Here is a 47,904-nt window from a genome sequence, read left to right on the forward strand (position 1 = left end):
GAAGTGCACCCGTACGTGGTAAGGCCCGGCCGTACGGATCGATCGCACGACCGGGGGCCGCCGAAGCCGCCGCCTCAGGGACCGGGCCGCCGGAGCCGCCGTCTCAGGGGCGGGCCGCCGAAACCGCCGGGGGGCCGGGGCACCGGAACCGCTGTCTCAGGGGCCGGGCCGCCGGACCGCCGGAGGGCCGGGGCGCCGCTGCCGCCGGGGGGCCGGGGCGCCGAAGCCGCCGTCTCAAGGGCCGGGGCGCCGGAGCCGCCCCCGGCCGCGTCGGGGCCGCCGCGGCCTCCCCGGCCCAGGCCCCGGCGCGCATCCCCGGCCCCGGCGGCTCATGCCTCCCGCTTCTCCCGCACCCGCAGCGCGCGCCGCAGGTCGTCGATCTGGTCGGCGAGCCGGCGGCGCAGGGCGGGGAGGGCGTCGGGGTCCGCGAGGCACTCCTCGCCCAGCCGCAGCGTTTCGGCGTCCACGGTGCTCGGGAAGCCGAAGCGGGCGACGGTGTCGGCGATGGCCGGGCCACGGCGGGCGCCCAGCGCGGTGGCGGCCGGGAAGTAGCGCGGCACGTAGTCGGCGAGGACGTCGTGGTGTTCGGGCTGCCAGAAGCCGGTGACGGTGGCGGTGACCAGGTAGTTGGACAGCTCTCCCGGCTCGGTGCCCGCGCCCCGGCCGTCCTCGGCGGCGCCGAAGAGGGCCTGCCAGGCGGCCTCCTTGGCGGCGGCGTCGGGCAGGGCCGCCCGGCAGCGCGCGGCGCCCTCCTGGCCGGTGGCGCTGGAGTCGCGGGCGAGTTCGGCGTCGATGTCGGCGGGGCCGACGGCGCCGAGGACGGCGAGCCGGCCGAGGATCTGCCAGCGCAGCTCGGGGTCGAGGACGGGGCCGCCGGGGACGGTGTCGCCGTCGAGCCAGTCGCTGAGCTCGGCGGGGGCGGTGGCGCTGCCGATGAACGTGCGCACGGCGGCGAGCCGCAGTCCGGGCCCGGAGCCGTCCTCGGTGCGGCGCAGCAGATCGCGGCAGGTGGCGCTGATGGTGGCCAGGGCGGCGGGGCGCTGGTCCGCGGGGAGGTAGCGGTCGGCGATCTGGGTGCGGGCGAAGGCGAGGACGCCCTGGACGATCGCTATGTCGGTCTCGTGCGGCAGATGGGCGCGGGCCGCCTCGAGGTAGTCGGCGGGCGGGAGGTCGCCGTCGCGCACCATGTCGCGGGCGGTGTTCCAGACCACGGCGCGGCTGACGGCGTCGGGGAGGCCGGACAGGGCGCGGACGACGGCCTTCCAGGAGCCGGGGTCGAGCCGGATCTTGGCGTAGGTGAAGTCGCCGTCGTTGAGGAGCAGCAGATCGGGCCGGGGCCCGGTGAAGGAGAGGGTGAGGCCGGGCTCGACGCCGTCGAGTTCGGCCTCCACGCGCCGGCGCAGCACCAGCTGGTGCGGGGCGGCGGGGGCGTGGTCGTACAGGCCGATGGCGATGCGGTGCGGACGGCTGGTGGGCCCCCCATCGGAACCGGCCCCGTCCTGGCCGGCCCCGTCCGTGCCGCCGCCCTGGTGGCGGATCTCGACGCTCCACCGGTCGCCGTTGGCGGTGATGGCGGGGGTGAGGGTGTCGACGCCGGTGGTGCGCAGCCAGCGGTCGGCCCAGGCGTGGACGTCGCGGCCGGAGGAGCGGGCGAGGGAGTCGATGAAGTCGGCGAGGGTGGCGTTGCCGAACCGGTGCCGGGCGAAGTGGTCGTTGATGCCGTCGAGGAAGGTCTTCTCGCCGAGCCAGGTGACGAGCTGGCGCAGCGCGGAGGCGCCCTTGGCGTAGGAGATGCCGTCGAAGTTGAGGCGGGCGGCGGCGGTGTCGGGGACCAGCTCGGGGGCGGGGGCGACCGGGTGGGTGGAGGGGCGCTGGTCGGCGTCGTAGCCCCAGTTCTTGCGGCGGACGCCGAAGTCGGCCCAGGTGTCGGTGTAGCGGGTGGTCTCGGTGAGGATCTGGTAGCCCATGTACTCGGCGAAGGACTCGTTCAGCCAGATGTCGTCCCACCACTTCATGGTGACGAGGTCGCCGAACCACATATGGGCCATCTCATGGGCGATGACCATGGCGCGGGTCTGGCGCTCGGCGTCGGTGACGGCGGAGCGGAAGACGAATTCGTCGCGGAAGGTGACCAGGCCCGGGTTCTCCATCGCGCCGGAGTTGAATTCGGGGACGAACGCCTGGTCGTAGGAGTCGAAGGGGTAGGGCTCCTGGAAGATCTCGTGGTAGCGGTCGAAGCAGCGCCGGGTGATGTCGAAGAGCTCTTCGGCGTCGGCTTCCAGGTAGGGGGCGAGGGAGCGGCGGACGTGCAGCCCGAAGGGCAGTCCGGCGTGCTCGGTGCGCACCGAGTGGTACGGGCCGGCGGCCAGCGCCATCAGATAGGTGCTGATGGGCGGGGTGGGCGCGAGCTGCCAGCGGCCCTCCTCCGGGGCGCCGACGCGGGTGGCGATGCCGTTGCCGAGGACGGTCCACTGGGGCGGGGCGGTGACGCGGACGTCGAAGACGGCCTTGAGGTCGGGCTGGTCGAACGCGGCGAAGACGTCGTTCGCGTCGGACATGCAGCACATGGTGTAGAGGTAGGTCTCGCCGTCGGCGGGGTCGGTGAAGCGGTGCATGCCCTCACCGGTGTGGGAGTAGCGCATGTCCGCCTCGACCCGCAGCTCGTGCTCGCCCTCGGTGAGGGCGGTGAGCGGAAGCCGTCCGTCGGCGAGCGCCCCGGCGGCGCCGGTGAGGTCCAGCTCGCGGCCGTCGAGCACGGCGCGGTGGAGGGCGGCCGGCTGTAGCTCGACGAAGGTGTCCGCGCCCGCCTCGCGCGCCCTGAAGCGAATGGTCGTGGTGGAGCCGAAGAGCTCCTCCCCGCGGGTGAGGTCGAGGTCGATGGTGTAGCGGTGGACCTCGATGAGGCGGGCTCGGATCTGCGCTTCCTCGCGCGTCAGTACGGACATGGAGACATGCTGCCCTACGTGCGGCGGGCCGCACACGGGTGGGAAGTGGTTGCCCGGCGCGGACAACCGTTCGGACGCACTACCGGAGTGCGCCCTGGGAGCCGGTGTCGGAGCGGGCGATGGTCTCGTGGTGCCGGATGACCTCGGCGATGATGAAGTTGAGCAGCTTCTCGGCGAAGCCGGGGTCCAGCTTGGCGCTCTCGGCGAGCTGGCGCAGCCGGGTGATCTGCCGCGCCTCACGGGCCGGGTCGGCCGGGGGGAGCCGGTGGGCGGCCTTGAGGTGGCCGACCTGCTGGGTGCATTTGAAGCGCTCGGCGAGCATGTGGACCACGGCCGCGTCGATGTTGTCGATGCTGTCGCGCAACCGGGTCAGCTCGTCGAGCACGGTGGGGTCGATTCCCTCGGACTCCCCCGGCGTCACCGGCTGATCGGCGGTGCGGTCGCTCGTGCTGTGCGTCATGTCTCCCGAGCCTACTTTTCCGTGGGCCGGGTCGGTCCCGGGCTCCAGGATGCGGACCGCCCCGACCCCTGTGGGGGGTTCGGAACCGGCTTCGGGGAGCCGGACGGGGGCGGGGCGGTCTGTGCGGAGGGCCGCTCGCGGTGCGGCGCCTTCACTGTGAAGGAGCGGTTCGGGCGGGAGGAGGTTCCACTCCCGGCCGGCTTTCCCACGGCCGGTCCGCCTTGGGGGCCGCGATGGCTTTGCGTGGGGCGGCGCGATGGCTTTGCGTGGGGCGGCGCGATGGCTTTGCGTGGGCTCCGCGATGGCTCCGCGGCCAGCCTCGCACGGGCCCGCGTGGGGCGCAGCGGCCGGGCCCGCGAGGGGCCCGCCGCAAATCGGGGACGCCACGGACCGGGGACGCCACCGACGGATCCCCGACACAACCCGGGGACCCCACGGACCGCGAACCCCACGGACCGGACCCGCCACAGTCTGAGGTCGCCATAGCCCCGAAGCCACCGCAGACCAACGCCCGCCACAGCCCCGGAGCTACGCAGCCCGGAGCCCCGCAGCTCGGAGCCGCCGCGACCAGAGCCCACCGCAGACCGGAGCCCCCGGGGACGCCGCTAACCGGGACCCGACGCGGCCAGGGGGCGCCGTAGCCCCGAAGCCACCGCAGACCAGAGCCCGCCGCAGCCGCGGAGCTACGCAGGCCGGAGCCACCGCGACCAGAGCCCACCGCAGACCAGATCCCGCCACACACCAGAGCCGCGGCGGACCAGGGCCCGGCTGTCAGCGGGGGCCTATAAGGTCCCCGGCATGATCGCGACGCTTCAGTGCACTGTCATCGACTGTCCGGACCCCGCCGCGCTGGCCGCCTTCTACGGGCGGATTCTGGGCTGGCGGGTGGACGACGGGGATCCCAAGTGGGCGACGCTGACGGCCGAGGACGGCCGACAGCTGGCCTTCCAACTGGCGCCGGACCATCAGCCGCCGCGCTGGCCGGACCCGGCCCATCCGCAGCAGATCCATCTCGACTTCGACGTGGACACGCGTGCGGACGCGGAGCGGGCGCGGCAGGAACTGATCCGCTCCGGGGCGACGTTTCTGCACGACAGCGAGGGGGAGCGTTCGGGGTTCCTGGTCTTCGGCGATCCGGCCGGGCACCCGTTCTGCATCTGCTACGGGCAGAGCTGAGACGACGGGCGGAGCGGGCTGGAGCGAACGGACGGGAGCCGTCGGGGCCGGTCGGAGCCGAACGGGGCCGGACGGAGCCAGACGGAGCCGGGCGGGGCCGGACCGGGCGGGGCCAGTCACGGCCGGACGGGGCCCGTCGGGGCCGGACAGGGCCGGATCGGTCGGGGCCCGACGTACGACCGGGGCCGGACGGGGCCGGACGGGGCCGGACGGGGCCGGACGGGGCCGGACGGAGCCGGTCGGAGCCGGACGGACGACCGGAGCCGGTCGGAGCCGGACAGAGCCAGTCGGACGACCGGGCCCCGACCGGCTCCCGGCGGAGGCGGGGCTGTGCCGGGGTCAGCCGCCGAGCTGCGCCGCGCCCGCCTTGATGTCCTTGGCGAAGGTGCTCACCTCGGTGTAGACGCCGGGCTTGCCGGGCCGTGCGCAGCCATCGCCCCAGCTGACGATGCCGACCTGGATCCACTGGCCGCTGTCGTCCTTGCGGAACATCGGGCCACCGGAGTCGCCCTGGCAGGTGTCCACGCCGCCCTTTTCGACGTTCCCGGCGCAGATCTCCTCGCCGGTGACGAGTTCGCTGTACGCGGCCTTGCAGGTGGCGTCGTCGACGAACGGCACGGTGGCCTTGAGCAGATAGCGCTGCTGGCCGCCGCCCTCGACGGCGGCGCCCCAGCCGGCGACGGTGAAGTTGCCCTTGTTGTAGTTCGTGTTCTCGGCGATCTTCAGGGTGGGCTGGTTGATCGGCTTGGCGAGCTTGATGAGCGCCCAGTCCTTGCCGGTGCCGTTGTAGCCGGGGGCCTGGAGGACCTCGGTGGACTTGACCTTGATGGCGCTCGAGCTCTGGAGGTCGACGACGCCCGCGGTGGCGGTGATGGAGTTGTCGCGGCCGCTGCCGTCCACGCAGTGGGCGGCGGTGAGCACGATGTCCTGCGTGTAGAGAGCGCCTCCACAGCCCATGGACAGCCGGACCATGAAGGGGAATTCGCCCTGGGCGGCGCGGGTGCCGCCGACGACCGAGGGGCTGGGCTCGGGACCGGTGGTGGCGGCGCTGGCGGTGCCGGGGGTGAGGCTGAAGGCGGCGAGGGCGACCGCGCCGAGGGCGGAGGCTCTCTTGAGGTGCTTCAGGGGGTTCCGCAACGGACTGTCCTTTCGTGGGGGGTTGGCGATGTCAGGCTCATGCCAACTCACACTCCGGAAATCTCTCCGGAATCCCGTGGATGAGCCGGTAAAACGCCCTGTGATTATGTGGAGCGGGAGATGGGGGTGACAAGGGTCGGTTTCCAGCCAGCGCGACCTGCCCAGCTACCGTTCCGCGCGCCCTCTCCAGCTGCCGTCCCGCGCGCCCTCACCACCACGTCCGGCCCGCGCGACCTGCCCACCGCCTCCGGCCCGCGCGACCTCCTACCGCCTCCGACCCGCCGCGCCCCCGCCCCACCACATCCGGTCCGCGCGGCCTCCCCACCGCCGCGGCGAACGACCGTAAGCTGGAAGCCGGACAGGGCGCGCGGCGGACGCGGTCAGGGCGCACGGCGGACGAACGGCGGACGACGGCACGGGGTGACGGCGTGGCGGCACCGGGCAGCGACATCGAGCACGGATATCCCCACCTGGACACCGTCCGGGCCGCGATCACCGCGCTGTACCGCCGGCTGTCCCGCGACACCGTGGACACCTTCGGGCTCAGCGTGCTCCCCGGCGATGTGGCCTTCTCCGATCAGGACGACCTCTATCTGGGCGTTCAGCGGGTCGCCCGGGTGATGGTGCAACATCTGCGGCTGCCCGACGCCCGGATGATCGTGAGCTTCCGGGAGATGCGGCACGCGGGGAACGTGGAGCTCGCGGCGGGCCCGGAGTACTTCATCGAGCTCAACTCCCGCTTCAAGACGCACCGCCGGGACATCGGCGCGGCCCTCGCCCACGAGGTCACGCACGTGTATCTGCACCGCCTCGGCCTGTCGTTCCCCGGCACCCGGGACAACGAGATCCTCACCGACACCACCGCCGCCTATCTCGGCACGGGCTGGCTGCTCCTCGACGCCTATCGTCAGGACTCGCTCACCAGCCAGAAACTGGGCTATCTGACACCGGAGGAGTTCGGCTACGTGCTGGCCAAGCGGGCGCTGCTGTTCGACGAGGACCCCTCCCCCTGGTTCACCTCGCCCCAGGCGTACGAGGCATACACCAGGGGGCTGGAGCTGGCCCGCCGCGACCAGAGCCATCCGCCGCTGGCCGCCGCCGGCTGGACCGGCCGCCGCCGCTACGCCAAGGATCGCCGGTCGGCCCGGTCCGACCACCCCTCCCCGGCCACCGGAGGTGACTACGCCTTCGACGACGGCCCTCCGCTGAGCGTCTCCTTCCCCTGCCCGACCTGCCGTCAGCGCATCCGGGTCCCGGTCCGCGGCCGGCTGCGGGCCCGCTGCGGACTGTGCCGTACGGTGCTGGAGTGCGACACCTGACGCGGGGCCGGATCGTCGTTCGTCGTACGGCCTTGGAGCGCGCTCGACGTCGTACGCTCACCTGCATGAGCCCTTCCATCGCCACCAACACCCGTGTCGGCCTCGATGAGCTGCTGGAGTTCGTACGTCCGCGCCACCGTGCGCTGCTGATCACCCGCCGGTCCGATGGTTCGCCCCAGGCGTCCCCGCTGACCTGCGGGGTCGACGACTCCGGCCGTATCGTCGTGTCCACCTACCCCGAGCGCGCCAAGGTGCGCAACGCCAAGCGCGACCCGGCCGTGAGCCTGGTCGTGCTATCCGACGAGTGGAACGGCCCCTGGGTGCAGATCGACGGCACCGCCGAGGTGATCGATCCCCCGGAGTCCGTGGAGCCGCTGGTCGAGTACTACCGCAACATCGCGGGCGAGCACCCCGACTGGGACGAGTACCGGGAGGCCATGCGCAAGCAGGGCAAGTCGCTGATCCGCGTCACCCCCGAGCGCTGGGGCCCGGTCGCCACCGGCGGTTTCCCGGCCCGGCTGGCGGAAAGCGGGTCCTGACCGCTACAGGTCCGACCGCTGCGGATCCTGAAGCGGCGCGTCCAGACCGCTACAGGTCCTGCCCGCTACGCGCCCTGACCACCTGACCGCTACAGGTCCGACCGCTCAGCACCGCCCCGCGCGCCCGTAGAGCACGATCCGCATCCCGGTGACGTCCCTGACGGCGCATCGGTGGAAGTACTCCGCGAGCATCTCCCGTTCATGCGCTCCCGCGGGGTGCCGTCCAGCGGCTGGCCGGGCAGGTCGTTCACCGTGACGATCCGCCCGGCCGTCGGCATGACGCGCGGACGCGGAAACGCCACGCGGCGCCCGCCCCCCGGTCGGGATGGGGGGAAGGCGCCGCGCGGCCGGTCCGTACGCCGTTGTACGGGCGGAAATCCGGGGATCCCGCGAATCCGGGGATCCCGCGAATCCCGGGAATCCGGGCCCCAGGGACCCCGGGAAATCCGGAGAACCCGGAGGATCGGGGAGCGTCAGACCGTCAGGGCCCGGTCGGTGGGGCGGATCGGGGCCGGCAGCTCGCTGGTCCCGGCCAGGTAGCGGTCCACCCCACGCGCCGCGGAGCGGCCCTCGGCGATGGCCCAGACGATCAGCGACTGGCCACGGCCCGCGTCACCGGCCACGAAGACACCCGGCACATTGGTGGCGAAGTCGGCGTCGCGGGCGATGTTGCCGCGCTCGTCCAGCTCCAGGCCGAACTGCTCGACCAGGCCGTTCTTCTGGTCGGTGCCGGTGAAGCCCATGGCCAGGGTGACCAGCTGGGCCGGGATCTTCCGCTCGGTGCCCGGCTTCTGCTCCAGCTTGCCGTCCTTGAACTCCACCTCGATCAGGTGCAGCCACTGGACGTTGCCGTCCTCGTCGCCCTCGAAGTGGGTGGTGGAGACGGAGTAGAGCCGCTCACCGCCCTCCTCGTGCGCCGAGGTGACCTTGTAGAGCATCGGGAAGGTCGGCCAGGGCTGGCCCGCGGTCCGCTCCTCGCCGGGCTTGGGCATGATCTCCAGCTGGGTGACGGAGGCGGCACCCTGCCGGTGGGCGGTGCCGACGCAGTCCGCGCCGGTGTCACCGCCGCCGATGACCACGACGTGCTTGCCCGCGGCGCTGATCGGGGACGTGGTGAGGTCGCCCTCCTGCACCTTGTTGGCGAGCGGCAGGTACTCCATCGCGAAGTGGATGCCGTTCAGCTCCCGGCCCGGGACCGGCAGGTCGCGCGAGGTGGTGGCACCGGCCGCGATGACCACGGCGTCGTACCGCTTGCGGAGCTTGGCCGCGTCGATGTCGCGGCCGATCTCCGTCTCGGTGCGGAACTTGGTGCCCTCCGCGCGCATCTGCTCGATGCGGCGGTTGATGTGCCGCTTCTCCATCTTGAACTCGGGGATGCCGTAGCGCAGCAGCCCGCCGATGCGGTCGGCGCGCTCGTAGACGGCGACCGTGTGGCCGGCGCGGGTGAGCTGCTGGGCGGCGGCCAGTCCGGCCGGTCCGGAGCCGATCACGGCGACGGTCTTGCCGCTGAGCCGCTCGGGCGGCTGCGGGGTGACGTCGCCCGCGTCCCACGCCTTGTCGATGATGGTGACCTCGACGTTCTTGATGGTCACCGGCGGCTGGTTGATGCCGAGCACGCAGGCCGACTCGCACGGGGCCGGGCACAGCCGCCCGGTGAACTCCGGGAAGTTGTTGGTGGCGTGCAGCCGCTCGCTGGCCTCGCGCCAGTCGCCCCGGTAGGCGTAGTCGTTCCACTCGGGGATCAGGTTCCCCAGCGGACAGCCGTTGTGACAGAACGGGATGCCGCAGTCCATGCACCGTCCGGCCTGCTTGCTGATGATCGGCAGCAGCGAACCGGGGACGTAGACCTCGTTCCAGTCCTTGACGCGCTCCGTGACGGGGCGGGTCTTGGCGACCTCGCGGTCAGTGGTCAGGAAGCCCTTGGGGTCAGCCATTGATCGCCGCCTCCATCATCTTCTCGTGGGTCTCGGACTCGGAGAGCCCGGCACGCTCGGCGGCGTCCTTGGCGGCGAGCACGGCCTGGTACGTAGCGGGGATGATCTTGCTGAAGCGGGCGACGGCGGTCTCCCAGTCGTCGAGCAGCGCACCCGCGACGGTGGAGCCGGTCTCCTCGTGGTGGCGGCGCACCGCGTCGTGCAGCCACCGCTGGTCGGTGTCGTCCAGCTCACCGACGGCGTCCCGGAGGTCGCCGTTGACGTTGTCCCGGTCGAGGTCGATCACGTACGCGATACCGCCGGACATGCCCGCCGCGAAGTTGCGGCCGGTGGGCCCGAGGACGACGGCGTGGCCGCCGGTCATGTACTCGCAGCCGTGGTCGCCCACGCCCTCGGAGACGACCGTGGCACCGGAGTTGCGCACGCAGAACCGCTCGCCGACCCGGCCGCGCAGGTACATCTCCCCGCTGGTCGCGCCGTACGCGAGGGTGTTGCCCGCGATGGTCGAGTACTCGGCGAGGTGGTCCGCGCCGCGGTCCGGGCGGACGACGATCCGGCCGCCGGAGAGGCCCTTGCCCACGTAGTCGTTGGCGTCGCCCTCGAGCCGCAGTGTGACACCGCGGGGCACGAAGGCGCCGAAGGACTGGCCGGCCGAGCCGGTGAAGGTGATGTCGATCGTGTCGTCGGGCAGGCCGGCGCCACCGAACTTCCGGGTCACCTCGTGGCCCAGCATGGTGCCGACGGTCCGGTTGATGTTCCGGATCGGCACCTGGGCGCGGACCGGCTGGGCGGCCTCGGCGCTGTCGGCGTTCAGCGCGTCGGCCGCCAGCTTGATCAGCTGGTTGTCGAGCGCCTTGGCCAGGCCGTGGTCCTGCTCGACCACCTGGTGGCGGACGGCGCCCTCGGGCAGCTCGGGCACGTACAGCAGCGGGGCGAGGTCCAGGCCGCGGGCCTTCCAGTGCTGAACGGCGCGGGTGGTGTCCAGCAGCTCGGCGTGGCCGATGGCCTCGTCCAGGGTGCGGAAGCCCAGCTCGGCGAGGAGCTCGCGGACCTCTTCGGCGATGAACTCGAAGAAGTTCACCACGAACTCGGCCTTGCCGCTGTAGCGCTCGCGCAGCACCGGGTTCTGGGTGGCGATGCCGACCGGGCAGGTGTCCAGGTGGCAGACGCGCATCATCACACAGCCGGAGACCACCAGCGGCGCGGTGGCGAAGCCGAACTCCTCGGCCCCGAGCAGCGCGGCGATCACCACGTCGCGGCCGGTCTTCAGCTGGCCGTCGGTCTGCACCACGATGCGGTCGCGCAACCCGTTGAGCAGCAGCGTCTGCTGGGTCTCGGCCAGGCCCAGCTCCCAGGGGCCGCCCGCGTGCTTGAGCGAGGTGAGCGGCGAGGCGCCGGTGCCGCCGTCGTGGCCGGAGATCAGCACCACGTCTGCGTGCGCCTTGGAGACGCCCGCGGCCACCGTGCCGACGCCGACCTCGGAGACCAGCTTGACGTGGATGCGCGCCTGCGGGTTGGCGTTCTTCAGGTCGTGGATCAGCTGGGCGAGATCCTCGATCGAGTAGATGTCATGGTGCGGCGGCGGGGAGATCAGGCCGACGCCCGGGGTGGAGTGCCGGGTCTTGGCGACCCACGGGTAGACCTTGTGGCCGGGCAGCTGACCGCCCTCGCCGGGCTTGGCGCCCTGGGCCATCTTGATCTGGATGTCGTCGGAGTTGACCAGGTACTCGCTGGTCACGCCGAAGCGGCCGGAGGCCACCTGCTTGATCGACGAGCGCCGGGCGGGGTCGTGCAGCCGCTCGGAGTCCTCGCCGCCCTCACCGGTGTTGGACTTGGCGCCCAGCCGGTTCATGGCGATGGCGAGGGTCTCGTGCGCCTCCTGGGAGATGGAGCCGTAGCTCATGGCGCCGGTGGAGAACCGCTTGACGATCTCGCTGACCGGCTCGACCTCGTCGATCGGGATCGAGGGGCGCTCGCCCTTGAAGGAGAACAGACCGCGCAGCGTCATCAGCCGCTCGGACTGCTCGTTCACCCGCTCGGTGTACTTCTTGAAGATGTCGTAGCGGCGCGACCGGGTGGAGTGCTGGAGCCGGAAGACCGTCTCGGGGTCGAAGAGGTGCGGCTCGCCCTCACGGCGCCACTGGTACTCGCCGCCGATCTCCAGCGCCCGGTGGGCGGAGGGGACGCCGGAGGCGGGGTACGCCTTGGCGTGGCGGGCGGCGACCTCCTTGGCGATGACGTCCAGGCCCGCACCGCCGATCTTGGTGGTGGTGCCGTGGAAGTAGGTGTCCACGAAGGACTGGTCCAGGCCGACGGCCTCGAAGACCTGCGCGCCCCGGTAGGAGGCCACGGTCGAGATGCCCATCTTGGACATGACCTTCAGGACGCCCTTGCCGAGCGCCTTGATGAGGTTCTTGATCGCGGTGTCGGCCTCCATGCCGGGGAGGAACGTGCCCGCCCGGACCAGGTCCTCGACCGACTCCATGGCCAGGTAGGGGTTGACGGCCGCGGCGCCGTAGCCGATCAGCAGCGCGACGTGGTGCACCTCGCGCACGTCGCCGGCCTCGACCAGCAGCCCCACCTGGGTGCGCTGCTTGGTGCGGATGAGGTGGTGGTGGACGGCGGAGGTGAGCAGCAGCGAGGGGATCGGGGCGTGCTCGGCGTCCGAGTGGCGGTCGGAGAGCACGATCAGCCGGGCGCCGTCCTCGATGGCGCGGTCGGCCTCGGCGCAGATCTCGTCCAGCCGGGCGGCGAGCGCCTGACCGCCGCCGCCGACCCGGTAGAGGCCCGAGAGGTTCGCCGCCTTCAGGCCGGACATGTCGCCGTCGGCGTTGATGTGGATGAGCTTGGCCAGCTCATCGTTGTCGATCACCGGGAAGGGCAGGGTCACGCTGCGGCAGGAGGCCGCGGTCGGCTCCAGCAGATTGCCCTGCGGGCCCAGCGAGGAGATCAGCGAGGTGACCAGCTCCTCGCGGATGGCGTCCAGCGGCGGGTTGGTGACCTGCGCGAACAGCTGGGTGAAGTAGTCGAACAGCAGCCGCGGCCGCTCGGAGAGGGCGGCGATCGGCGAGTCGGTGCCCATCGAGCCGATCGGCTCGGCGCCGGTCTTGGCCATCGGCGCGAGCAGGACCCGCAGCTCCTCCTCGGTGTAGCCGAAGGTCTGCTGACGGCGGGTGACCGAGGCGTGGGTGTGCACGATGTGCTCACGCTCGGGGAGGTCGGCCAGGCCGATGAGACCGGCCTCGAGCCACTCGCCGTACGGCTGCTCGGCGGCCAGCTGGGCCTTGATCTCGTCGTCCTCGATGATGCGGTGCTCGGCGGTGTCGACCAGGAACATCCGGCCCGGCTGCAGCCGGCCCTTGCGGACCACCTTGGACGGGTCGATGTCCAGGACGCCGACCTCGGAGGAGAGCACCACCAGACCGTCGTCGGTGACCCAGTACCGTCCCGGCCGCAGACCGTTGCGGTCCAGCACGGCGCCGACCTGGGTGCCGTCGGTGAAGGTGACGCAGGCCGGGCCGTCCCAGGGCTCCATCATCGTGGAGTGGTACTGGTAGAAGGCGCGCCGGGCCGGGTCCATGGTGGGGTGGTTCTCCCACGCCTCGGGGACCATCATCAGCACCGAGTGCGGCAGCGAGCGGCCACCGAGGTGGAGCAGCTCCAGGACCTCGTCGAAGGTCGCCGAGTCGGAGGCGTCCGGGGTGCAGATGGGGAAGACGCGCTCCAGCCCCTTGTCCCCGAACAGGTCGCTGACCAGCTGGGACTCCCGGGCGCGCATCCAGTTGCGGTTGCCCTGGACGGTGTTGATCTCACCGTTGTGGGCGACGAAGCGGTAAGGGTGGGCCAGCGGCCAGCTCGGGAAGGTGTTGGTGGAGAACCGGGAGTGGACCAGCGCGATGGCCGTGGCGAAGCGGCGGTCGGAGAGGTCCGGGAAGAACGGCTCCAGCTGCCCGGTGGTCAGCATGCCCTTGTAGACCAGGGTGCGGGAGGACAGCGAGGGGAAGTAGACCCCCGCCTCGCGCTCGGCGCGCTTGCGCAGCATGAACGCCTTGCGGTCCAGGGCCAGGCCGGTGCTGGTGCCGTCGGCGACGAAGAGCTGGCGGAAGACGGGCATGGTGGCGCGGGCGCCGTTGCCCAGCAGTTCGGGGGCGACGGGCACGTCGCGCCAGCCGAGGACGGTCAGCCCCTCCTCGGCGGCGAGCCGCTCGATGTGCTCCGCGCCGGCCGCGCCCTCGGCCTCCCCCTCGGGGAGGAACGCGATGCCCACGGCGTAGCCGCCGGCCTCGGGCAGTTCGAAGCCGGTGACGCCGGCCCGCAGGAAGGCGTCCGGAACCTGGACGAGGATGCCCGCGCCATCGCCGGAGTCGGGCTCCGAGCCGGTGGCGCCGCGGTGCTCGAGGTTCCTCAGCACGGTGAGAGCCTGCTCCACGAGCTCATGGCTGGCCTCACCGGTGAGGGTCGCCACGAAGCCGACGCCACAGGCGTCGTGCTCATTGCGTGGGTCGTACATCCCCTGGCGGGCGGGGTGGGATGCGGAACGCATCGGCTCTCCCGTCGTCGTCATGGCATTTGTGCGTGTGCCGAGGGACGACGTTGGCCCTCCGCGAGAATTTCGTGCAGGTTACATGATGGGCGGCTTCTCGGGAACCGGAAATTCCATTCCATCATGCGGACACCCCGGCGACAGGGTGACGTCAGGCGATACAGGCAATAAGGGGCTGAGCGACCGATGTCGCCACGGCGCGGATCGGGCGACACTGCCCAAGCGCTTCGGGCTTATGCCCACCGGTAAACGGATCGAAACCGTCAAGTAACGGCGTAATTATGCGGCTCGCCGTATGGTATGTCATCCTACGGCCGTTCCGAAGAGCGTGCCCAGGGCGTAGGTCACACCCGCCGCCGCACCGCCCAGCGCCAGCTGCCGCAGCCCGCTGTACCACCAGGAACGGGCCGTCACCCGCGCCACCACCGCACCGCATCCGAACAGCCCGATCAGCGCCAGCACCAGGGCCGGCCACAGCGCCGTGGCACCCAGCAGATACGGCAGCACCGGCAGCAGCGCCCCCAGCGCGAAGGAGCCGAACGAGGACACCGCCGCGACCCGCGGCGACGGAAGGTCGTCCGGGTCCACGCCCAGCTCCTCGCGGGCGTGTATCTCCAGCGCCTGCTCGGGGTCGCGGGACAGCTGCTCGGCCACCTGCCGGGCCAGCTCCGGCTCCACCCCGCGCGACTCGTAGAGCGCCGCCAGCTCCTCCAGCTCGTCGATGGGGTGCTTGCGCAGCTCGCTCCGCTCCACCTCCAGCTCGGCCTGGACCAGATCGCGCTGGGAGGCCACGGAGGTGTACTCACCGGCGGCCATCGAGAAGGCACCGGCCGCCAGACCCGCCAGACCGGTGATCACGATGGTGTGCCGGTCCACGGCACCACCGGCCACACCGGTGATCAGCGCGAGGTTGGAGACCAGGCCGTCCATGGCCCCGAAGACGGCCGGGCGCAGCCACCCGCCGTTCACGTCACGGTGGGTGTGGTTGTCGCGGTGGGCGATGTGCGGGGACTCGGCGCTGTCGATGACGGACATATGCAGATGTGCTCCCTTCGAGAAGGGTGTGGCGATGTGGCCCTCACCCCAACGGTTCGAAGGTACGCACGAATTCCCCTGCTCCGCCAGCAAGGAAGGCCGAACTTACCTCGCTGACCTGCGAAAACGTAAAGAGGCCGCCGAACCTGGAGGGGTTCGGCGGCCCGCTGGGCACACGCTGGTACGGATCAGGGTTTCTTGGAGGGCTCCGCCTCGGCGGCCACCGCACCGGCCTTCCCGGCACCGGTCTTGTCGGCACCGGTCTTGTCGGCACCGGCCTCGTCCGCGCCGGTCTCGTTGGCACCGCCCTTGTCCGCGCCGGTCGTGCCCGCGGCGTCGCTCTCGGCCGGGGCCTCGCCGCTCGCACCGGTGACCGGGGCCGGGCCGGCCGGGCCGTCCTCGGCCGCGGCGGGCTCCACGACCTCCTCCCGGCCGGGGACCTTCTTCGCGGAGATCACCAGATAGGCCACCGCGCCCAGGAAGACCACGATGGACGTCCAGTCGTTGAGCCGCAGCCCCAGTACGTGGTGGGCGTCGTCCACCCGGAGGTACTCGATCCAGAAACGCCCCACGGTGTACGCCGCGACATAGAGGGCGAACGCCCGGCCGTGCCCGAGCCTGAAGCGGCGGTCCGCCCAGATCACCAGCAGGGCCACGCCCACGCACCACAGCGACTCGTACAGGAAGGTCGGGTGGTACGTGCCGGCCACCCGGCCCGCGTCGGCGTCACCGTCGATCTTCAGCGCCCACGGCACCGTGGTCGCCTTGCCGTACAGCTCCTGGTTGAACCAGTTGCCCCAGCGCCCGATGGCCTGGGCGAAGGCGATCCCGGGTGCGATGGCGTCCGCGTACGCCGGGAGCGGGATCCCCCGGCGGCGGCAGCCGATCCAGGCGCCCAGCGCGCCCAGCGCCACGGCACCCCAGATCCCGAGGCCGCCCTGCCAGATCTTGAACGCGTCCACCCAGTCACGGCCGTCGGTGAAGTACAGCTCGTAATCGGTGATGACGTGGTAGAGGCGCCCTCCGACCAGGCCGAAGGGCACCGCCCAGACGGCGATGTCGGCGACGGTGCCGACCCGGCCGCCCCGGGCGACCCAGCGCCGCCCGCCGAGCCAGACCGCGACGAAGACGCCGATGATGATGCAGAACGCATAGCCGCGCAGCGGGACCGGACCGAGATAGATCACGCCGGACGACGGGCTGGGAATGTAAGCGAGGAGGTCCATGACAGGACCGACGCTACCGTGCCGGGCGGGAGATGCGGCACCCCACCCGGCAACGGCTGCGTAACGAGGATCAGTCGCGGGCCGCCGCGAGGACCATGCGCTTGAGCTTGTTGGGGCTCAGCGGCTTGTCGGGATCGCCGTACACCGATTTCCCGTCCAGCAGCACCGTCGGCGTGGCGGCGTAGCCGGAGTGGGCGAACACGTCGTTGGACTTGCGCACCCAGCCGTCGTGCCGGCCGTCCTCGACGCACTTCCGGAAGGCGGGGGTGACCAGCCCGGGGACCGTGTCCGCCAGCTTGATCAGCCGGTCGTTGTCGGCGTAGACGTCCCGCGTCTCCTCGGCCTGATGGCGGTAGAGCACGTCGTGGTACGCCCGGAACGCGCCGGCGCCCCGGTCCTGGGCGCAGGCCGCCGCGTTCGCCGCGCGGAGCGAACCGGTGCCGCCGAGGTTCCCGTCGATGATCGTCACCAGGTGGTACTCGACCCTCAGCCGGCCGTCGTCCTGCAGCTCGTGGACGGTTGCGCGGAAGACGTCCTCGAACTGCTTGCAGCCGGGACAGCGGAAGTCCTCGTACACCGTCAGGGTCGCCGGGGCGGCCTTCCCCGGTTTCTCCGGCTTCCCCGCCTTCCCCGAGGGGATCACCAGGCGTCCCTTGCCGACCGCTCCGCGCGGCGGCACCACCGAGCCGCCCGACTTGCCCGAGTCGTCAGCGGATGTGGACGCGTACATGCCCACCGCCCCGGCGGCGGCGAAGACGGCCACCACCGCCCCCAGGACGCCCAGCGTCCGCTTCCGCTTCGCCCGCGCCCGCTCCCGCTCACGCTGTTCCCGCAGGCGCTCACGGGCGCCGCGCTTTCCCTCACGGTTTCTCTGACTCACGCCCTCGCCTAACGAGGCGGAGGAGCGCCGCTGGGCTCCTCCGCCCCGTTATTCCCTCTAACGAGCGACGCGGACGCCCTCCGCCAGCTCACCCGCGAGCCGGCGCAGCGCGGCCAGACCGGCCTCGGGGTCGCCCTCGGTGTCCAGCAGCCGCTTGACGAAGGCCGAGCCCACGATGACCCCGTCGGCGAACGCCGCGACCTCCGCCGCCTGCGTGGCGTCCGAGACGCCGAGCCCCACGCACACCGGCAGCGAGGTGGTCGCACGGGTGCGCTCCACCAGCGCGCGGGCCTCCTGGCCCACCGATTCCCTCGTTCCGGTGACACCCATCAGGGACGCCGCGTAGACGAAACCGCTGCCCGCCGCGGTGATCTTCGCCAGCCGCTCGTCCCGGCTGCTGGGCGCGACCACGAACACGGTCGCCAGACCGTGCTGCTCGGCGGCCTTCCGCCAGATCTCCGACTCCTCGACCGGCAGATCGGGCAGGATGCAGCCCGCGCCGCCCGCCTCGGCGAGATCGGCGGCGAACCGCTCGACGCCGTACCGGTCCACGGGGTTCCAGTACGTCATGCACAGGATCGGCGCACCCGTCCGGGCGTGCACCTCCCCCACCGTGCGGATCACATCGCGGATCCTGACCCCGCCGCGCAGCGCGATGTCATCGGCGGTCTGGATCACCGGTCCGTCGAGCACCGGGTCGCTGTGCGGCAGCCCGACCTCGACGATGTCGCAGCCGCCCTCGATCATGGCGGTCATCGCGTCCACGGCGCCGTCGACGGTGGGGAAGCCGGCGGGCAGATAGCCGACGAGCGCGGCGCGCCCCTCGTCCTTGGCGTTCGCCAGCACCGATCCCAGCAGCTCCAGATTCCCGGCCATCACTTCGCCCCCTGGTCGTCGTGCCGGTCGGCCTGCTGGTCGTCCCGCTGGTCGTAGAGCCCGAAGTACCGGGCCGCGGTGTCCATGTCCTTGTCGCCGCGCCCGGAGAGGTTGACCAGCACCAGACCGTCGGTGCCCAGCTCACGGCCGAGGTCCAGGGCGCCCGCCAGCGCGTGGGCGCTCTCGATCGCCGGGATGATGCCCTCGGTCTGCGACAGCAGCCGCAGCGCCCGCATGGCCTCGTCATCGGTGACCGCCCGGTACTCGGCGCGGCCGGTGTCCTTCAGATACGCGTGCTCCGGCCCGACGCCGGGATAGTCCAGTCCGGCCGAGATCGAGTACGGCTCGGTGATCTGGCCGTCCTCGTCCTGGAGGACGTAGGACCGGGAGCCGTGCAGGATCCCGGGCTCGCCCTGGCTCAGCGTGGCCGCGTGCTCCCCGGTGGCCACACCGTGCCCGGCGGGCTCGAAGCCGACGATCCGCACGCTCTCGTCCGGCAGGAAGGCGTGGAACAGCCCGATCGCGTTGGAGCCGCCGCCCACACAGGCCGCGACCGCGTCCGGCAGCCGCCCGGTCCGCTCCAGGATCTGCCGCCGGGCCTCCACCCCGATCACCCGGTGGAAGTCGCGCACCAGCGCCGGGAAGGGGTGGGGCCCGGCCACGGTGCCGAAGAGGTAGTGGGTGCGGTCCACATTGGCGACCCAGTCCCGGAACGCCTCGTTGATGGCGTCCTTGAGGGTGCGGCTGCCGGACGTCACGGCGATGACCTCGGCGCCCAGCATCCGCATCCGCGCCACATTGAGCGCCTGCCGCTGGGTGTCCACCTCGCCCATGTAGATGGTGCACTCGAGCCCGAACAGCGCACACGCGGTGGCCGTGGCCACGCCGTGCTGTCCGGCGCCGGTCTCGGCGATGACGCGGGTCTTGCCCATGCGCTTGGTGAGCAGGGCCTGCCCCAGCACGTTGTTGATCTTGTGGGAGCCGGTGTGGTTGAGGTCCTCCCGCTTGAGGAAGACCCGGGCGCCGCCCGCGTGCTCGGCGAACCGCGGCACCTCGGTCAGCGCGCTGGGCCGACCGGTGTAGTTGACCAGCAGATCCTCGAGCTCGGCCGCGAAGGCGGGGTCCGCCTTGGCCTTCTCGTACTCGGCGGCCACCTCGTCGACCGCGGCGACGAGCGCCTCGGGGATGAACTTGCCGCCGAAGGCGCCGAAATACCCCTCGGCGCTGGGCACCTGACCCTCCGGGTCCGGGATGAAGAAATCAGAGGACATGCGATGTACTCCTCGGTCGGGGCATCGCCCCGCAACGGATGTGATGGGTGGGAAACCGCGTCCGCGCCGTGCCCCGCAGGGCACCCCCCAGCCGTGGCCGGGAGGAAACCGCGCCCCGGGAAAGGGGGAGGCTCAGCGCGCCGCCGTCCCGCGCCATCGACGCCCGTTGATCTGGCCCGGCTCACAGCCGATGTGGTAGCGCACGCGCCGCCCCCGCACCCGCCGCGCGGGCGCACGGCAGCCCCGGGGCCGGCAGCCCCTGGCCAAACGCGCGTACGTCTCCATGGTGCGCCGATCCCGCCTCGTCAGTCCCGGCCGTGGCGCAGCGCCGGATGGGCGCCCGCCGCCACCAGATCGGCCACCGCGGCCTTGGGGTCGCGCCCGGTCACCAGGGACTCGCCGACCAGCACCGCGTCCGCGCCGTCGTTCGCGTAGGCGATCAGGTCGTGCGGACCGCGCACCCCCGACTCGGCGATCTTGACGATGTGGTCCGGGATCTCCGGTGCGACCCGAGCGAAGTTCGACCGGTCCACCTGGAGGGTCTTGAGGTTGCGCGCGTTGACCCCGATCACCCGGGCTCCGGCGTCCACCGCTCGGGCGACCTCCTCCTCGTCGTGCACCTCGACCAGCGGGGTCAGCCCGATCGACTCGGCCCGCTCGATGAGCGAGACCAGCGCCTCCTGCTCCAGGGCGGCGACGATCAGCAGGATGACGTCGGCGCCGTGCGCCCGCGCCTCCCACAGCTGGTACGAGGTGACGATGAAGTCCTTACGGAGCACCGGGATGTCGACCTTGGCCCTTACGGCCTCCAGGTCGGCCAGCGATCCGCCGAAGCGCCGCTGCTCGGTCAGCACGCTGATGACGGCCGCGCCGCCCGCCTCGTAGTCGGCGGCGAGCCCGGCGGGGTCGGCGATCGCGGCGAGCGCGCCCTTGGACGGGCTGGACCGCTTGACCTCGCAGATCACCTTGACGTCGTCGCCCTTGAGCGCGGCGACACCGTCCTTCGCCGGCGCCGCCTTGGCCGCCCGCTGCTTGAGCTCGTCGAGGGTGACGCGCGCCTGCCGCTCCGCGAGGTCGGCACGGACTCCGTCGATGATCTCGTCGAGCACACTCACCGAGCGGCCCCCTTCCGGGACGGGGATGAAGATTCTGATCGGTTTCTGATCGGTGTCGGGCGGGTCGAGCGGGTCGGTCAACCGCGTCACCCGGCACTGCGATGGTAGCCGCCGGAGGGCCGAGGTCTCGCATCCGGTTGACGCGGAGACCCTCCACATGGGCACATGGACATCCACAACAGCGGTCACGGCGTCAGTAGTCCCTCGAACGGGAAATTCCGGACCACGGTGAAGACCAGGGCCACGCCGCCGAGCGCGCCCGCGTGCCAAAGCCGCGGCGCCGGGAAGCGACCGCGCACACACCACACCACCCAGCAGACGGCGAAGACCGCGTAGCAGCCGACGGCGAGGGCATTGTCGCGCAGGGCGGCCGGCAGATCGCCGTGCGCGAGGGCATGGGCACCGCGCAGCCCGCCGCAGCCGGGGCAGTACAGCCCGGTGAGCCGCAGCAGCGGGCAGCCGGGGTAGTGGCCCGGCTCCCGGGGGTCGACGGCGCCGACGTAGCCGAAGGCGGCGAGGACGCCCGCGAGCACGCCGAGCGGTGCGGCGAGACGCCGCACCAGGGGGACCGGGACGGTCGGCGGTGGTTCGCTCACACCGCCGAGTCTCCCCCCATATCCGCGAAGGCGCAGCTCAGGGCCGGTGTACCGACCTCCGTACGGCTCAGCGCGGAGCCCCGCGGAGACGGCCGGAGCCCCGGGCCGCGCCCCGGCTCACTGCTGGGTCTGCGCCTGCGGCTGGGCCTGCGCGGCGGTCTTCGGCTGCGGGGGCTGGGTCTTGGGCATGCCCAGACCGGCCGCGCGCATCGCCGCGCCGACGATGCCACCGAGGGCGATGACCGCGATGCCCGCGAAGAAGCCGACCGGCTTGGCCGCCACGGTGAACGCGCCGGCGACGCAGAAGCCGATGAAGGCGATGGTGACACCGGTCCAGGCGGCCGGGGTGTGTCCGTGGTTGTGACCCGCCATGAATACTCCTCGTAGCTGTACTGCGCCTGGTCCGGGCGCTCGGGGGCGAACGCTCCCACGCCATTGTCCCCGACGCGCGAAACGCCCATCAGCGGGGGTGGACATTGCGGCGGGAGGCGGGAAGGCGCCCCGGAGAGAGGGCAGGGCGGGCCCAGGTGAGACCGGAAAGCGACCCGGAGGAAAACGAAAACGGAAAGGCGGGCGCGCGGGAGACCGTGAGCCGAGCCGGAGGGAGGCAGGAGGGCGACCCGGCGGGAGACGGGGAGCCGGGCGGAGGGGGACGAGCAGCCGGGCAGCTGGGTGGCGGGAGACGAGCAGCCGGACGGAGGGGGACGAACAGCTGGGCGGAGGGGGACGGGCAGCTGGGACGGGCTGGAGGGGACGTGCTGGAGGGGACGGCCCGGCGAGGGGTCCTCAGGCGCCCCGCTCGGCCTCCTGCCGCGCCGGGGTCTGTGTCGGGTCCTCGCCCCGGTCCAGGGCCTTCCACAGCTCCTCGGGGCGGTCCGGGTCGGGGGCCGGGCCGCGGCGCCGGGCGCGGTCCCGGCCCGCGGTGCCCGCCGTGCCCGCCGTGCCCGCGCGCTCGTACCGCCCGGACATGGCGGGCCAGTGGCGTCCGTAGCCCAGCGCGAGCAGGCCCGCGAGCAGGAGCAGCACCCCGCCCGCCGCGGCGACCCACGGCCAGGGGGTGTAGGCCACGTCGTGGATGGGGCTGTGGGTCAGACCGCTCACCTTGGACGCCTTCTCCTCCAGCGCCGCCTTGTCGGACGCGCCGAGGACCGAGCCGATGACGATGCCCGCGCCGCTGAGGGCGAGCAGCGCCGAGACGACGACGCGGCCGAGGCGGCGGACGGCGAAGACCGCGACCAGCGCGGCGAGGCCGACGACCGCGAGCGCACCGGGCAGTCCGGTGATGTCGTCGCCCTTGGCGCTCTGCGGCAGGGAGCCCTGGGCGACGAAGGCGGTGCCCTCGGCCCACTTGCGGCTGGTGGCCAGCAGGACGAGGGCGGCCCCGAGGGCACCGGCGAGCAGGGCGATGGCGAGGCTGCTTCGGCGGCCGCGCACGGCGGAGGCGGCGGGCTCGTTCTCGGCCCTGGGCTGGGGTACGGCTGCTGCAGTCACGCCTACCACTATCCCCCACCCGGGTACGGGCCCCGTTCCCGGGGATACGGGACCGTACCCGGGGATATGGGAACTACCGCCCGAGCCGGTTCGCCGAGTGCACCGCCCGCAGCACCGCCGCCGCCTTGTTGCGGCACTCCGCGTCCTCGGCCGCCGGATCGGAGTCGGCGACGATCCCCGCGCCGGCCTGGACATATGCCGTGCCGTCGCGCAGCAGCGCGGTACGGATGGCGATTGCGGTGTCGGAGTCGCCGGCGAAGTCCAGGTAGCCGACACAGCCGCCGTACAGCCCGCGGCGGCTCGGCTCCAGCTCCTCGATGATCTGCAGCGCCCGTGGCTTGGGGGCGCCGGAGAGGGTGCCCGCGGGGAAGCAGGCGGTGAGCACATCGAAGGCCGTGCGGCCCTCGGCGAGGCTGCCGGTGACGGTCGAGACGATGTGCATGACATGGCTGTAGCGCTCGATCGACATGAAGTCGACGACCTCGACGCTGCCGGGCTCGCAGACCCGTCCGAGGTCATTGCGCCCCAGGTCGACGAGCATCAGGTGCTCGGCCCGCTCCTTGGGGTCGGCGAGCAGCTCCTCCGCGAGGGCGGCGTCCTCCTGCGGGGTGGCGCCCCGGTGCCGGGTGCCGGCGATGGGGTGCAGCATCGCCCGGCCGTCCTCGACCTTGACCAGCGCCTCCGGGCTGGAGCCCACCACATCGAAGCCCTCGAACCGGAAGAGGTACATATAGGGGCTCGGGTTGGTGGCGCGCAGCACCCGGTAGACGTCGAGGGCGCTCGCCGAGCACGGGGTCTCGAACCGCTGTGAGGGGACGACCTGGAACGCCTCGCCCGCGCGGATGCGCTCCTTGATGTCGTCCACGGCCGCCATGAAGTCCTCACCGCCCCACAGCGCGGTGTACTCGGGCAGTTCGGAGTCGGGCAGCGCGGCGGGGTCGGTGGGCACGGGGCGGACGAGGTCGGCGGCCATCGCGTCGAGCCGTGCCACGGCGTCGGCGTACGCCTCGTCGACGCCCGTTTCGAGGTCGTTGTGGTTGATCGCGTTGGCGATCAGCAGCACCGTGCCGTCCCAGTGGTCCAGCACCGCCAGGTCCGAGGTGAGCAGCATGGTCAGCTCGGGCAGGCGCAGATCGTCGCCCCCGTGCTCGCCGACCTTCTCCAGGCGGCGGACGATGTCGTAGCCGAGGTAGCCGACCATGCCGCCGGTGAAGGGCGGCAGCTGGACCAGACCCCCGAGGTCGCGGGGGGTGTGCAGGGCTTCGACGGTGGCGCGCAGCGCCTGGAGGGGGTCGCCTTCGGTGGGGACGCCGACGGGCGGGGTGCCCAGCCAGTGGGTGCGGCCGTCGCGTTCGGTGAGGGTGGCGGCGCTGCGGACGCCGATGAAGGAGTAGCGGGACCAGGAACGGCCGTTCTCGGCGGATTCGAGGAGGAAGGTGCCGGGGCGCTCGGCGGCCAGTTTGCGGTAGAGGCCCACGGGGGTGTCGCCGTCCGCGAGCAGTTTGCGGCTGACGGGGATGACGCGGCGGTCGGCCGCCAGCTTGCGGAAGGTCTCGAGATCCATCGTGACAGCGTCCTGGGTCAAGGGCCGGGGAGCCCGGCGGGGCACGGGGACTGGGTGGGGACGTGGGGGAGGCGGGGGACGTGGGGTTGTGGCCGGTCCGTAGGAACCGGTCCGTGCGGCCGGTCCATGTGACTGGTCCGTGTGACTGGTCCGTGCGGCCGGTCCGCGTGACCGGTCTACTGGCCGAGCGGGAGCACGTCGGCGTCGAAGCAGGTGCGGTCGCCGGTGTGACAGGCGGCGCCGACCTGGTCGACCTTGACGAGGATGGTGTCGGCGTCGCAGTCGAGGGCGACGGACTTGACCAGCTGGACATGGCCGGAGGTGTCGCCCTTGACCCAGTACTCCTGGCGGCTGCGGCTCCAGTAGGTGCAGCGGCCGGTGGTGAGGGTGCGGTGCAGCGCCTCGTCGTCCATCCAGCCGAGCATCAGCACCTCACCGGTGTCGTACTGCTGAGCGATGGCGGGCACCAGGCCGTCGGCGCCGCGCTTGAGGCGGGCGGCGAGGGCCGGGTCGAGGGCGGAGGGGCGGTCGGAGCCGGTCATGCGACCATTCTGCACGTCCCGAGGGGGGTGCCCGCGAACGATCTGCGCCTGACGGTCCGCCCGGCCTGGGGGCCGGGCTGCCTCCGGGCCCGATGGCCGGGTTCCCTCCGGGCCCGATGGCCGGTTGCCTCCCGGCCCGATGGCCGGGTTGTCGGTGGAATGGGGCATGCTTCGGACATGACGTTTCCGCCGCCGCCGAACGACCCCAACCGGCCGGGAAACGGCGGGGGGTTCGGTCCGCCGCCACAGCCGCAGCCGTCGCAGCAGGGCTTCGGGCCGCCGCCCGCGCCGGACCAGCCGGGGCAGCCGGGCCCGCCCGCCCAGCCAGGGCAAGCCGCCCAGCCGGGTCCGCCCGCCCAGCCGGGTCCGCCGGGTCCGCCCGTGCCGCCCGTGCCGCCGGGCGGCGGTTTCGGTCCGCCTCCCGCACCGGCGCTGCTGCCCGGCGGTCCGCCCCCGGGCGCGCTGCCGCCGGGGTCCATACCCCCGGGCGCGCTGCCGCCCCCTCCTCCACCGCCCGGCACCGGCCGTTCCAAGGTCACCGCGATCGTCATCGCGGCGGTGGTGGCCGTCGCGGTGGTCGTCGGCGTGATCGTCGTCGGGGCGAAGGACGACAGCGGGGGCAAGCAGACGTCGGCCGACGCCGGTCCGTCCGCCTCCGCCTCGGCCTCGGACAGTCCCCTTTCGTCCTCCTCGGACGCCGGACCGTCCGCCTCCGCCCACCCGTCGGGCTCCGAGGACCCCGGCCAGGGCGCGCCGCTGGGCGGTGGCGGCGACGCACCCGACGGGGACGCCTCGGAGTCGGCCGGTCCGGACGCGTCGGAGTCCGGCGCGCCCGGTGACAAGGTGCCGTACGTGGTGCTCGATCCGGGCCAGTGCTTCGACCATCCGGCGATGGACAGCAGCGTCACCAAGGTCGAGAAGCGGTCCTGCCACAGCCCGCACGACGGCGAGGTGATCACCAACGAGACGCTGAGCGGTGACTTCTCCTCCGAGGAGGCGATCCAGTCCAAGGCGCTCGCGCTGTGCGGGGCGGACGCGAAGAAGCGGTTGAAGACCATCCCCAACGACGGCCGGATGTACTACTACTACGCGCTCTACCCCGCGCTGGGCACCTACACGGTCCAGGGCGAGGACCAGGTCTCCTGCGCGCTCACGCTGAGCGCAGGCCGGGACGGCAAGAAACTGAGCGCGCCCCTGCCGGGCTGACTCCGGAGACGGCGGAGTCCGGCCGAGGCACCCCGGGGAGCGGCGGCCCCCGCCGGACCGAGCCACGCGGCGGCACCCGCCGAAACGAGCGCCGGGGCGGGACCCTACCGGGCCGAACCTCAAGGGGACCGCGGCGGCCCCTACCGGGCTGAACCCCAGGACCGCGGCAGCCCCCCGCCGAAGCCAGCCCGAGGCAGCGGCCCCCGGCCAAGGTGAGCCCAGAAACAACACCCCGCCGGACCAAGCCACGCGGCCCCCACCAAAGCGGGCACCGGGCAGCGCCCCTGCCGCGCTGAACCCCAGGACCGCGGCAGCCCCCCGCCGAAGCCAGCCCGAGGCAGCGGCCCCCGGCCAAGGTGAGCCCAGGGACAACACCCCGCCGGACCAACCCACGCGGCCCCCACCAAAGCGGGCACCGGGGCGGGGCCCCGACCGGGCTGAACCTCAAGGGGGACCGCGGCGGCCACTGCCGAAGCGAGCGCCGGGCAGCGCCCCTACCGGGCTGAACCCCAACACCACGGCGGCCCCCGCTGAGGCGATCCCCGAAGCAGCGGCCCCGCCGAGGCGGGCCCCGGGCCGACGGAGGTCCGGCGGTGCCGGTGCGGGCCCCGGGACGGCGGCGGGGCCCGGCGCTCGGCCGGACTGCCCCTCCCGGGCGGCGTACGGCCGGACTGCCCCTCCGGGGCGATGAGTGGCCCGGCGCGGCGGCGCTCCTCATGGCAGCGGGCGGGCCCCGGTCGTAGGGTGACCGTATGTCCACTCACGCGAAGCGCGAACGACTTCTCCTGGCCGACCTTTTGGAGAGCGCGGGCCCCGGGGCCCCGACGCTGTGCGAGGGCTGGACCACCCGGGACCTGGCGGCCCATCTGGTGGTCCGCGAGCGCCGCCCCGACGCGGCCGCCGGAGTGCTGGTCAAGCCACTGGCCGCGCGGCTGTCCCGGGTGCAGGAGGAGTTCGCGGCGAAGCCGTACGAGGAGTTGCTCCAGCTGTTCCGCACCGGCCCGCCGCGGATGTCGCCGTTCGCGCTGAAGCAGGTGGACGAGGCGGCCAACGCCTTCGAGTTCTACGTCCACGCCGAGGACGTGCGCCGCGCCCGCCCGGACTGGACGCCGCGCGAGCTGGACCCGGTCTTCGCCGACGCACTGTGGTCCCGTGTCGAGCGCGGCGCCCGGGTGTTCGGCCGCCGCTCCCCGGTCGGCCTGGTGCTCCGCCGTCCGGACGGCCGTACGGTGGTGTCCCACCGCGGCGTCCCCGTCGTCACGGTCACCGGCGAACCGGGTGAGCTGGCGCTTTTCCTCACCGGCCGTCAGGAGGCCGCCCGGGTCGAGCTGGAGGGCGACAAGGAGGCCGTGGCCGCGGCGCGCGAGGCCAAGCTGGGCATCTGAGCGCCTCGGTGGCGGCCGGGCTGCCGCCCTTCGCCTCCGGCCCGAACCCCGAGTGCCGCCGCCACCGCGGCGGAGTCGGCCGCCCCGCGCCACCACCGCCGCGCGGTCAGCCGCCCCGCGCCCGCCACCGCCGCGCCGTCAGCCACCCCGCGCCCGCCACCGCCGCGCGGTCAGCCGCCCTGCGCCGCCGCCCGGTTGACGGCCGCCCGGTTGACGGCCGCCAGTACGGCGTGCACGGATGCCGTCAGTACGGAGGTGTCCCGGCCGGCGCCCCAGAGGGTGACGGCGCCGACGCGGCATTCGGCGTAGGCCACCGCGGGGCTTCCGGGCCCGGCGGCGGTGGCGTGCTCGCTGTACTGGAGGATGTCCACGCCGGTTCCGGCAGCCGCCAGGGCGTCGGTGAAGGCGGCCAGCGGCCCGTTGCCCTTCCCCTCGTAGTGGCCCGCCCCCTCGTCCGTCCGCAGCTCGCAGCGGAACCGGTGCTCACCGGGCGCGACCTCCTCGGCGCTCCAGGAGGACAGCGTCACCGGCCCCTCCTGTGCAGGGGCGAGATAGGTGGTCCGGAACAGCTCCCACAGGTCCTCCGGGGTGGCCTCGCGGCCGCTGTCGTCCGTGGCGGTCTGGACGGTGCGGGAGAAGTCGGCGCGGAGCCGCCGCGGCAGGTCCAGTCCGTGGTGCGTGTGCAGGAGGTGGGCGATACCGCCCTTGCCCGACTGGCTGTTGACGCGGATGATCGCCTCGTACGTACGGCCCAGATCGGCCGGGTCGATGGGCAGGTACGGCACCGCCCACGGTGCGCGTTCCGCCGGTTCGCCCGACGCCTCGGCCTGCCGGGCATGGTGCGCCAGCCCCTTGCTGATGGCGTCCTGGTGGGTGCCGGAGAAGGCGGTGTGGACCAGCTCGCCGCCGTATGGGTGACGGGGGTGGACCGGCAGCCGGTTGCAGTGCTCCACGGTGTCGCGGATGACGTCGATGTCGGAGAAATCGACCATCGGATCCACGCCCTGGGCGTGGAGGTTGAGGGCGAGGGTGACCAGGTCGACGTTGCCGGTGCGCTCGCCGTTGCCGAACAGACAGCCCTCCACCCGCTGAGCCCCGGCCAGCACCGCGAGTTCCGCGCAGGCGACCCCGGTGCCGCGGTCGTTGTGCGGGTGGACGGAGAGGACGACGTCCTCACGCCGCTCCAGGTGGCGGTGCGCGTACTCGATCTGATCGGCGTAGACGTTGGGGGTGGCGACCTCCACGGTGGCCGGGAGGTTGTGCGTCACCGGGCGGTCGGGGCAGGCGTCCCACAGCGTGGTGAGGCCGTTGCAGACCTCCAGCACGAAATCGGGCTCGGTGAGGTTGAAGACCTCGGGGGAGAATCGAGGTGCAGGCCGCCCGGCTCGCGGCGCTGCGCCATACCGAGGCCGACCGCACCGCCCTGGACGCGGCGCTGGACGCGCGGCGCGCCGCCGCCGAAGGGGATGACGCGGCGTTCGTGGACGCGGACATCGCGCTGCACGCCGCGGTGGTCACCGCCGCCCACAACCCCGTGCTGACCGACCTGTTCGCCGAGTTCGTACCGGCGCTGCGGCAGGGGCTGATCGACCTCGTCGATCTCCTCGCCCTGCGCGCCCGGACACCGAATCACGGCGACGACTCCCACGCCGCCCTCGTCCGGGCCGTCAAGGAGGGCGACGCGGAGGCCGCCGGCCGCGTCCTCCAGGCCGAGCTGGAGCAGATACTGGCCTGGATCCGCGACCCCGGGGCGGCCCGCTGAGTCTCCGGTGACGGCGCCCCGGAGTCACGGGGGCCACGGCAGCCGACGGCAACTGGCGGCAACCGGCGGCGGCAACCGGCGGCGGCAACCGGCGGCCGGGACGTGACAAAGCCCCGCCCGCGGTGCGGACGGGGCTCGGAGACATTCCCCAGTAGGGGATTTCACCGCCCGGAGGAGGTCCCCCGGCCGGAGGGAATCCCGACCGGGGGATCTCCCCAGACCGGAGGGGCCCCGGTCGGAGGAGATCCCCCGGTCGCAGCGGATCCCCTAGCTAGCACGTCTCGCGGACGTAGTCCTCGCTGTCGTCGGTGGAGACGTCCCTGTCCCGCAGGACGACGCTGAGCCGGTCGCCCCAGCCGTCACATGCCTTGGCGAAGCCCTTCTCGCCGTACTCCACCGCCACGACGTGGTCGTCGTAAGCCTTGGCGAACTGCTCGCACTCGTCGTACTCGCCGCACTCCTCGACCACCGCGAAGTCCAGCCCGGCCGCCTTCCGGTCGGGGAGCAGCGCCGCGGTGTTCTTCTGCGCGATGGCCAGCCCCTGGGCGTGGGCGTGCTTCGACAGCAGGGCGATGAACTCCCTGGCGTGCGTGGTGGTCAGCAGCTTCTGGGAGCGTTCGTAGCTGTCGTAGTTGTCGGGCTCGACGGCGTCGAAGCCCTTGTCCGCGCAGCCGTCGATCCATCCGTTGACCTTGTCGGCCACCCGCTCGCGCTTCTTGGCGGTGCGGATGTCGAGCAGCGGTTCGTTCCAGTCCTCGTCGATGACCAGATCGCCGTTGGCGTCGCGCAGCAGCAGGTCGTCGGGCCACTGGTCGCGTTCGCCCGGCTGGACCTGGAAGGCGTTGACGTAACAGATGTTGTACAGCCCGTCCGCCGGTGAGTCCTTGCGGTCACGGCTGACGATGTCGACGCCCTTCGGCGGGGTGTACGCCCCGCCGATCTGGTAGTCGAAGCCACCGTGGACGGGCGGCAGCGCCACTTCGGACGCGCTGGCCCCGTTCGACACGGAGATGGCCACGACGGCGGCGACGGCAGCGGCGGCCGCCACCGACGCGGCGGCCCAGCGGCGACGAACAGCATGGTTGGCGGGCATGAAAAGCTCCAACATTCGCGGGCAACGACCCCGCCTCGGACGGCATCCGCCGTCCTGGCGACTGAGTCCGGGCTCGGGACCGTAACCGGGCCCCTACCGGCTGGGCGCACCTCTTGGGCGGCACCGGGTTGGACACCCGTGCGACAGCTGTGATCAAAGCGGGCCGGGGCAACGGCGTCAAGTCGGCAGGTCGCCGGGCCAGATCCGCTGGAACGGCCGGTATTCGATCACCACGATCCCCTCCTCCCGCAGCATGCACGGGCCGGAGCCGGCGGTGGCCCGTCACGGGACCGGCCGGCCCGTGACACGGCCACAGCCACCGTCCGCATGCGACCGCTGATGGCACCCCGCGGACCCGCCCCCGCGTATTACTGGGCGCTCGCGGCGGGGCGGACCACGATCTCGTTGACGTCGACCTCGGCGGGCTGACCGATGGCGTAGGCGATGGCGTCCGCGATCGCGGAGGCGGGGATGGCCACCGAGCGGTAGGTCTTCATCGCCTCACGGGCGCTCTCGTCGGAGATGGAGTCGGCGAGTTCGGACTCGGTCACACCGGGGGAGATCAGGCTGACCCGGATGTCACCGGCCGATTCCTGGCGCAGCCCCTCCGAAATGGCCCGGACGGCGAACTTGGTGGCGCAGTAGACCGCGGCGCTGTGCGACACCTCGTACGCGCCGACCGAGGCGGTGTTCACGATGTGCCCGCCGCCCTGCTCCGTCATCACCGGCAGGGCCGCCGCGATGCCGTACAGCACCCCGCGCACGTTCACATCGAGCATCCGGTCCCACTCGTCGACCTTCAGCGCCTCCAGCGGCGAGAGCGGCATCACCCCGGCGTTGTTGACCATCACGTCCACCCGCCCGAACCGCTCCCGGGCGGCGGCCACGAAGGCCCGCACGTCCTCGGCCGACGTGACATCGAGCCTCTGGTACGCGGCGGTGCCGCTCTCGGCGGTGATCTGCCCGGCCAGCTCCTCCAGCCGATCGGTCCGGCGCGCCCCCAGATAGACCCGGTGTCCGTCGGCGGCGAGCCGGCGCGCGGTCGCCTCCCCGATCCCACTGCTGGCTCCGGTGACGAGCACGACCTTGCCGGTCCCGGTCATGGCTGCCATGGCGGTCTTCCTTTCACTCCTGGTGCGCTGCTGTCCTGCCCCACCGAGTCTGGGCAGGTCAGCGGCCCCTTACCAGGACGCGCTTCTCCTGGGTGCGGGGCACCCGGTCAGCGTGCCGGTGCCGCTGAGGGCCCCTCTGCCGGATGCGGTCACACCACGATCGCGTCGGTGACCGAGTGCCATCGGCCCGGGGATCCGCTCGATCTCAGGCGAACATCTTGTGCATCAGGAAGGCGACGACGGTGCCGCCGTAGGGACTCGGCCCCGACCACCATTCATCGGCCAGCTCATTCACCATCAATAACCCCCGCCCGTGCGCTTCGCCCGCAGTGGGCCGACGAAGCCGCACCCGCGCCGGGAATCCGGGGTTGTGCACCTCGACGCGCAGCGCTGCGCCCGCCCGGTACCACTCGACACGGACCCTCCACAGCCCGTCAGCCTCTCCGTACACGATGGCGTTCGTAACCAGCTCGGACATCAGCAGCAGACAGTCGTCGATGGAACGTGCCAATTCATGTTGTGCGGTGAACGTACGAAACCACCGGCGGGCCCGCGGCACCGACTCGTGGACCGGGCACAGGACCAGCCTGCCGAGTGGCTCCCGCTCTGCCTCGTCATCCGGAAGATCCGTCATGTGCGCCATGCACCCCTCCCCACGGAAACATCTCTAGACATCTCCAGCGAAGCGTCAGATCTCTAGAGATGTCAAATGGCCTCGATACGCCTCTGATTACTCAAACAAGCGAGCGGACACCTAGGGTGTCTCTAGAGAAGATCGGAGGGTGACCGGTGACAGCGGGGCAGGGCAGCGGCGGAGAGCGCAAGTATCAGCGGATCGCCAATGAACTCAAGGCGGCGATCACCGCTGGGGAGTACCAGCCAGGTGATCGTCTGCCTGGTGAGAACGAGCTGATGACCACCTACCAGGTCGCTCGTATGACCGCGCGGCAGGCGCTGAGCGTGCTGCAAAGCGAAGGCATCGCCGAGGCCCGCAAGGGCGCCGGGGTCTTCGTGCGCACCTTTCGGCCGCTACGGCGGCGCGGCATCCAGCGGCTCGCCCAAAGCCAGTGGGGAGCGGGGCACTCGGTCTGGTCGACCGATCTGGACGAGGATCGCGAACTCATCGTGGACAGCGTCTCGGTGACGGAGAAAGAGGCTCCGAGTCACATCGCCGACGTTCTCGGACTCGGGAGGGGCGACCGGGTCTGTTCGCGCAGCCGCCGCTTCGTTCTGGACGGCAAGCCGGTCCTGCTCTCCACGTCGCACTTCTCAGCCTCCCTGGTGGCAGGCTCAGCCATTACCCAGGAGGACAGCGGCGCCGGCGGCGTCTACGCACGGCTGGCCGAGCTGGGGCACGCGCCCGCCCGCTTCCGCGAAGAAATCCGGTCGCGCATGCCCTCCGCCACCGAGGCCCAGGAGCTGCGGCTCCCCAGCGGAACGCCCGTCTTCCTCGTGTGCCGCACGGCCTTCACCGAGGACGGGACGGCCGTTGAGGTCAACGAGATGGTGCTCGACGCGGGGTCGTACATCCTCGAATACGAATTCGGCGCCTGAGCGAGTGGGCCTGGACGAGGTCATCGAGGCGGCGTCGGTCCCGGCCCGGTAGCGGACACCTCACCCCCGCGCACCCGGTGTGGCACAGATCACCGGAACTACCTCCGTCGTGCGGAGAGGCACGGGTGTGAGGTGTGAACGAGATGAGTGAGGACCTGCGGGCGCGGGTGCGGGCGGGTGACCGAGAGGCGTTCGCAGAGCTCTACGAGAGTTACGCGCGTACCGTCTACAACCATGCCTACCGGCTGACCGGCGACTGGTCGGTCGCCGAAGAGGTGATGGGGGACACGTTCCTCGACGCCTGGCGCACCCGGGAGCAGCTGGAACCGGGCGACGGCTCGCTGAAGCCATGGCTGCTGGGCGTGGCGACGAACAAGGCCCGCAACGCCAACCGGGGCATCGGCCGGCGCCTGGCCTTCCTGGCCCGGCGCCCCGCGCCCGCCCCGGTGGCGGACTTCGCCGACGAGACCGCCGGTCGGATCGACGACGCCCGCCGGCTCGCCGCCGTACGGAAGGTCTACGGCCGGCTGCGCCGCGGGGAGCAGGAGGTGCTCGCGCTGTGCGTGTGGTCCGGCCTGGACTACGCCCAGGCCGCGCAGGCGCTGGGAGTCCCGGTGGGGACCGTGCGCTCGCGGCTGTCCCGCGCCCGCGCCCGGCTGCGGCGACTGACCGATCAGCGGCTCGCCGATGAAAGGTCCGAAGAAGGGACCGGAGAGAGATCCGGAGAGCAGTTCGGAGAAAAAGCCGGAGAAAGGTCCGGAGAAAAGAAGGAACCGCGGCGTCGCCGCGGAGAGGTACAGAGCGAGGCCGCGTTCGCGGCCCTGCCCTTTCAGGAACTCCAGGAGGACCCCCGATGAACGCCGCCGGCTCCGGTCCCGTCCGGACCGGGCGTGAGGAAGCGGAGCGCGAGGAACTGGCCCGGCTCCTTCCCGCCCCGGCCGAACGGGACGTTCCTTCCGAGCCCTACCTCCATCACAAGGACCGTTTGATGCAGCACATCGATGACGACCAGAACCGCACTCCCGCCGCCGCCCCCGCCCGGCCGGCCCGGCGCCGTCTGCTGCGCCCGGCGCTGCTGATGCCCGCCGCGGGCCTGGCGCTGGCCGGAGCCCTGGCCGTCACCCTCACCGGGGGCGGGGAGTCCGGCAGCGGCTCCGCCCAACCCCGCGAGACCGCCGCCGTCCTGCTCGACCGGATCGCCGGTGTCGCGGAGAAGACGGACGTCAAGCCGGTGCGCGAAGACCAGTTGGTCTACGTCAAGAGCCTGATGGCGGGAGCCGAGCTGAAGGAGGACGGCTCCTCCAAGCTGGACCCGCTGCACGAGCGGGAGATCTGGAAGTCGCAGATCTCCAAGCCCGTGACCAAGATCGGCCTGATCCACGAGGACGGGGACTACTTCCCGCTCAACGAGGGGGGCCCCGGCACTCCGGCGGGCGTCCACCGGCCGACGTACCTCTGGCTGTCGTCCCTGCCCACCGACCCGGACGCCCTCCTCGAGGAGCTGTACCGGATGACCGAGCCGGAGGAGGGACACGAGAAGGCACAGGCCGTCTTCGACCTGATCGGCGACCTGCTGTCGGAGAACGTCATGCCGCCGGAGAACGCCGCCGCCATCTACAAGGCCGCCGCGAAGCTCCCCGGGGTGAAGCGCGTCGACGACGCGGTGGACGCGGCCGGGCGGCACGGGGTCGGCATCACCCGTACCGACAAGCGGGCCTCGACGGCCACCGAATGGGTCTTCGACCGGGACAGCCTGGCCTTCCTCGGCGAGCGCCGCTACCGGACGGAGGCCGTCGGGGCGGGCAAGAAGGGCGACATCTTGGAGAAGTCCGCGGTCTTGGAGCGCGGCATCGTCGACGCGTACCGCGAGCGTCCGGGCGCCACCACCAAGTGACGCCCCGAGACGACGAAGCGGGGACCGTAAGGCGGAGACCCTGAAGCGGAAGCCCCTGAAGCGGAAGCCGTGAAGCGGGGACCGTTGAAAACGGAGACCGTGGAAGCGGAGACCGTGGAAGCGGGGACCGTGGAAGCGGGGACCGTGGAAGCGGGGGATCACCGGCCGGTGGTCCCCCGCTTCATGCGTACCGCGTACCCCGTCGTACCCCGTACCCCTCAGCGGACCGGGTGCCCGGCCCCCCGCAGCGCCTCCTTCACCTGGCCGATCCGCAGATCGCCGAAGTGGAAGACGGACGCCGCCAGCACCGCGTCGGCGCCCGCGGCGATGGCCGGCGGGAAGTCGGCGAGCTTGCCCGCGCCGCCGCTGGCGATGACCGGGATGGTGACGTGCTTGCGCACGGCCTCGATCATGGCCGTGTCGTAGCCGTCCTTGGTGCCGTCCGCGTCCATGGAGTTCAGCAGGATCTCCCCGGCGCCCAGCTCCGCGGCGCGGTGGGCCCATTCGACGGCGTCGATGCCGGTGCCGCGGCGGCCACCGTGGGTGGTGACCTCGTAGCCGGAGGGGGTCACCGTCCCCTCCGGGCAGCGGCGGGCGTCGACCGAGAGGACCAGCACCTGGCTGCCGAAGCGCTCGGCGATCTCGCGGATCAGCTCGGGGCGGGCGATGGCGGCGGTGTTGACGCCGACCTTGTCCGCTCCGGCCCGCAACAGCTTGTCGACGTCCTCCGGGGTGCGGACGCCCCCGCCGACCGTCAGCGGGATGAAGACCTGCTCGGCGGTGCGGCGGACCACGTCGTAGGTGGTCTCGCGGTCGCCGGAGGAGGCGGTGATGTCGAGGAAGGTCAGCTCGTCCGCGCCCTCCTCGCCGTAGACCTTGGCCATCTCGACCGGGTCGCCCGCGTCACGCAGGTTCTGGAAGTTGACGCCCTTGACGACCCGGCCGTTGTCCACGTCCAGGCACGGGATGACTCGGACCGCCAGGGTCATGACTGTCGTGCTCCTCGGAGTGCTTCCAGTTCGACTTCCACCAGCACGCGCGAGTCGACGAAACCGGACACCACGACCAGCGTGGCGGCGGGGCGCACGGCGTCGAAGAGCTCCTTGTGGGCACGGCCCACCTCGTCCACGTCGCGGGCGTGGGTGATGTACATACGGGTGCGGACCACCGACTCGACGCCCAGGCCGAACTTCTTCAGGGCGTCCAGCGCATGGCGGAAGGCCGCGAGCGTCTGCTCGTACGGATCCCCCTCGCCCTCCAGCACGCCGCGCTCGGCGAGCGGCATGGTCCCGGCGACGAGCACCAGGTCACCGGCCTCGACGGCCCGGGCGAACCCGATGGTCTCCTCCCAGGGGCTCTCGGTCTGGACCCGCCGCGCGGTCTCGGGTGAGGTCATACGGACACCGCCTCCAACGCCTCTTCCAAAGTGAACGCCTTGGCGTAGAGCGCCTTGCCCACGATGGCGCCCTCGACACCTTCCGGTACCAGGGTCGCAAGGGCGCGCAGGTCGTCAAGGGAGGAAACGCCGCCGGAGGCGACGACGGGCTTGGCCGTCGCGGCGCAGACGTTGCGCAGCAGCTCCAGGTTGGGGCCCTGGAGGGTGCCGTCCTTGGCGATGTCGGTGACGACGTAGCGGGCGCAGCCCTCGGAGTCCAGGCGGGCCAGGGTCTCGTACAGATCGCCGCCGTCACGGGTCCAGCCGCGGCCACGCAGGGTGGTGCCGCGCACATCGAGGCCCACCGCGATGAGGTCGCCGTGCTCGGCGATGACCTTGGCCACCCATTCGGGGGTCTCCAGGGCGGCCGTGCCGAGGTTCACCCGGGCGCAGCCGGTGGCCAGGGCGGCCTCGAGCGAGGCGTCGTCGCGGATACCGCCGGACAGCTCGACCTTGAGGTCCATGGCACGGGCCACCTCGGCGATCTGCTGACGGTTGTCCCCGGTGCCGAAGGCGGCGTCGAGGTCGACCAGGTGCAGCCATTCGGCGCCCGCCCGCTGCCAGGCCAGGGCGGCCTCCATCGGGTCGCCGTACGACGTCTCGGAGCCGGACTCGCCGTGCACGAGGCGGACGGCCTGACCGGCGCGGACATCGACGGCGGGGAGGAGTTCGAGGCGGTGCGTGCGCATGCGGATGACCTTCGGTGAGAGCGTGAGGGCGGTGGGAGCTGACGCGGGAGGGGGGCGGGTCAGAGCGTGTCGAGCCAGTTGCGGAGCAGCCGCGCTCCGGCGTCACCCGACTTCTCGGGGTGAAACTGGGTGGCCCACAGCGGGCCGTTCTCCACGGCGGCGACGAACGGCTCGCCATGGGTGGTCCAGGAGACCTTGGGGGCGGGGATGTGCGGGTTGGTCACCTCGAGCTCCCAGGTGCGGACTGCGTAGGAGTGCACAAAGTAGAACCGCTCGCCCTCGTCCAGGCCCGCGAAGAGCCGCGAGTCCTCGGGCGCCTTGACCGTGTTCCAGCCCATGTGGGGGACGACGGGGGCGCGCAGCGGCTCGACCGTGCCGGGCCACTCCTCCAGCCCCTCGGCCTCCACGCCGTGCTCGATACCGCGCCCGAAGAGGATCTGCATGCCGACGCAGATGCCCAGGACCGGACGGCCGCCGGACAGCCGGCGCCCCACGATCCAGTCGCCGCGCGCCGCGCGCAGCCCGTTCATACAGGCGGCGAAGGCGCCGACGCCGGGGACGAGGAGGCCGTCGGCGGCCATGGCCTTGTCGTAGTCGCGGGTGATCTCGACCTGCGCGCCGACATGGGCGAGGGCCCGCTCGGCGGAGCGTACGTTGCCGAATCCGTAGTCGAAGACCACGACCTTCTTCGGCGTCCCGGCGTTCGGGGGGTTCGTGGGGTTGTCGTTCGTGGGGTTGGGGTTCGTGGGGTTGTCGCTCAATTCCACACCTCGAGCCGCAGCACCCCGGCGAGCAGCGCCATCGTGGCGCCGATCCCGAGCAGCGTGATGATGCCCTTGGACATGCCCTGCTTGACGAAGGAGATGACCCCTCCGAGCAGAAACAGCCCCAGGAGGATGAACGCGGTCGACAGGCCGTTCACGTTAGAGGGCGCCCTTCGTGGAGGGGAGGATTCCGGCGGCCCGGGGGTCGCGCTCACTGGCGTAGCGCAGGGCCCGTGCCAGCGCCTTGAACTGGCACTCCACGATGTGGTGGGCGTTGCGCCCGTACGGGACGTGGACGTGCAGGGCGATCTGCGCCTGGGCCACGAAGGACTCCAGGATGTGCCGGGTCATCGTGGTGTCGTAGGTGCCGATCATCGGCGCGATGTTCTCCGGCTCGCTGTGCACCAGGTAGGGGCGGCCGGAGAGGTCCACCGTCACCTGCGCCAGCGACTCGTCCAGCGGCACCGTGCAGTTGCCGAAGCGGTAGATGCCCACCTTGTCGCCGAGCGCCTGCTTGAAGGCGGCGCCGAGCGCGAGGGCGGTGTCCTCGATGGTGTGGTGGGTGTCGATGTGCAGGTCGCCCTCGGTCTTGACGGTGAGGTCGAAGAGGCCGTGGCGGCCCAGCTGATCGAGCATGTGGTCGTAGAAGCCGACACCCGTCGATACGTCGACCTGGCCGGTGCCGTCGAGGTCGATCTCGACGACGACCGAGGTCTCCTTGGTGGTGCGCTCCACGCGTCCGACGCGGGTCATGCGCTCTTCTCCTTCATCAGCTCGCGTACCGCGTCGAGGAACGCGTCGTTCTCGGCCGGGGTGCCCGCGGTGACCCGCAGCCACCCCGGTACGCCGTTGTCCCGGACCAGGACGCCCCGGTCCAGCAGGCCCTGCCACGCCGCGTGGGCGTCCTCGAAGCGGCCGAACTGGACGAAGTTGGCGTCGGAGTCGGTCACCTCGCAGCCGAGGGTGCGCAGCTCGGCCACCAGCCGGTCGCGCTCGGCCTTCAGCGCGTCGACGTACCCCAGCAGCGTATCGGTGTGCTCCAGGGCGGCCAGCGCGGTGGCCTGGGTGACGGCGGACAGGTGGTACGGCAGGCGGACCAGCTGGACGGCGTCGACGACCGCCGGGTCGGCGGCGAGGTAGCCCAGCCGCAGCCCGGCCGCGCCGAACGCCTTGGACATGGTCCGGGAGAGCACCAGCCGCGGCCGTCCCTCGATCAGCGGCAGCAGCGACGGGCGGTGGCTGAACTCCCCGTACGCCTCGTCCACGACGACGAGCGCCCCGGCGGCGTCCGCCCTGGCGGCCTGCGCCGCGTCGTGGAGCGCCAGCACCGTCTCGGCCTCGACGGCCGTTCCGGTCGGGTTGTTGGGCGAGGTGATGAAGAGGACATCGGGGCGGTGCTCGGCGATGGCCTCACGGGCGGCGTCGACGTCGATGGTGAAATCGGCGCTCCGCGGGCCGGAGATCCAGCCGGTGCCGGTGGAGCGGGAGATCAGCGCGTGCATCGAGTACGAGGGCTCGAAGCCCATCGCGGTGCGCCCCGGTCCGCCGAAGGCCTGCAGCAGCTGCTGAAGCACCTCGTTGGACCCGTTGGCCGCCCACACCTGGGCGACGCCGACCTCCAGCCCGGCCGTACGGCTGAGGTAGCGGGCCAGCTCGGTGCGCAGCTCGACCGCGTCCCGGTCCGGGTAGCGGTTGAGGCCGCGGGCCGCCTCGGCGACCCGCTCGGCGATCCGCGCGACCAGCGGCTCGGGCAGCGGATAGGGGTTCTCGTTGGTGTTCAGCCGTACGGGCACATCGAGCTGCGGGGCGCCGTACGGGGACTTGCCACGGAGTTCGTCCCGGATCGGGAGATCGTCAATGCCGGTCACTTGCTCGGTGGCACATTCCAGTCGAACCTTGCCTTGACCGCGGCGCCGTGTGCGGGCAGATCCTCCGCCTCGGCGAGCGTCACCACATGGCCGGCGACCTCGGCCAGCGCCTCCCGGCTGTAGTCCACCACATGGATGCCGCGCAGGAAGGACTGCACGGACAGGCCCGAGGAGTGGCAGGCGCAGCCGCCGGTGGGCAGCACGTGGTTGGAGCCCGCCGCATAGTCGCCGAGCGACACCGGCGCCCAGGCGCCGACGAAGATCGCCCCGGCGTTGCGCACCCGGGCGGCGACGGCCGGCGCGTCCTCGGTCTGGATCTCCAGGTGCTCGGCGGCGTACGCGTCCACGACGGCCAGGCCCTGCTCCAGCCCGTCGACCAGCACGATGCCGGACTGCCGCCCGGACAGCGCCGGGCGGATCCGGTCCTCGACGTGCTTGGTGGCCGCCACCTGGACCTCGAGTTCCTTCTCGACCGCGGTGGCCAGCTCCTCGGAGTCGGTGACCAGCACGGACGCGGCCAGCGGATCGTGCTCGGCCTGGCTGATCAGGTCCGCGGCGACGTGCACCGGGTCGGCGGTGGCGTCGGCGAGGATGGCGATCTCGGTCGGTCCGGCCTCGGCGTCGATGCCGATCCGGCCCTTGAGCAGCCGCTTGGCCGCGGCGACCCAGATGTTGCCCGGCCCGGTCACCATGGAGACCGGACGGCACTCCTCGGTGCCGTAGGCGAACATGGCGACGGCCTGGGCGCCACCCGCCGCGTACACCTCCTCGACGCCCAGCAGCGCGCACGCGGCCAGGATCGTGGGGTGCGGCAGTCCGTCGAACTCGCTCTGCGGCGGGGAGGCGACGGCCATCGAGCCGACCCCGGCCTCCTGCGCGGGCACCACGTTCATCACCACGGACGACGGGTAGACCGAGCGCCCGCCCGGTACGTACAGGCCGACGCGCTCGACCGGCACCCAGCGCTCGGTGACCGTGCCGCCGGGCACCACCTGGGTGGTGTGGTCGGCGCGCCGCTGCTCGCGGTGGACCAGCCGGGCCCGCCGGATGGACTCCTCCAGGGCGGCCCGCACGGCCGGGTCCAGCTCGGCGAGGGCGCGCTCCAGCGCCTCCGCGGGGACCCGCACCCGCTCTATGGCCACGCCGTCGAACCGATGGGCGTAGTCGATCAACGCGGCGGTACCACGATGGCGCACGTCGTCGCAGATGGGCCGCACCTTCTCCAGGGCGGCTTCGACGTCGAGCTCGGCACGGGGCAGCAGGTCGCGGTCGATCCCGCCCTCGGGGAAGGCGGTGCCGCGCAGATCGATACGGGAGATCACGCGATCAATTGTCTCAGACCCGCCACGACGTCCCTTCCCCCGTATCAGTCAGTGATACGGAGCCCCTAAGTTGACCCTGACCGTTGGCGTTCAACCGGTTACTCAGCGGGAATGTGCTCCGTACGGGGACACGGAGAATCAGGAGGGGACACGGCTGTGACCGAGCCGCACGATGGCGATCCACCCCCGGGTCTCGATCTGACCACCGCCGAATGGGGCATGTGGCAGGCGTTCCGCAACGGCAGTACCCATGATCTGCGCACCTCGCACCCCCAGCGGAACGACCCCTCCGGCCCGTACGCCTGGGGCCCGGAGCGCAGTGTCCGCGCCCGGGTCGTGGCGCTCCTGCTGCTGGACGGGCCGTCGGCGCAGCCGGGCCGGGTCGCCGCGCTCAAGCTCAACGGGGTGCACATCACCGGCACGCTCGACCTGGCCGGCGGAAACATCGAGCCGTACGTGGAGCTGAAGAACTGCCGTTTCGAGCGGGAGGTGCTGCTCCCCGAGGCGCAGTTCACCACCCTGCGCCTGGTGGGCTGCGCCCTCCCCCGGCTGGAGGCGGCCCGGCTGCGCACCGAGGGCGATCTGCATCTGCCGCGCTGTGTGGTCGAGCACGGGATCCGGCTCACCGACGCCCACATCGGCACCGATTTACTGCTCAACCAGCTCATCGTGCGCCGCGACCGCCGGGGGATGTCGATCAGCGCCGACGGGCTGACCGTCGGCCAGGACTTCCAGGCCGACATGATCGAGTCGTATGGCGAGCTGAGCCTGCGCGGGGCGCAGATCGGGGTGTCACTCAGCCTGCGCGGCAGTCGGCTGCGCAACCCTTACGGCCGTCGCGCGCTCAACGCACCGCAGCTGACCGTGGAGCGCAGCCTCTATCTCACCGCGGGCGGGGTGAGCACGTACTCCAGCGGCTCCACCCCGCCGTACGGCACCGCCTCCACCCCGACCCGCGGCACCCGTATCCAGCGCTTCGAATGCGAGGGCGGGGTCCGGCTCGACGACGGACGGATCGGCGACGCCATCGACCTGGACCAGGCCCGCTTCATCATGGAGAACGACCAGGAGCTCTCGCTGCGCCGGGTGCAGACCCCCGAGCTGCGCTTCCTCGGGGAGCGGCCGCAGCGCGGACGGGTGATCCTCTCCGGCGCCCGGGTGGTGAACCTGGTCGACTCGTCGGTGAGCTGGCCGGGGCCGGGCGGGCTGACGATGGCCGGGTTCAGCTATGAGTGCCTGATCCCGCGCGGCCACTTCCCGCTGGCCCGGCGGCTGGAGTGGGTGGCCGCCGCGACCCCCGAGTACGCGCCCGAGCCGTACGAGATGCTGGCCAACACGTTGCGGGCCAGCGGCGAGGACGCCGACGCACGCGAGGTGCTGCTCGCCAAGCAGCGCCGCCGCCGGGAGACGCTGCCGCTCGCCGGGAAGTTATGGGGCTTCCTCCAGGACTGGACGGTGGCCTACGGATACCGTCCGGGCCGGGCGGCGGTGTGGATGGCGGTGCTGTGGGCGGTCGGCTCGGTGTTCTTCGCCCACAACCGGCCGGAGGCGCTGAAGCCGGACGAATCCCCGCACTGGAACGCCTCGCTCTACACGCTCGACCTGCTGATCCCGGTCATCGACCTGGGCATGGACGGCTACTGGAAACCCGAGGGCGCGGTCCAGTGGGCGTCCATCATCATGATCCTGCTGGGCTGGGTGCTGGCCACCGCCGTCGCCGCCGGCGCCTCCCGACTGCTGCGGCGCCAGTGAAAGGGGACGCGCGGGGCCATTAGGCTTACGCCCCGTGACCTCCGCGCGCCTTCCGCTCTTCCCGCTGAACACGGTGCTGTTCCCGGGGCTCGTCATGCCCCTGAACGTCTTCGAGCAGCGGTACCGCTCCCTGATGCGCGACCTGTCCGCGCTTCCCGAGGACGCGCCGCGCCGGTTCGGGGTGATCGCGATCCGGGACGGCCACGAGGTCGCCCCGAGCGCGCTCGGCCTCCCGGACTCCGGCACGCTGCCGGACCCCGGCCCCACGGCCGGGTTCGGCCCGGACCCCGCCAAGTCCTTCCATTCGGTGGGCTGTGTGGCGGACGCGGCCACCATCCGGGAGCAGAAGGACGGCACCTTCGAGGTGCTGGCCACCGGCACCACCCGCTTCGAGCTGCTCTCCGTGGACTCCTCGGGCCCCTATCTGACGGCCGAGGTCAAGGAGCTGGAGGAGGAACCGGGCGAGGGCGCCGGGGCGCTGGCCTCGGGGGTCGTCCGGGCCTTCCGGATGTACCAGAAGCGGCTCGCGGGCGCCCGTGAGCGGACCCTGGCGGCCGAGCAGGACCTGCCGGGCGAACCGTCCGTGCTGTCCTATCTGGTGGCGGCCGCGGCGGTGCTCGACACGCCCGCGAAGCAGCGGCTGCTCCAGGCGCCCGACACCGCGAGCCGGCTGGCCGAGGAGCTGAAACTCCTCCGCGCCGAGAGCGCGGTCATCGGTAAGCTCCCGTCGCTCCCCGCCGTCGATCTGACCCGCCGCCCCACCAGCCCCAACTGACGCAGGCGAACATGGCCAAGAAGCCCAAGAAGACCTCCGCGGGCACCCCCGCCACCACCGCGCTGACCGCCGCGGGCACCGACTTCACCCTCCACTCCTACGAGCACGACCCGGCCGCCCCCTCCTACGGCGAGGAGGCCGCCCAGGCGCTCGGCGTGGAACCGGGCCGGGTCTTCAAGACCCTGGTCGCCAGCGTCGACGACCGCCTTACGGTCGCCATCGTCCCGGTCTCGGCCACGCTCGACCTCAAGGCGCTCGCCTCGGCGGTGGGCGGGAAGCGCGCCACGATGGCGGACCCCACGGTGGCCGAGCGCACCACGGGCTATGTGCGGGGCGGGATCTCGCCGCTCGGCCAGCGCAAGCGCCTTCCCACGGCCCTGGACGAGTCGGCCACCGGCTACGGGACGATCTGTGTCTCGGCGGGCCGGCGCGGGCTGGAGGTCGAGCTGTCGCCCAAGGACCTGGCGTCGCTGACCGACGCGGTGGTGGCGCCGATCGCCCGCTCGTAGCGGCCCCGGCCCCGGAGTCCCGTGTGCGGTCGCCCGGGGCGTGTTCGGCCGGCAGATGGGCGTCCGACCACGCCGAGAGCGGCCCCGGCCCCGGGCCTCCCGTCGGTCGCCCCGCCGCACCGCGCCGCGCCGCCCATGTCGTACGCGGCGGCCATGGGGCGGTCACCCGGACGGACGCGGCCCGGACGGACCACCGTACGCGGCAGCCACGGGGCGGACACCCACCACGGGTCAGTCACCCGGACGGACACGGCCCGGACGCCCCACCGAGGCGGACGGACCCGCCCCTGGCCGGACCCCCGCCGGGCATGACGGACCCCACCGGGCCGGACGGAACGCCGGGGCAAGCGCCCCACCGGGGCGGACGGACCGCCGGGGCGAGCGCCCGCCGCGCCGCCCATGTCATACACGGCGGCCACGGGGCGGACACCCACCACGGGTCAGTCACCCGTACGGACGGACGCGGCCCGGACGGACCCCCGTCGACCCGGACGCCCCGCCGGGCCGGACGGACCGCCGGGTCTGACAGACCCCCACCGGGCCTGACAGACCACGCCGGGCCGGGTCCGACCGTCGGGGCGGACGGACCGCGCCGGGCCGGGTCCGACCGTCGGGGCGGACGGACCCCGCCGGGCCGAGCGCCCGCCGGGGCCGCTATCCGCCCCGCCGGGGCCGCTGGCCGCCCACCTGGGCCGCTGTCCGGGGTTCTAGCGCGCTCCCGGCGTCGCCGGGGACGGCAGGGCCGGCTCCGGGTCGCGGGGGCCGAACAGCCCCGTCAGCACCAGGTGGACCACCATGGCCGCCACCGACCACGCCAGCAGCGCGCCCTTCGCGCCCAGCTTCAGCGGCCCGTCGAAGGTGACGCCCTTGCCGACCGACTTGGCGTGCGCCACGACGTCCGAGGTGGGGCCCAGCCACACGCCCAGCCGCCAGGCGATCACCGAGGCGAGCACCCCGCCGATCGCCAGTCCGATGACCAGCGCGATACCACCGTGGCGGAAGAGCAGGAAGACGACGACGGCCGAGACGACGCCGAAGGCGAGTCCGAGCAGCGTGAACACACCGTCCGCGCCGATCGCGTCCTCCCCTTCCGAGTTCTTCAGGTAGACGGCGGAGCCGTCCGAGATCAGGGGCACCTTCGGCGCCAGCCACAGCCACAGCAGCCCGAGGAGCACCCCCGCCACCGCCACCGCGATGGCCACCAGCGACGCCTGCACCAGTTCGGCGCGCAGCTCGGGTCCGGGCTCGGAGTGCTCGGGGCGCTCGGCGTGACCGGAATACCCGGCCCCGCCGGACTGCTCCGGATACCCGGAAGGCTGGCCGGGCTGCCCGGGCTGGCCGGGGTGGCCGGGATGCCCGGGGTGCCCGTAGGGCGGCACCGAGGAGTTCCCGGAAGGCTGCCCCTGGGACTGGCCCCCGGCGGGATCGTCGTGCGGCGAAGGCTGATCATGCGGCGTCAACGGTGCGGTCACCCCGTCATCGTGCCAGGCGGACGGCGTACATCGGTCGGCGGGAGGTTCGCTGCGGCGCGTCACCGCACGGCCGCCCGCCGGTAGGCCCAGGTCGCCGCGGCGAGGGACACCACGGCCACCCCCGCGCACACCCCGAGGTCGGCGCAGATCGCCCACCAGTCGGGCTGCCCGTCGAAGGCGCGGGCCAGGGCCTCCACACCGTACGTCGACGGCAGCAGATCACGCGCGTACGACACTACCTGCGGCATCCGGGCCGCGGGCAACACCCCCAGCAGCAGCGCGGCGGACATCCCCAGCTGTCCGCACAGCGTGGCGAGCTCCTGGCGCGGCGCGAGCAGCCCCAGCGCGGCGCCGAGTCCGGCGAGGGCGGCGCCGGAGAGCGGGATCACGGCGAGGAGGATCCACAGGTGCGCCATGGGCAGCTGGAAGAGCGCACTGCCCATGACCGCGGTGACGGCGGTCCCGGGCACGGTGAAGGAGGCGTACGCGGCGGCCGCCCCGAGCACCACGGCCGCGGGCGGCACCGGCAGCGTCGCGTAGTGGTCGAGCCCGCCGCTGGCGCGCAGCTGGCCGAAGTACTGGGCGAGCAGGTTGAGCGCCACGAAGGCCACGACGAGCACGCTCGACCCGGCCACCACCGACCGGGCCTCGCTGCCGCCGTCCACCACCCCGCGCATCAGGATCATGATCCCGACGGACTGGAAGGTCGCCACGAACAGCAGCGGTATCCGGGCCACCCGGGCCCGCGAGAGCTGGGCGCGGTAGACCGCGGCCAGCGCGGGGAGGAGCCGGGCCCGCGCCGCCAGCGGCGCGGGCATGTCACCGGCCTCACCGGACGTCCCCGAGCCATCGGAAGCGCCGGGGACACCGGAGGCACCACGGGCACCGGACGCACCGGACAGCCCGGCCGGCGCGTCGGACACACCAGGCACACCAGCGGTCCCGGACGCACCGGACAGGGCGGGCACGACACTCACGTTGCGCTGCTCCTCTTCGCCTCTACGGCTTGGTTACGGTCACGGTCACCGGCGCGTTCACCGCCGCCCCGGCGGTCACGCCTTCACCAGCCCCTCCGCGCCCTCCGCACGGCCGCCCAGGGCGATGTACACATCCTCCAGGCTCGGTGTGGCAAGGGTGAAATCGTCCAGCGCGGCGAAGGCGGGACCACCGGTGACGGTGGCGATGGCGGCGCGTGCGGCCTCGGGCGGGAGCCGGAGCGTCCAGCGCCGCCCGGTGACGCCATCGGCGGACCGGGCCGCCTCGGCGGCCTTCCGCAGGTCGGCGACCTCGGGCACGTCCAGCGGCGGCTCGGCGCGCCACACCAGCTCCAGCCGCACCTCGTCGGCGACCAGCGCCTTGAGCCCGGTGGGCGTGTCGCAGGCGATGACCCGGCCGCGGTCCAGCACCGCGACCCGGTCCAGCACCGTTTCCGCCTCGATCACGTTGTGGGTGACCAGCAGCACCGTCACCCCCCGTTCGGCCCGCCGCCGGTCCACGGCCGCCCATACGGCGCGCCGGGCGACGGGGTCCATTCCGGTGGTGGGCTCGTCCAGCACCAGCAGCGGCCGTTCCCCGACCAGCGCGGCGGCGACGCAGGCCAGCCGCCGCTGACCTCCGGAGAGCTTCTTCAGCGGCCGCCCGGCGAGTTCCCCGAGCCCCAGTTCCTCGATCACCGCGTCCCGCTCGGCACGGGCCGCGCGGGTGTCCAGTCCGCGCAGCCGCGCGGTGGTCTCGGCGGCGAGGGAGACGGTCAGCTCGTCCAGCGCGGTCGAGTCCTGGCCGAGGTAGCCCAGCAGCCGGGCGGCGCGCTCGGGGTGGCGCACGAGGTCGTGGCCGAGCACCCGCACCCGGCCCTCATCGGGCCGCAGCAGGCCGGTGAGCTGCCGTACCAGGGTGGACTTGCCGGCGCCGTTGGGCCCGAGCAGCCCGAAGACCTCGCCGCGCACCACGTCGAGGTCGATGCCGTCGCTGGCCCGGACCGCGGGCGTGGCGGGCGCGCCGCGCCGGCCGCGCGCCGCGGGATAGGTCTTGACCAGGCCGCGCACGGTGCACACCAGATCGCCACTCGTCGCCTGTTTCGCGCCCGTCCTCACGAGCTATGAGGGTACGCGCCCGGACACCCGCGCCCGCTCCCGGGGCCACGCCCCCGGCGGGAGCGCTACTCCCCGGCCGGGGCGTGCTCGGCGGCCGAACGCAGGTCGATCTCGCGCCAGAAGCCCGCCCGGATCGCGTAGCGGTCGTGCTCGTCGATCTGGTCGTCCTTGTGGGCCAGCAGGCCGAAGCGGGCGGCGTAGCGCAGCAGTTCGCCGTCGATGCGGTGCGGGATGCGGGGGTACTCCGTGGAGAGCTGGTGCAGATGGCCGGGATCGGCGAGCCGGTCGGTCCAGCGCCGGGCGAAGACCTGGCCGACCTCGAACGGGTCGCCGCTGACGGCGGTGATGTCCTCCTCGCGGTCGGCCCAGCGCTGCTCGGCGCTGGTGAGCTGGGCCAGCATGGGGAGGTTGGCGGTCTCCGGCGGCTCTCCCGCCCCGGCGCCGGGGCCCCGGTCGATCCAGCCCTTGTCGGAGGACCAGCGCAGGGTGGCGCCGGCCGGCTGCCGCTCCGTCTGGCCGCCCGGCCCGGCCGGGCCGCGGCCCAGGTCGGCGAGGTCCTTGGGGGTCGGC

At 72.6% G+C, this 47,904-nt stretch carries 42 protein-coding genes and 3 pseudogenes; 12 read left to right on the plus strand and 33 right to left on the minus strand.

The window, feature by feature from the left end:
* Positions 1-329: 329 nt before the first annotated feature.
* Positions 330-2,945 carry an aminopeptidase N gene (gene pepN / locus AXW62_RS13430; RefSeq protein ID WP_060944727.1) on the minus strand — a complete coding sequence of 872 codons (2,616 nt, stop codon included), beginning with the start codon at positions 2,943-2,945 and terminating at the stop codon, positions 330-332.
* A 79-nt stretch (positions 2,946-3,024) separates the two neighbouring features.
* Positions 3,025-3,405: a chorismate mutase gene (locus tag AXW62_RS13435; protein WP_051886251.1), complete on the minus strand. Its 381-nt coding sequence runs from the start codon at positions 3,403-3,405 to the stop codon at positions 3,025-3,027.
* A gap of 798 nt (positions 3,406-4,203) precedes the next feature.
* Between AXW62_RS13435 and AXW62_RS13440 the strand changes: the two genes are divergently transcribed.
* Positions 4,204-4,581 (plus strand): VOC family protein, encoded by a 378-nt coding sequence (locus AXW62_RS13440; RefSeq protein ID WP_060944728.1) that lies wholly within the window; start codon positions 4,204-4,206, stop codon positions 4,579-4,581.
* 339 nt (positions 4,582-4,920) lie between these two features.
* On the opposite strand, the gene AXW62_RS13445 is transcribed toward AXW62_RS13440, so the two are convergent.
* Positions 4,921-5,718 (minus strand): S1 family peptidase, encoded by a 798-nt coding sequence (locus AXW62_RS13445; RefSeq protein WP_060944729.1) that lies wholly within the window; start codon positions 5,716-5,718, stop codon positions 4,921-4,923.
* A gap of 428 nt (positions 5,719-6,146) precedes the next feature.
* Between AXW62_RS13445 and AXW62_RS13450 the strand changes: the two genes are divergently transcribed.
* Both AXW62_RS13450 and AXW62_RS13455 read left to right on the plus strand, forming a co-directional pair.
* The gene (locus AXW62_RS13450) at positions 6,147-7,037 is read left to right on the plus strand and encodes a hypothetical protein (RefSeq protein WP_060944730.1); all 891 of its coding nucleotides are present in this window, start codon (positions 6,147-6,149) and stop codon (positions 7,035-7,037) included.
* A 65-nt stretch (positions 7,038-7,102) separates the two neighbouring features.
* Entirely contained in the window at positions 7,103-7,576 is a 474-nt protein-coding gene (locus AXW62_RS13455) for a PPOX class F420-dependent oxidoreductase (RefSeq protein ID WP_060944731.1), read from the plus strand.
* 473 nt (positions 7,577-8,049) lie between these two features.
* Here the strand turns inward: AXW62_RS13455 and AXW62_RS13460 are convergent, their stop codons facing one another.
* From AXW62_RS13460 to hisI, 14 genes are all read right to left on the minus strand, one after another.
* Positions 8,050-9,510 (minus strand): glutamate synthase subunit beta, encoded by a 1,461-nt coding sequence (locus AXW62_RS13460; RefSeq protein ID WP_060944732.1) that lies wholly within the window; start codon positions 9,508-9,510, stop codon positions 8,050-8,052.
* Positions 9,503-14,053 carry a glutamate synthase large subunit gene (gltB, locus tag AXW62_RS13465; RefSeq protein WP_060944733.1) on the minus strand — a complete coding sequence of 1,517 codons (4,551 nt, stop codon included), beginning with the start codon at positions 14,051-14,053 and terminating at the stop codon, positions 9,503-9,505. Before gltB ends, AXW62_RS13460 begins: the two co-directional genes overlap by 8 nt.
* A 303-nt stretch (positions 14,054-14,356) precedes the next feature.
* Positions 14,357-15,088: a VIT1/CCC1 transporter family protein gene (locus AXW62_RS13470; protein WP_030831811.1), complete on the minus strand. Its 732-nt coding sequence runs from the start codon at positions 15,086-15,088 to the stop codon at positions 14,357-14,359.
* A gap of 188 nt (positions 15,089-15,276) precedes the next feature.
* Positions 15,277-16,314 carry a prolipoprotein diacylglyceryl transferase gene (gene lgt / locus AXW62_RS13475; RefSeq protein WP_060944734.1) on the minus strand — a complete coding sequence of 346 codons (1,038 nt, stop codon included), beginning with the start codon at positions 16,312-16,314 and terminating at the stop codon, positions 15,277-15,279.
* Positions 16,315-16,384: 70 nt separating this feature from the next.
* Positions 16,385-17,194 (minus strand): DsbA family protein, encoded by an 810-nt coding sequence (locus AXW62_RS13480; RefSeq protein WP_060944735.1) that lies wholly within the window; start codon positions 17,192-17,194, stop codon positions 16,385-16,387.
* A 57-nt stretch (positions 17,195-17,251) separates the two neighbouring features.
* A complete protein-coding gene (trpA, locus tag AXW62_RS13485) occupies positions 17,252-18,070 on the minus strand; it encodes a tryptophan synthase subunit alpha (RefSeq protein ID WP_060944736.1) in 819 nt (272 codons plus the stop codon).
* The gene (trpB, locus tag AXW62_RS13490) at positions 18,070-19,341 is read right to left on the minus strand and encodes a tryptophan synthase subunit beta (protein WP_060944737.1); all 1,272 of its coding nucleotides are present in this window, start codon (positions 19,339-19,341) and stop codon (positions 18,070-18,072) included. The genes trpA and trpB overlap by 1 nt, the downstream gene beginning before the upstream one ends.
* A gap of 132 nt (positions 19,342-19,473) precedes the next feature.
* Positions 19,474-19,626 carry a tryptophan biosynthesis modulator TrpM gene (gene trpM / locus AXW62_RS47100; RefSeq protein ID WP_369522985.1) on the minus strand — a complete coding sequence of 51 codons (153 nt, stop codon included), beginning with the start codon at positions 19,624-19,626 and terminating at the stop codon, positions 19,474-19,476.
* Between the two features lie 20 nt (positions 19,627-19,646).
* Positions 19,647-20,456 carry an indole-3-glycerol phosphate synthase TrpC gene (gene trpC / locus AXW62_RS13495; protein WP_030831793.1) on the minus strand — a complete coding sequence of 270 codons (810 nt, stop codon included), beginning with the start codon at positions 20,454-20,456 and terminating at the stop codon, positions 19,647-19,649.
* A 185-nt stretch (positions 20,457-20,641) separates the two neighbouring features.
* Complete coding sequence (locus tag AXW62_RS13500; protein ID WP_060944738.1) at positions 20,642-21,052, minus strand: DUF2752 domain-containing protein; 411 nt, start codon at positions 21,050-21,052, stop codon at positions 20,642-20,644.
* A 117-nt stretch (positions 21,053-21,169) separates the two neighbouring features.
* On the minus strand, positions 21,170-21,424 hold the full coding sequence (locus AXW62_RS13505) for an HGxxPAAW family protein (protein ID WP_030831787.1): 255 nt from the start codon (positions 21,422-21,424) through the stop codon (positions 21,170-21,172).
* Between the two features lie 414 nt (positions 21,425-21,838).
* Positions 21,839-22,543: a TIGR02234 family membrane protein gene (locus AXW62_RS13510; protein WP_037646412.1), complete on the minus strand. Its 705-nt coding sequence runs from the start codon at positions 22,541-22,543 to the stop codon at positions 21,839-21,841.
* 73 nt (positions 22,544-22,616) lie between these two features.
* Positions 22,617-24,107, minus strand: coding sequence for an anthranilate synthase component I (locus AXW62_RS13515; protein ID WP_060944739.1), 1,491 nt, complete (start codon positions 24,105-24,107; stop codon positions 22,617-22,619).
* A 176-nt stretch (positions 24,108-24,283) separates the two neighbouring features.
* Positions 24,284-24,649, minus strand: a complete 366-nt coding sequence (gene hisI / locus AXW62_RS13520) for a phosphoribosyl-AMP cyclohydrolase (protein WP_030831770.1) — start codon at positions 24,647-24,649, stop codon at positions 24,284-24,286.
* Positions 24,650-25,030: 381 nt separating this feature from the next.
* Here hisI and AXW62_RS13525 point away from each other — a divergent pair, with 381 nt between their 5' ends.
* Together AXW62_RS13525 and AXW62_RS13530 are read left to right on the plus strand one after the other, a co-directional pair.
* Positions 25,031-25,855 (plus strand): hypothetical protein, encoded by an 825-nt coding sequence (locus AXW62_RS13525; RefSeq protein ID WP_159060874.1) that lies wholly within the window; start codon positions 25,031-25,033, stop codon positions 25,853-25,855.
* A gap of 752 nt (positions 25,856-26,607) precedes the next feature.
* Positions 26,608-27,240 (plus strand): TIGR03085 family metal-binding protein, encoded by a 633-nt coding sequence (locus tag AXW62_RS13530; RefSeq protein WP_060944741.1) that lies wholly within the window; start codon positions 26,608-26,610, stop codon positions 27,238-27,240.
* Between the two features lie 170 nt (positions 27,241-27,410).
* On the opposite strand, the pseudogene AXW62_RS13535 reads toward AXW62_RS13530, so the two are convergent.
* Positions 27,411-28,607 (minus strand): annotated as a pseudogene (locus AXW62_RS13535) (2-isopropylmalate synthase); the annotation flags it as partial.
* On the opposite strand from AXW62_RS13535, the pseudogene AXW62_RS13540 reads away from it, so the two are divergent.
* Positions 28,604-29,002 (plus strand): annotated as a pseudogene (locus tag AXW62_RS13540) (FadR/GntR family transcriptional regulator); the annotation flags it as partial. The pseudogenes AXW62_RS13535 and AXW62_RS13540 sit on opposite strands and share 4 nt — an antisense overlap.
* Before the next feature lie 271 nt (positions 29,003-29,273).
* Here the strand turns inward: AXW62_RS13540 and AXW62_RS13545 are convergent.
* From AXW62_RS13545 to AXW62_RS13555, 3 genes are all read right to left on the minus strand, one after another.
* Positions 29,274-30,095, minus strand: coding sequence for an endo alpha-1,4 polygalactosaminidase (locus tag AXW62_RS13545; RefSeq protein WP_030831761.1), 822 nt, complete (start codon positions 30,093-30,095; stop codon positions 29,274-29,276).
* A gap of 368 nt (positions 30,096-30,463) precedes the next feature.
* The gene (locus AXW62_RS13550; protein WP_079115610.1) at positions 30,464-31,198 is read right to left on the minus strand and encodes an SDR family oxidoreductase; all 735 of its coding nucleotides are present in this window, start codon (positions 31,196-31,198) and stop codon (positions 30,464-30,466) included.
* A gap of 214 nt (positions 31,199-31,412) precedes the next feature.
* Positions 31,413-31,841, minus strand: coding sequence for an ATP-binding protein (locus AXW62_RS13555; RefSeq protein ID WP_370682906.1), 429 nt, complete (start codon positions 31,839-31,841; stop codon positions 31,413-31,415).
* 155 nt (positions 31,842-31,996) lie between these two features.
* On the opposite strand from AXW62_RS13555, the gene AXW62_RS13560 reads away from it, so the two are divergent.
* The 3 genes from AXW62_RS13560 (at position 31,997) to AXW62_RS13570 (ending at position 34,655) form a co-directional block, all read left to right on the plus strand.
* Positions 31,997-32,761, plus strand: a complete 765-nt coding sequence (locus tag AXW62_RS13560; protein ID WP_060944744.1) for a GntR family transcriptional regulator — start codon at positions 31,997-31,999, stop codon at positions 32,759-32,761.
* 143 nt (positions 32,762-32,904) lie between these two features.
* The gene (locus AXW62_RS13565; RefSeq protein ID WP_079105914.1) at positions 32,905-33,618 is read left to right on the plus strand and encodes an RNA polymerase sigma factor; all 714 of its coding nucleotides are present in this window, start codon (positions 32,905-32,907) and stop codon (positions 33,616-33,618) included.
* On the plus strand, positions 33,615-34,655 hold the full coding sequence (locus AXW62_RS13570; RefSeq protein WP_060944745.1) for a CU044_5270 family protein: 1,041 nt from the start codon (positions 33,615-33,617) through the stop codon (positions 34,653-34,655). The genes AXW62_RS13565 and AXW62_RS13570 overlap by 4 nt, the downstream gene beginning before the upstream one ends.
* A gap of 218 nt (positions 34,656-34,873) precedes the next feature.
* Here the strand turns inward: AXW62_RS13570 and hisF are convergent, their stop codons facing one another.
* The 8 genes from hisF to hisD all read right to left on the minus strand — a co-directional run bounded on the left by hisF (position 34,874) and on the right by hisD (position 40,733).
* Positions 34,874-35,644 (minus strand): imidazole glycerol phosphate synthase subunit HisF, encoded by a 771-nt coding sequence (hisF, locus tag AXW62_RS13575; protein WP_030831750.1) that lies wholly within the window; start codon positions 35,642-35,644, stop codon positions 34,874-34,876.
* Entirely contained in the window at positions 35,641-36,051 is a 411-nt protein-coding gene (locus tag AXW62_RS13580) for a RidA family protein (protein WP_030831748.1), read from the minus strand. Before AXW62_RS13580 ends, hisF begins: the two co-directional genes overlap by 4 nt.
* Positions 36,048-36,779 (minus strand): bifunctional 1-(5-phosphoribosyl)-5-((5-phosphoribosylamino)methylideneamino)imidazole-4-carboxamide isomerase/phosphoribosylanthranilate isomerase PriA, encoded by a 732-nt coding sequence (gene priA, locus AXW62_RS13585; protein ID WP_030831746.1) that lies wholly within the window; start codon positions 36,777-36,779, stop codon positions 36,048-36,050. Before priA ends, AXW62_RS13580 begins: the two co-directional genes overlap by 4 nt.
* Positions 36,780-36,838: 59 nt before the next feature.
* Entirely contained in the window at positions 36,839-37,459 is a 621-nt protein-coding gene (gene hisH / locus AXW62_RS13590) for an imidazole glycerol phosphate synthase subunit HisH (protein WP_060944753.1), read from the minus strand.
* Between the two features lie 77 nt (positions 37,460-37,536).
* A complete protein-coding gene (locus tag AXW62_RS44460) occupies positions 37,537-37,701 on the minus strand; it encodes a CG2302 family histidine operon protein (RefSeq protein ID WP_169808131.1) in 165 nt (54 codons plus the stop codon).
* 1 nt (position 37,702) lies between these two features.
* Positions 37,703-38,296: an imidazoleglycerol-phosphate dehydratase HisB gene (hisB, locus tag AXW62_RS13595; protein ID WP_030831739.1), complete on the minus strand. Its 594-nt coding sequence runs from the start codon at positions 38,294-38,296 to the stop codon at positions 37,703-37,705.
* Entirely contained in the window at positions 38,293-39,411 is a 1,119-nt protein-coding gene (locus tag AXW62_RS13600) for a histidinol-phosphate transaminase (RefSeq protein ID WP_060944746.1), read from the minus strand. Before AXW62_RS13600 ends, hisB begins: the two co-directional genes overlap by 4 nt.
* Positions 39,408-40,733, minus strand: coding sequence for a histidinol dehydrogenase (hisD, locus tag AXW62_RS13605; protein ID WP_060944747.1), 1,326 nt, complete (start codon positions 40,731-40,733; stop codon positions 39,408-39,410). The genes AXW62_RS13600 and hisD overlap by 4 nt, the downstream gene beginning before the upstream one ends.
* Before the next feature lie 156 nt (positions 40,734-40,889).
* Between hisD and AXW62_RS13610 the strand changes: the two genes are divergently transcribed.
* The 3 genes from AXW62_RS13610 to ybaK are packed head-to-tail and all read left to right on the plus strand — an operon-like array spanning position 40,890 to position 43,769.
* A complete protein-coding gene (locus tag AXW62_RS13610) occupies positions 40,890-42,485 on the plus strand; it encodes a hypothetical protein (RefSeq protein WP_060944748.1) in 1,596 nt (531 codons plus the stop codon).
* Between the two features lie 34 nt (positions 42,486-42,519).
* A complete protein-coding gene (locus tag AXW62_RS13615) occupies positions 42,520-43,260 on the plus strand; it encodes an LON peptidase substrate-binding domain-containing protein (RefSeq protein ID WP_030831727.1) in 741 nt (246 codons plus the stop codon).
* Positions 43,261-43,271: 11 nt separating this feature from the next.
* Positions 43,272-43,769, plus strand: a complete 498-nt coding sequence (ybaK, locus tag AXW62_RS13620; RefSeq protein ID WP_060944749.1) for a Cys-tRNA(Pro) deacylase — start codon at positions 43,272-43,274, stop codon at positions 43,767-43,769.
* Between the two features lie 707 nt (positions 43,770-44,476).
* Here the strand turns inward: ybaK and AXW62_RS13625 are convergent.
* The 4 genes and pseudogenes from AXW62_RS13625 to AXW62_RS13640 form a co-directional block, all read right to left on the minus strand.
* Positions 44,477-45,241 carry a magnesium transporter gene (locus AXW62_RS13625; protein ID WP_060944750.1) on the minus strand — a complete coding sequence of 255 codons (765 nt, stop codon included), beginning with the start codon at positions 45,239-45,241 and terminating at the stop codon, positions 44,477-44,479.
* Positions 45,242-45,300: 59 nt separating this feature from the next.
* A complete protein-coding gene (locus tag AXW62_RS13630; protein ID WP_370682907.1) occupies positions 45,301-46,143 on the minus strand; it encodes an ABC transporter permease in 843 nt (280 codons plus the stop codon).
* 150 nt (positions 46,144-46,293) lie between these two features.
* Positions 46,294-47,334, minus strand: a complete 1,041-nt coding sequence (locus AXW62_RS13635; protein ID WP_079080463.1) for an ABC transporter ATP-binding protein — start codon at positions 47,332-47,334, stop codon at positions 46,294-46,296.
* A gap of 65 nt (positions 47,335-47,399) precedes the next feature.
* Positions 47,400-47,904, minus strand: a pseudogene (locus AXW62_RS13640) (NYN domain-containing protein); the annotation flags it as partial.

The sequence above is a fragment of the Streptomyces hygroscopicus subsp. hygroscopicus genome, from assembly GCF_001553455.1.
GTDB classification, from domain to species: domain Bacteria; phylum Actinomycetota; class Actinomycetes; order Streptomycetales; family Streptomycetaceae; genus Streptomyces; species Streptomyces hygroscopicus.

What these genes read in the sequence shown, in the direction of transcription:
- pepN (WP_060944727.1), bottom strand. Translation starts at nt 2,945, where the DNA reads ATGTCCGTACTGACGCGCGAGGAAGCGCAGATCCGAGCCCGCCTCATC.
- AXW62_RS13435 (WP_051886251.1), bottom strand. Translation starts at nt 3,405, where the DNA reads ATGACGCACAGCACGAGCGACCGCACCGCCGATCAGCCGGTGACGCCG.
- AXW62_RS13440 (WP_060944728.1), top strand. Translation starts at nt 4,204, where the DNA reads ATGATCGCGACGCTTCAGTGCACTGTCATCGACTGTCCGGACCCCGCC.
- AXW62_RS13455 (WP_060944731.1), top strand. Translation starts at nt 7,103, where the DNA reads ATGAGCCCTTCCATCGCCACCAACACCCGTGTCGGCCTCGATGAGCTG.
- AXW62_RS13460 (WP_060944732.1), bottom strand. Translation starts at nt 9,510, where the DNA reads ATGGCTGACCCCAAGGGCTTCCTGACCACTGACCGCGAGGTCGCCAAG.
- gltB (WP_060944733.1), bottom strand. Translation starts at nt 14,053, where the DNA reads ATGCGTTCCGCATCCCACCCCGCCCGCCAGGGGATGTACGACCCACGC.
- AXW62_RS13470 (WP_030831811.1), bottom strand. Translation starts at nt 15,088, where the DNA reads ATGTCCGTCATCGACAGCGCCGAGTCCCCGCACATCGCCCACCGCGAC.
- lgt (WP_060944734.1), bottom strand. Translation starts at nt 16,314, where the DNA reads ATGGACCTCCTCGCTTACATTCCCAGCCCGTCGTCCGGCGTGATCTAT.
- trpA (WP_060944736.1), bottom strand. Translation starts at nt 18,070, where the DNA reads ATGGCCGGGAATCTGGAGCTGCTGGGATCGGTGCTGGCGAACGCCAAG.
- trpB (WP_060944737.1), bottom strand. Translation starts at nt 19,341, where the DNA reads ATGTCCTCTGATTTCTTCATCCCGGACCCGGAGGGTCAGGTGCCCAGC.
- trpM (WP_369522985.1), bottom strand. Translation starts at nt 19,626, where the DNA reads ATGGAGACGTACGCGCGTTTGGCCAGGGGCTGCCGGCCCCGGGGCTGC.
- AXW62_RS13505 (WP_030831787.1), bottom strand. Translation starts at nt 21,424, where the DNA reads ATGGCGGGTCACAACCACGGACACACCCCGGCCGCCTGGACCGGTGTC.
- AXW62_RS13515 (WP_060944739.1), bottom strand. Translation starts at nt 24,107, where the DNA reads ATGGATCTCGAGACCTTCCGCAAGCTGGCGGCCGACCGCCGCGTCATC.
- hisI (WP_030831770.1), bottom strand. Translation starts at nt 24,649, where the DNA reads ATGACCGGCTCCGACCGCCCCTCCGCCCTCGACCCGGCCCTCGCCGCC.
- AXW62_RS13530 (WP_060944741.1), top strand. Translation starts at nt 26,608, where the DNA reads ATGTCCACTCACGCGAAGCGCGAACGACTTCTCCTGGCCGACCTTTTG.
- AXW62_RS13545 (WP_030831761.1), bottom strand. Translation starts at nt 30,095, where the DNA reads ATGCCCGCCAACCATGCTGTTCGTCGCCGCTGGGCCGCCGCGTCGGTG.
- AXW62_RS13550 (WP_079115610.1), bottom strand. Translation starts at nt 31,198, where the DNA reads ATGACCGGGACCGGCAAGGTCGTGCTCGTCACCGGAGCCAGCAGTGGG.
- AXW62_RS13555 (WP_370682906.1), bottom strand. Translation starts at nt 31,841, where the DNA reads ATGACGGATCTTCCGGATGACGAGGCAGAGCGGGAGCCACTCGGCAGG.
- AXW62_RS13565 (WP_079105914.1), top strand. Translation starts at nt 32,905, where the DNA reads ATGAGTGAGGACCTGCGGGCGCGGGTGCGGGCGGGTGACCGAGAGGCG.
- AXW62_RS13570 (WP_060944745.1), top strand. Translation starts at nt 33,615, where the DNA reads ATGAACGCCGCCGGCTCCGGTCCCGTCCGGACCGGGCGTGAGGAAGCG.
- hisF (WP_030831750.1), bottom strand. Translation starts at nt 35,644, where the DNA reads ATGACCCTGGCGGTCCGAGTCATCCCGTGCCTGGACGTGGACAACGGC.
- AXW62_RS13580 (WP_030831748.1), bottom strand. Translation starts at nt 36,051, where the DNA reads ATGACCTCACCCGAGACCGCGCGGCGGGTCCAGACCGAGAGCCCCTGG.
- priA (WP_030831746.1), bottom strand. Translation starts at nt 36,779, where the DNA reads ATGCGCACGCACCGCCTCGAACTCCTCCCCGCCGTCGATGTCCGCGCC.
- hisB (WP_030831739.1), bottom strand. Translation starts at nt 38,296, where the DNA reads ATGACCCGCGTCGGACGCGTGGAGCGCACCACCAAGGAGACCTCGGTC.
- ybaK (WP_060944749.1), top strand. Translation starts at nt 43,272, where the DNA reads ATGGCCAAGAAGCCCAAGAAGACCTCCGCGGGCACCCCCGCCACCACC.